The sequence below is a fragment of the Lentzea sp. NPDC051213 genome (assembly GCF_044455585.1).
GTDB lineage: Bacteria > Actinomycetota > Actinomycetes > Mycobacteriales > Pseudonocardiaceae > Lentzea.
In genome coordinates this window covers 393,895-450,682 of sequence record NZ_JBITEX010000001.1, presented here as the reverse complement: position 1 = coordinate 450,682, position 56,788 = coordinate 393,895, and the positions used below count along the sequence as shown (strand labels likewise).

The window sequence follows — 56,788 nt, the reverse complement described above, 5'->3', positions numbered from 1 at the left end:
CCCAGGCCGGCCCCGCGACGAACGGCGGGATGCTGCTGCCTTTCGCCACCGCCGAGGTGGCGGCCGTGATGGCCGACTGGCTGGCCAGGACCAAGCAGCCCCGGCGCTGGGCCGTCGAGTGGCTGGCGCGGCACCGCGAGCGGGCGGCCGGCCTCCTCATCCCCGCGGCCGCGGGCAAGGCGGGCGCCGCTCGCCGCAACGCCGAAGGTGCCTTGCGCCACCTGCAGGGCATCGGCGTGGACGTGGGCGCTCTCGCCAGGTCCTGTGGCGCGGAAGCCGCGATCGACGTCGTGCTGTCGGTCGACCCGATCGACGTGCTGCCCGCGAAGCTGCCGGTGATCGGCGAGTGGGCCGACACCCGCCTGCTGCCCCAGGTCCTGCTGCGCGACCGCAAGCACGCCCTGTCCCCCGAAGCCGCCGCTTATCTGCTGATGACGGCCGCCCTGTCCAAGCCGGGTGAGGTCTACGCCGGGCTGCCGGTGGCCCGCGAGGCGCTGGATCCCGGTTCGCTGGCGGACTTCGCGTGGGCCGTTTTCCAGGCCTGGCAGCAGGCCGGCGGGCCGTCGAAGGAAGGCTGGGCGCTAACCGCGCTGAGCTGGTTCGGCGACGACTCCACGGTTCGCGCCCTCTCTCCGCTGATCCGCAACTGGCCGGGCGAGAGCCAGCACGCCAGAGCCGTCACGGGCCTCGACGTCCTCGCCGACATCGGCACCGAGGTCGCCCTGTCGCACCTGAACAGCATCGCCGAGAAGGTGTCGTTCCAGGGCCTCAAGGCCCGCGCCCAGGAGAAGATCGCCCAGATCGCCGCCGAGCTGGGCCTGTCGCCTGATCAGTTGTCGGACCGCCTCGTCCCCCGCCTCGGCCTGGACGACGCCGCGACCCTGGTGATCGACTACGGTCCGCGCCAGTTCACCGTGGGCTTCGACGAGCAGCTCAAGCCCTACGTCCTCGACCCGGACGGCAAGCGCCGCAAGGACCTGCCGAAGCCCGGCGCCAAGGACGACCAGGACCTCGCACCGCTGGAGCACAAGCGGTTCATGGCGTTGAAGAAGGACGTCCGGACCATCGCGTCCGACCAGATCCAGCGCCTCGAACGGGCCATGGTCGGCCGGCGTGTGTGGACCGCCGAGGAGTTCCAGACGGTTCTCGCCGCTCACCCGTTGCACTGGCATCTGGTCCGCCGCCTGGTGTGGGTCACCGACGAGGGCGTCTCCTTCCGCCTGGCCGAAGACCGCACCCTTGCCACGTCCAGCGACGACGCGCTCATCCTCGCCGAGAACGCCACCGTCCGCGTGGCCCACCCGGCGGACCTCCAGGACACGATCGGAGCCTGGGGTGAGGTCTTCGCCGACTACGAGATCCTCCAGCCGTTCGGCCAGCTGACCCGCCCGCTGCACCTGCTGGCGCCCGGCGAGGACCTGCTCGCCCGGATCTCGAAGTACTGCGACACCCCCTATCCGTTCGGCAAGATCCTCGGCCTCACCAAGAAGGGCTGGGTCCGCGGCGAACCGCAGGACGCCGGCGTCGAGTGCTGGATCACCCGCCCGTTCCCGGACGGCGCCGCGCTCATCGCCCGGCTCGACCCCGGCATCGCCATCGGACTGGTCGACGAGTACCCCGAGATCACCTTCACCAGCGTGTGGTTCTCGCCCACCGGTCGCGGCGCCTGGTCCGCCCCGAAGGACGCCCCGCCCACCTACGACGTCGACCCGATCACGACCTCCGAGCTCCTCGCCGAACTGGAGTCCCTGCACCCATGACCAGCACCCAGACGATGCAGCGCCCGCCGGCGGAGGTCCGCTACGCCGACGAGCTCGCCCGGCTCCGCGACTCGGACACCGCGCCCAAGCCACCCGGCTGGGCGTTGAGCCTCGAAGCCGCGCGCCGGTTCGTGGTGGGCGACGAGAAACGCGGCATCGCCAAGAAGTTCGTCGGCGATCCGTCCCTTGTGGACAGAGCGCTGGTCACGCTGGCCACCAGTCGCGGGCTGATGCTCGTCGGCGAGCCTGGCACGGCCAAGTCGCTGCTGTCCGAACTGATCGCCGCGGCGGTCAGCGGCGAGTCGACGCTCACCGTCCAGGGCGGGGCGGCGACCACCGAGGACCAGATCAAGTACTCGTGGAACTACGCGTTGCTGGTGGCCGAAGGGCCGTCGCCGCGGTCGCTCGTCCCGGCGCCGATGCTGCGGGGCATGACCGAGGGCAAGGTCGTGCGGTTCGAGGAGATCACGCGCTGCCCGTTGGAGGTGCAGGACTGCCTGCTGTCGCTGCTGTCCGATCGGGTCATGGCGATCGGCGAGCTGAACGGCGCGGACGGCATGGTGTTCGCGCAGGACGGGTTCAACATCATCGCCACGGCGAACACGCGGGACCGCGGCGTCAACGAGATGAGCGCGGCGTTGAAGCGGCGGTTCAACTTCGAGACGGTGTTCCCGATCGCGGACTTCGAGACCGAGCTCGCGCTGGTCGAGCAGGAGGCCGCGAAGCTGCTGGAACGCTCGGGCGTCGAGCTCGCACCGAAGCGGGACGTGCTGGAGGTGCTCGTGCGGACGTTCCGCGACCTGCGGGACGGCAACGACCGGCTCACCACGGTCATGAGCACCGCGGAGGCGGTGTCGGTGGCGCACGCCGTGGGGCTACGCGGGTGGTTCCTGCGGGGTGAGGTGGGCACCGCGGCCGACGTCGTCGAGTGCCTGGCGGGGACGGCGGCCAAGGACAACGCGGAGGACCTCGCGCGCGTGCGGCGGTACCTGGAGCAGCACGCGGCGCGCCGGAAGGGCAAGCAGTGGCAGGCGCTGCACCAGGCCCGGCACCTGCTGCCCGGCTGATGGGGGCCGTGTTCGTCGGCGTCCGGCACCACAGTCCCGCCTGTGCCCGGCTGGTCGCCGCCACCATCGCGGAGCACAGACCGGCATACGTGCTGATCGAAGGCCCGGCCGACTTCAACGAGCGCATCGACGAGTTGCTGCTGGGCCACGAGCTGCCGGTCGCGTTGTTCAGCTACTCCGACCGGCACGCCTCGTGGACGCCGTTCTGCGACTACTCGCCGGAGTGGGTGGCGATCACCGAGGCGCGCCGGCACCACGCGGAGGTCAGGTTCATCGACCTGCCCGCGTGGCACGAGGCGTTCCACGACGTCAGCAACCGGTACGCGGACGCGGAGCTGCGCTACACCGAGGTGGTCGAGCGGTTGTGCCGCGAGTTCGCGGTCGACAACGTCGACGTGCTGTGGGACCACCTCTTCGAGAGCGAGCCGGAGCCGACGGCGCTGGCCGAGTACTTCGACCTGCTGCGCGGCACGGCCACCGCGGACGACGGGGACGCGGCCCGCGAGGAGTACATGGCGAGCTGGGTGCGGGCGGCCGTTGCGGATGCCGGCGACCGGCCGGTCGTGGTCGTCACCGGCGGGTTCCACACGCCCGCTCTCGAGGCCAAACTCGCCGACGGCCCGGCAGAAAGCACGAGCTGGCCGGAGGTACCGGAGCGGGACGGAGGCGCTAGCTACCTCGTGCCGTACTCGCACGCGCGGCTGGACGCGTTCACCGGATACCAGTCGGGCATGCCGTCGCCCGGCTACTACCAGCAGGTGTGGGAGAACGGGTCGCAGCGGGCGGCGGACTGGTTGATCGAGTCGGTCGCGACGCGGCTGCGCGGGAAGAACCAGCCCGTGTCGACGGCGGACCTGATCGCGGCACACACCCAGGCCGGAGCGCTGGCGCGGTTGCGCGGGCACGAAAGCCTGGCGCGCACGGACGTGCTGGACGGGCTGACCAGCGCCTTGATCTCCGAGGACCTGACGCAGCCGCCGCCGTGGACGCGGCGCGGCACGTTGCAACCCGGCGCGCACCCGGCGCTCGTGGAGATGATCGGGGCGCTGCGGGGTGACAGGGTCGGCCGGCTGCACCCGGCCACGCCGGCGCCACCGCTGGTCAACGCCGTGCAGGAACTGCTGCGGGCACATGGTCTCGACCACGAGGGCAAGATCGCGCTCGACCTCACGGACCCGGAGTCGTTGGAGCGCAGCAGGATTCTGCATCGGCTGCGGGTGCTGGGGATTCCCGGTTTCGAGCGCACGAGCGGGCCGTCCGGGGGCGCACAACCGCGGCTGGACGAGGAGTGGGTGCTGCGGCCCGCCGATGAGCGGCTGGCGGCGTTGATCGAGGCCGCCGAGAACGGTGCCACGCTGGAGGAGGCGGCCGGGGTGGCGCTCGAACGCCGGGCCCGGCAGGCACAGCTCCAAGAGCAGTCCGGGCTGCTGTTCGACGCGGTGCTGTGCGGGATCACGACGTTGTCCGGCAGGCTCAAGCAGACCCTCGACGAGGGCGTCAGGGAGACGGGCGATCTCGGGGCACTGGGGCAGGTGCTGAGCGGGGTGCTCGGGCTGTGGCGGCACGACCGGTTGTTCGGCACGGCGAAGGATCCGCTGCTGGGCGCGGTGATCGACGCGGGCACGGCCAGGGTGCTGTGGCTCGTCGAGGGGCTGCACGGCGGCCCCGCGCCGGCGGATCCGGACCGGCTCCGCGCGATGGCCGCGACCAGGGACGCGGTGCTGCACGCGAAGTCCGCGCTGTCGCTGGACATCGCGGACGTCACCGGGGTCGCGACCAGGGTGAGCGACGACGGGCAGGCGCCACCGGATCTGCGCGGCGCGGCGCTCGGGCTGGCCTGGGCGCTGGGCACGACGCCGGACGTGCGGAAGGTGCGCGGCATCGACGCACTCGGCGACTGGCTGGCCGGGTTGTTCGCGGTCGCGCGCGAAGAGGTGCTGGCGAGCCCCGAGCTGGTCGGGGTGCTGGACGAGCTGGTCAGCGCGATGACCGAGGAGGAATTCCTGGTGGCGCTGCCCGCGTTGCGGCTCGCCTTCAGCTACTTCCCGCCCAGGGAACGGGAGACCATCGCGGGCACCGTCCTCGCCCACCGCGGCGTCGGGGGTGACGCCAGGGGCCTCACCCGGCTCGGCACGACCGACCCGATGATCGTGGCGGAGGCTCTGGCGGTGGAACGGCGCGTCGACGCCCTGCTGGTGAAAGGCGGGCTGACATGACGGACCTGGAACGCTGGCGGCTGATCCTCGGCGAACCCGCGTCGCGGTGTGCCGGCACGCCGCAGGGTGACGCGGCACGGCGAGACGCCGCCCTGGAGTGGCTCTACGGGCGCGATCCCGAGCTGGCCGAACGCGGCGTGCGCAAGGGCGGCACCGAAGACTCGGTGCTGCAGACCGTCGACTGGCTCGACGAGGTGCACGAGCTCTTCCCCAGGGAGACGGTCGAACGGCTGGAGCGGGACGCGGTCGAGCGGTACGAGATCACCGACATCGTCACGGACATCGAAGTGCTGCAACGGATCGAGCCGAACCCGGCGTTGCTGCGCGCGGTGCTGCGGACGAAGCACCTGATGAACCCGGCGGTGCTCGCGCTGGCGCGCAGAATCGTCGATGCGGTGGTCCGGCAGCTGATGGAGAAGCTCAAGACCGAGGTCCGGCAAGCCTTCAGCGGCACGAGGTCGCGCCGCCCGAGCATCCACCGCAACTCGCGCAACTTCGACTTCCGGGCCACCATCAGGGCGAACCTCCAGCGCTACCAGCCCGAGGAGCGCAAGCTCGCGATCGAGCACCCGAAGTTCGTCTCGCGCACCAAGCGGCACGTCGAGCAGTGGCAGATGATCCTGCTCGTGGACCAGTCGGGGTCGATGGTCAGCTCGGTGATCCACTCGGCGGTCACCGCGGCCTGCCTGTGGGGGCTGCCGGGGCTCAAGACGCACCTGATCGCCTTCGACACCAACGTGGTGGACCTGACCTTCGACGTGACCGACCCGGTCGACCTGCTGATGAAGGTGCAGCTCGGCGGCGGCACGGACATCGCCAAGGCCACCGCGTACGGGGCCGGCCTGGTCGACACGCCCCGGCGCGCGATCGTCGCGATCATCAGCGACTTCTACGAGGGCGGCAGCGAGCCGCACCTGGTCCGCACGGTGAAAGGCCTGTGCGAGCAGGGAACGCACGTCCTGTGCCTGGCCGCGCTGGACGAGGAGGCGAACCCGGACTACGACCGCGCGCTGGGGCAGCGCCTCGCGAACGCCGGCGCCCACGTGGGCGCGATGACCCCTGGCCAACTGGCGGAATTCGTTGCGGAGAAACTCAAGTGACCAGACCCGATCTGCTGGCACTGACCCCGGACGCGCTCGCGGCGCTGGCCAACCGCGGCCTGGTCAAGCGGGCCGTCAAGGAGCTCGACGCGGGTGTCGTCCCGGCGCTCGACACCGATCCGGCCGGTGCCGTTCAGGGCAAGTTCCCGGACGGCACCACGACCACGCTGCCGCCGAACACCACCCTCGACGCGGCGCGGTGCAGCTGCGGCGCGGCGGGCGTGTGCCGGCACCGCATCGCGGTCGTCCTCGCCTACCAGCGAACTGAGGAGTCGAGCGCACCGGCCGAGCTGTGGTCGCCGGGAACGGTGACCGAAGACGACCTGGCCGCGCTGATGGGCGAACGCACGCTGCGCCGCGCCCGCAGGGCGCTGCAGGCCGGCTACCGCGCCAAGCTCCGCCGCCCAACCGCGGAAGACCAGACAGCGCAGGCGGAACTGCCCACGTGCACCGTGACGTTCCTCGTGCCCGGTGATCTGTCCTACGTCCACACGGACGCGGTCAACCGCGACGAAGCGACGGCGCTGGCGGTGTGGGCGTTCCGCGAGGCGGACAAACACACCGGGGACACCGTCGACGTGGGCGGATCTCCCACCACCGCAACGGATCTGACCGCCGTCACCGACCTGCTCGACCAGCTGCTGCTCGACGGCGCGACGAACGCGAGCGAGGTGCTGGACGTCGCGTGGCAGCGCCTGCACCGCGACCTGTCCGCCCAGCGCCTGCACTGGCCGGCCGCGGTGATCACCGATCTGCTGGCGCAGCTGACCGCATACCGCGGCAGAAGCGCCGACTACGAGGCAGAGCAGTTCGCCGCGCTGCTGACCGAGCTGCACGCGCGGACGACCGCGACCGGGCCGCGGGCCGAGGTGCTGGGCCCGGACGAACCGGCGGAGACGCCGCTGAGGAGGGTCCGGCTCACCGCGCTGGGCGCCCGGCTGCGCACCGAGGACACGGTCGACGTCTACTTCGCCGCGGGCGACGTCGTGCTCGTCCAGCGCGACACCGCCCTGCGCACCGGCCGGCGCCTCGCCGCCGCGAACGTCGTGTCGGAGGCGGCGACCCGCAGCGCGAGCCGGGCGGTGACGCTGAAGACCAGCAGGGTCGCCAAGACGTCGCTGACCCCGGTGGGCACGGCCTGGGACCAGCTGCCGCAGGCGTTGGTGATCGACGACTTCGCCGCGGCCGCCGCGCTGCTGGCCGAGTTACCTCCGCGTCAGGTGCGGGCGAGGGTCGAGGCCGAACTGGTCCGCGCGGTCCGCGTCACCGAGGTGTCCGACGTGGCCTACGACCCCGCCGCCCAACGCCTGACGGCCACCCTGCACGACGCCACCACGACGTGCCTGCTCGAAGCGACGCACCGGGCGGTGGCGCCGCACTCCCTGGACGCGCTCGCCGCGGCGTTGCGGGCCGGTCCGACGACGATCACCGGCGCCGTCCGCAGGCACCGCGGCACGCTGATCGTCACCCCGCTCGCGGTCCGCACCGAGACCGGTGTCGTGGTGCTCGATCTGGCCGAGGACACGGCCCCGCAACCGTTGCCGCCGGGCAGCACGCCCGCGGATCCGTTGAGCGCGGCGATCGAGAGCGCGCTCAAGGTGCTAGCCGAGGCCGCGCATCGAGGCCTGGACCACCTGCCGAACGGCCTGCTCGCCCGCGTGCGCGAGGTCGGCGCGGACCTGCAGCGCACGGGCCTGCGCACGGCGGGCGGCCGCGTCACGGCGTTCGCCGACGCCCCTGCCTCGGGCACCTGGCTCGCCGCGCACCTCAGGCTGCTGGTGACCGCCGATGCTCGCTGACGCGGTGGGGTCGATGCGTTGCGACAGCACGTAGTCCTCGGCGGCTTCGGCCGCCCTTCCGAGCCGCTCCAGCACGTGACCGCGGAGGTAGGAGGCCCGCGCCGCACCCCAGCCGCCCAGCGCCACGCCGTGGCCGTAGGCCTCGACCGCGTCCTCCAGCCGGCCGCACGCGGCCAGGGCGTCGCCGCGCAACGCCCAGGTCCGGTCGTCGCCGGGGCTGAGCTGCACGAGTTCGTCGGTGTAGCCGACGGCCCGTTCCGCCAGCCCGACCGAGAGGTGGGTCCGCACCAGCAGGCAGTACAGGGCGTAGGCCTCGTCGGCCCACGCCAGCCGGTCGATCTCGGCGGAGCCGGGCTCGACGGACGTGAGGCATTCGAGGGCGCGTCCGAGCGACCGGTGGGTCTCCACGATGTCGCGCTGCACAAAGGGAACGGCGGCAAGGGCCCGGTGCAGCCTGGCCCGTTGCAGCGTCCCGGCGAAACCCTGGTGCGCCAGTTCCGAGGAGGCCTTCATCGCGAGTGCCGCACCGGCGAGCAGGGCCGCCGAATCGGCGCCGCGGGCCGCGTTGCGGAAGACCACGAACAACGCCAGCTCCCGCCGGATCGCGGGAGGAAGCCCGGATCTGGCTCCCTGCAACGCCATCACCTCCACCGCGGAGGGCGGCAGGTGGCACCGCAGCACCGCGAGCTGTTCGACGGCCAGCTCCGGCGAGAGCACGTGCTTGCGCACGTCGACCAGGGACAGCCCGATCACCACCGCCGCGCGTTGCGGATAACCCAGGCGCAGCAACAGATCGCACGCCACGCGGCGTTCCGAGGTACCCGACGTGCCGGCCAAGCGTTCGTGCACCTGCCACCACAGCTCGGAGGCGAGGTCGGCCGGGAACGCCGTCATGTCCGTGCCGAGGCCGTCGAGCCGGCCCCGGCTGGCCGCCGTCAGCAGCCGCAGCTGGGCGGACGGCGGGGCTTCGAACCGGGGAACGCCGGCGGAGGTGCCCGCGACGAACGCCGATGCCATCGCGTGGGTGATCCGCGCGTGCAACGCGGAAGCAGGGCCGGGCGCGGAAAGACCGGCGTAGACGCCGCAGGCGACGGGAACCTGGGCGGTGAGCAGGGCCCGCAGGCGAGTGGCCAGCGCGCGAGGACTCGGGTCGGTGCGGTACCGCGGCAACGCGGTCATGCTGGCCTCCCAGGTTCAGTTCAGCAGTTCCCAGCCACGTCTTGTCAGGCGGTGGCGGACCGACCGGCCGTTGCGATGGGTGGAGACGAATCCGGCGGTGCGCAACGCGGTCGCGTGCTGCGACGCGGTGGGCAGGCTGATGCCGACGTGCTTGGCGAGCTCGGTGGTGGTGCGTTCGGACGTCAGCGCCCGCAGCACCAGCGTCCGGGTGCGCCCGAGGGCCAGCTCGAGGCTCGCGCCACTGGGCTGGGGTGCCGCCACGGGGTAGAACAGCAGTGGTTGCGGCTCGGCGAACATCGACACCGCCGGGCGGGTCAGCCCGTTGAGCACCGGCACGAGGAGCATCCCGGTGCCGCGCAACGAGATCTCGGTGTCCCACGCCAGTTCGACGTGCAGCGCGGGTGAGTTCCACGAGATCGACGGGTGCAGATTGCCGAGCAGGTCTCCCAGCCCGCGCGACACCGCCTGGCTGGACCGCAGCCGCACCTCGGCCTCGAACCCCTGGCGCGTCTCCGGCCAGTTCGGCTCGAGCAGGTCGCGAAAGCCCGACTGGAACGCCGATCGCAGGTCCTGGCGCGAGGTCGGGGTGCCGGCCGCGAACGACCGCAGCCACGGCGAGGTGGTGCCGAGCATGCTGGCGATCTGGTCGCGGACCCGAGCGACCGGGGCGTCGAGGACCTGGCGCACGGCCTCGCCGAAGTCGGGGCGCGCGGAGTTGAAGAAGTCCGGGATGAACCGGCCCGGCCGGACCAGTTCGGCGAGAGGGCGGATCTGCGGCAGCAGCAGGCGGTCCCAATTACCGCTGTGCACCGTGAACACCAGCTCGTACATCGGCAGCGGGGCCGAGGCGAACCGGGTGCGCGCCAGATCTTCCAACTCGAAGAGAATAGTGAGCCCGCGGCCCTTGGGCGCGGATTCGGACAACACAATCGGCATGTGCTTCCCCCCGGAGTGCAACCACTTCCGACGGTACGCAGATCTCGTTGTCCAGTGTCAGTGCTGTTCCGATTGACAACGATCGGTGGACAAACTCAGACCAGGGGCCCGGTCTGCTCGGTGAGCTTCAGCAGCAGGTCACGGGTGTTGTCGCGCTCCTGCGCGGTCTCCTGACCACGCCACAGCAAATCCGCCAGCGTCACCCCATCGAGTGCGCGCGAAATCAGGTCGGCGCGTTGCGGGTGCAGTCCGTCGGAATCGGTTTGCTGACGCCAGCGGGCCGCCGCCGCGTCGATGCGTTGCTGCACCTCGGGAACACCGAGCAACGCGGTTACGACAGATGGGTGAGACCACAGGTCGTTCTCGTCCGGCGCGAACGTGGCCCGGATGTGCGCGCGGGCCCAGCGCCCCGGCGTGCCCTCCGGTTCGAGCAGGCTCTCGACCATGACGTCGTAGCGCCCGAACCACTCGTCGATCAGGCCGGTGAGCAACGCCTGCTTGGTGCGGAAGTGGTGCAGCAGACCGCCCTTGGAGACGCCCGCGACCCGCGCCACCGCGTCGAGGCTGACGCCAGGCCCGTGCTCGATCAACGCGCGCGCCGCCGCATCGAGCAGCTCACGGCGAGTTCGGGGCGCGTTGCGCTGTTCTCCGGGCATGGCGATCAACCTATCGGTTGCTTAGCCGACCGTCCAGACGGTATGTTAATTTGCAGACCAGATGGTCGGCTAAGGGGGAAGTCATGCGGAAGTGGGCTGCGCTGAGCGTGCTCGCGCTCGCGTTGTTGCTGATCGCCGTAGACGGCACGGTGCTGGCGCTGGCACTGCCCGCGTTGCAGCACGACCTGGCGCCGTCAGCGACTCAGGTGCTGTGGATCGGCGACATCTACTCGTTCGTGCTCGGTGGCCTGCTCATCACGATGGGCACGCTCGGCGACCGGATCGGCCGCAAGAAACTGCTGCTCACGGGCGCGTTCGGCTTCGGCGTAGCGTCGTTGCTGGCGGCGTTCGCCCCGACAGCGGGCTGGCTGATCGTGGCCCGCGCGCTGCTCGGCGTGGCGGGCGCGACGATCATGCCGTCGACGCTGTCGATCATCCGCAACCTGTTCACCGATCCCGCCGAACGCACGCGGGCGGTGGCGGTGTGGGCGGCGATGGCCACGGCCGGCGCCGCGGTGGGACCGCTCGTCGGCGGGGTGCTGCTGGAGCACTTCTGGTGGGGCTCGGTGTTCATCATCAACCTGCCGGTGATGGCGCTGCTGCTCGTGCTCGGCGCGTGGTGGCTGCCGGAGACCCGCGACCCCTCCCCCGGCCCGTTCGATCTGGTGTCGGCCCTGCTGTCAGCGGTCGGCGTGGTCCCGCTGGTGTACGCGATCAAGGAGGTCGCCCTCGTCGGTCCCACGTGGACCAGCCTGGCCGCCGGCCTCGTTGGCGTGGCCGGGTTGTGGCTCTTCGTGCGGCGGCAGCAGGCATCCACGCACCCGATGATCGACGTGGCGTTGTTCCGCAAGCCGGCGTTCAGCGGCGCGGTGGGCGCGAGCATGATCGCGATCTTCGCGTTGACCGGCCTGGTGTTCTTCCTGTCGCAGTACTTCCAGAACGTGCTGGGCTACTCACCGCTGGAGGCCGGGCTGCGGGAGCTGCCGCTCGGGATCGCCGGGATGCTCGTGATCGCGTTGATCGGGCCGGTGGTGCGACGGCTGGGCATGGGCCGGTCGATCGCGCTCGGGCTGCTGGTGAGCGCGGCCGGGCTGGCGATCGTCGGTGCGTCCGCCGAGTACGGCGCGATCGCGGTGGCGCTGGTGGTCGTGGGTGCGGGCGTGGGGCTGGCACTCACCCTGACGACGGACGCGGTGGTGTCCGCGGTGCCGGCGAACAAGGCGGGCGCGGCCTCGGCGGTGTCGGAGACCGCCTACGAACTGGGCGCGGCGCTGGGCATCGCGGTGCTCGGGACCGTGCTGTCGGCGTGGGCGGCCTCGGGCACGTTCACCGAGGCGATGCAGGGCACCGCGCTGGTCGCGGCCGGGCTGCTCGCCGTCGCCTCGCTCGTGGCCTACCGGCTCATTCCGAGCGCGACGCCTCGGCCAGCCGTTCGTGCAGACGCTCCCTGACCTGGTCCGGGGTGTAGGCGGCGCGGCGCCGCTGGTTGCGGGCGACCAGCGCGCCGCTCGCCGCGACACCCGCGAACGCGGCCAGTCCGATCACCTTCCAGAGCTTCATGTGCCTAGGCTATCCGGCTATGGCGATAACACTGGACGAAGCCGTCGAGCTGACCCGCACCGGTGACGTGTGGGTGTTCCGCGGGCGCAGTGCCGCGGACCGGGCGATCCAGGCCATGACGAACAGCCCCGTCAACCACGTCGGCATGGCGATCGTGCTGGACGACCTGCCGCCGCTGATGTGGCACGCCGAGCTCGGCAAGTCCTTGAAGGACATGTGGACCGGCGGCCACCAGCGCGGCGCCCAGCTGCACGACCTGCGCGACGCCGTGGTGACGTGGCACGACAAGTACAACCAGCGGGTGTGGCTGCGGCAGCTCGACCACGCGGTGACGCGCGAGATGGAGGACGCGGCACTGCGCTCGGTCGCGCGGCTGGACGGCACGCCGTTCCCGTCGACCGCGAAGCTCGCCTCGCGGTGGCTGCGCGGGCGGCTTCCGGCGCGGCCCAAGGACTCCTCGCTGGAGAGCGCGTTCTGCGCGGAGATCGTCGCGGTCACCTACGAGGAGATGGGCTTGCTGCCGAAGCGCCGGCCCAACTGGTACGACCCCGGCCGGTTCTGGAGCGGGGACGACCTCGAGCTGCTGGACGGCGCCAAGCTCGGTGCGGAGATCGCGGTCACCGTGTGAGGGCCGCACCCACGAGCACGAGCCGCAGCGTGCCTTCGGTGGCGTCGGTGAGCAGTTCCGCGGTCTTCGCGATCGCGGTGTCCAGCGCGACGGGTGCGGCGATGATGCTGGTGTAGGCGTCGATGCCGACGTCGAGGTTCGCGCGGGCGTCGGCGCCGATCGTGCCGGCCAGCGCGATCACGGGCTTGCCGTGCCGCTTGGCCCTGCGCGCCACCTCGGCCGGAACCTTGCCGTGCGGGGTCTGGCCGTCGATCGCGCCCTCCGCGGTGATGACGAGATCGGCGTGCGGCAGGCGGGCCTCGAGGTCGGAGTGCTCCAGCATGACCTCGAACCGCGGGACGAGGACCGCGTTCGTCGTCGCGTACAGGCCCGCGCCGAGCCCACCGGACGCACCGCCGCCGGGGATGGTCCCGGTGTCCTGGCCGAGCAGCTCCGCCCAGTTGTCCAGCGCTGAGGCGAGTTCTTCGACCTGTCGTGGGGTCGCTCCCTTCTGCGGGCCGAACACCCGCGCCACGCCGCGCTCTCCGCACAGGACGTTGTGCGGGTTGCACGCGATGGTGATCTCCACCTTGTCGAGCCGCGGGTCCATTTCGGACAGATCCAGCGAGCGGGCGGTGGCGAGCGCCGCTCCCCCGCGTTCGATCTCCTCGCGGTTCGCGTCCAGGATGCGCGCGCCTAGTGCTTGCAGCGCACCGGCGCCGCCGTCGGACGTGCCTGAGTCGCCGCAGCCGACGAGGATGCGGTCGACGCCGTGGTCGAGCGCGGCGCGGATGAGTTCGCCGACGCCATACGTGGTGGTGCGCGCCGGGTCGCGGTGGTCCTTCGGAACGAGTCTCAAGCCAGCCGCCGCGGCCATCTCGACGACGGCGGTGCGGGGACCGGGGCCGCCCAGCAGGGCGAAGTGGGAGGGCACGGGTTCGCCGGTCGGGCCGGTGACGAGCACCGGGACCAGGGTGCCCTCCGTGGCCTCGGCGAGTGCCTTGGCCGAGCCTTCGCCGCCGTCGACCAGCGGCACCTTGTCGACCACGGCACCCGGCACCACGCGGTAGATGCCTTGGGCGATGGCGTCCGCCACGGCGCACGCGTCGAGGGACTCCTTGAAACCGCTGGGGGCGACCAGGAAACGCATGATGCTCCTCATTTCAGTGGGAGGCCGAGGTGCGGCCAGAGCAGGGCGGCGCAGCCGAGCACGAGCAGGCCGGTGACCGGTGCCAGGACGGCGGACAGCCGGAGCAGGTCCTTGGGGCGGTAGGCGTCGGCGAACAGCGCGACCGGTTTCGCGGACGACGTGAACGTGTGGCAGAAGCCGGCGGCCGCGGTGGAGGCGAAGGCGAGTGCGGCCGGGTTCATCCCGGCGGCGAGCGCGAGGGGGATGACGATCGGGATCAGGACCGACGAGCGGGCGGAGCGGGACTGGATCACGAGGTGGGCGCACAGGCTCACGGCGATGACGGTCGGCAGCAGGTGGGCAGGGCTGATGAGGCCGGCGAGCAGAGTGGCGGCACCGGAGTCGACCAGGGCGGTGCCGAGCATGGTGGTCGCGGCCATGAAGAGGAGGAGGGACCACGGGATCTCTTTGAACGCCTGGTTCAGGGTGGTCGTGCCCAGGCGTGGGGCGGTGATGGCGATGGCGCCGGTCAGGGCGACTACCTCGGGTGGGAGGTGGTGCCAGGGTTCGGTCAGCCACGCCGTGGAGACGGTTAGGACGATAGCCAGGGCGGTGCGCTCGGGCCTGGTCAGGGCGGCGAGGGCCTTCGGTGCTCGGACGATCGTGCGACCAGCCACCCTTTCCAGCGGCAGCGTGCGGTCATCCAGAGCCGCCAGAGGCGCCGACCGATCCCCTCGCGTCGTGAACAACCACAGCACCACCTCCGCAGTCACGTGCGCACTAACCACCGCCAGCGGCAACCCGAGCAGCAACCACTGCCCAAACCCGATCCCCTGCCCAGTAGCGCCGACCAGCAGCGAGTTGGTGATCAGGTGCGCACCAGCCCCCACCAACGTGGCAACCGCAGTCAGCAGGATCACCGACGGAAACAACACCCCGAGCGCACGAGCGACTCGGGGCTGCAAATGCCCCCGCAGAGCAACAAAAATCGGCAAAGCCAGCGCAGCCCGACCCGAAGTCGAAGGCACGAAGAACGCCGTGATCAGCAAGGCAAAAGCAGAAGCGTGCATGAGCCCACGCACACTGCGAGCCCGCGACACCAACCCCGAAGCCAGCCGCGCTGGCAGCCCAGAAGCCGTCACCCCGCAGGCCAGCACAAAAGCCGCGATGAGCAGCCACGTCGTAGAACCGCCGAGCAACGCCAGAGAAGAAGCCGGAAGCACCCCGAACAGCAGCAACGCCACGACCGCGGCCAAGGCCACGAACGTGTCGTCGAGCGGCGTGCACACCCACAACACCACCGCTATGCCGAAGACCACCAGCGTCAGGATCACACCGACAATCCTGTGGCCCCAGGCTGATCCTCAAGTGAGGCTCCGATGAAGGAGCCTTCATCTAGGCCAGGCGGTAGCCCATACCCCGCACGGTCTCGATGCGGGACACACCGACTTTGCGCCGCAGCGAGCGAACGTAGACATCGACCACATTGGACCCGGGGTCGAAGTCGTAGCCCCAGACGTGCGACAGGACCTGTTCGCGCACCAGCACCTGGCCCGGATGCCGCAGGAAGAGCTCCAGCAGCGCGAACTCGCGGGCGGTCAGGTCCACCGGGCCGGAGGGCAGCAGTGCCTGGCGGGTGCGCAGGTCCAGCGACAGCGAGCCGGACGTCAGCACGGTGGCCTCGGGCACGCCGGGCGGGCGCAGGCGGAGGCGGACTCGGGCCAGGAGTTCCTCGAAGCGGAACGGTTTGGTCATGTAGTCGTCGGCGCCGCCGGACAGGCCGGTCACGGTGTCGTGCACGGAGTCGCGGGCGGTCAGGATGATCACGGGGGTCGCGACGCCCTGGGAGCGCAGGGTGCTCAGCACCGCGAAGCCGTCCACGTCGGGCAGGCCCAGGTCCAGCACTATCAGGTCGAACGACGCTGCCCACGACAGCGCGTCCGCGCCCGACGACACGACCGACGTGGTGAAGCCGTTGGCGCGCAGGCCTTTTTCGACGAAGGAGGCGATGCGTTCCTCGTCCTCGACGATCAGGATCCGGCCGGTCATCGCGGCACCTCCAGCGTGAACGTGGCTCCCTCGCCTGGTACCGAACGGACGTGCACCGTGCCTCCGTGGGCGAGAGCGATGGCTTTGACGATGGGCAGGCCCAGGCCCGTCGAGCGGGAGAAGAGCAGTGACTCGTCGCGCACTCCCGGCCCCGAGTCCGCTATCCAGAAGGAAACCGTACTGTCCACTGAGGATCCGAAGCGGATCGTGGCACCGGCCGTGGTGTGCTTGACCGCGTTCGACGCCAGCTGGACCAACGCCTGCGTCACGCGTTGCGGGTCCAGCACGGCCTCGCCCTCCGCGATGGACTCCAGCACCCAGCGGCGGTCGCCCAGCGCGCGCAGCTTCGCGTCGATGTCGCTGGTGAGCTCGGGCAGCGACACCGCTACGGGACGCAGGAAGTCCGGGCGCTCGGCCTTGACCATCAGCAGCAGGTCCTCCACCAGGCGGGCCATGCGGTCGAGTTCGTCGGTGCACAGGCGCACCACGGAGGCGCGTTCGGCCGGGTCGTCGCCCAGCAGTTCCAGGTGGCCGCGGACGATCGTGATCGGGGTGCGCAGCTCGTGGGAGGCGTCGTCGAGGAACTGGCGCTGCAGGCGGAAGGAGCGGTCCAGGCGGTCGAGCATCGAGTTGAACTGGCGGGCCAGCGCGGCGACGTCGTCGTTGCCGGAGACCGGGATGCGGCGGGTCAGGTCGTCCTCGGTGATCTCGGCGGCGGCCTGGCGGACCATGCGCACCGGCGCGAGGATCACGCCCGCCACGAACCAGGCGATCAGGGCGGCGATGAGCAGGCCTGCCAGCGACACCAGGACCAGCACTCGCACGGTGGCGTGGACCGGAGCCAGCACGCCGTCTTCGAAGTAGCCCGTCACGAACCACATGTCGGAGCCGCCCACCGCGTGCACCTTCGCCCAGTGGAACGGGCCGGCGGGCGTCGCGGTGACGCCCCACGACGTGGGCGACGCGGTGATCGCGGCGAGAACCGCGCGATCGTCCTCCAGCGCGTAGGTCACCTGGGACCGCTGCACCAGCACGGGTCCGGTGGCCGGCACGGCGAGGTGGACCTCGTACTCGTCCGGGTACTGCAGGCGCATGTGGGCCTCGGCGACCGACCGCGCGTCGCCGGCGTGGTTCTCGGCGTAGGTGCTGAACTCGCCGGTCTCCTGCTCCAGCGCGCGGTTGACGCGGTCGGCCACGTCGACGAGCAGGAACCGCCACACCACGACCACGACGGTCGCGAGGACGAGCGTCATCAGGCCGAGGAGCCAGCACATGATCTTCACGCGTGCGGGCACGTCAGTCGTCCTCGTCATCGTCTTCGACCGGCGGTGGCGGCGGCAGCACGGAGCTCGGCACCGAAGTGGCCGGAACCGGTACCGAAGAGGTCGGGGCGGGTGCGACCGAGCGTCCTATCTGGACCTCGGGGGTCTGCACGGCCGGCGGAACCGGCCGCACCACGGTGAGCACGAGCAGCACGGCCGCGATCGCGCACGCCACGCTGAGCACGGCCACGAGGACCGTGCCGGTGCGGGCGGACGGCAGCATGCGGTTGAGCCTGCCGGTCGAATCCGCGTGCCGCATGAGACCAAGATGAAGATCTCTTCATCTGTCCGCAAATCGACTGATAAGTATCAACCCCTTGACCGGGAACGTACGGACTCACACGATGGGAGCGGTCTCACACCCGGGAGCTGACAACGATGTCACGACTGCTTGTGCTCGTGCTCGCCCTGCTGTTGCCTGCCGTGCCCGCGACTGCCTCCCCCTCCGCCTGGACCGTCCCCGGCCCAGGTCAGGTCACCGCCAAAGTCGCGTTGACCAGCGGAAAACTCACTCTCGCCGTCCTGCGGCAGGGCCGAACGGTCCTTCAGCCCGCACCCGTCGGCATCACCACGACCACCGCCGATCTGACGCAGGGCCTGACGTTCACCGGCCGCCGTGACCGCGTTGTCATCGAGCACTACGCCATGGAGCACGGCAAGCGACTGCAGCGCGCGACCGGGATGATCGAGACCAGGCTCGGCTTCCGCGGCGCGAGCGGCAGCTTCCAGCTGGTCGTGCGCGCCGCGCCGGACGGCGTCGCCTACCGCTACGTGCTGCCGGAGCCCGCCACGGTCACCTCGGAGGCGTCGAGCTACGTCGTCCCCGCGGACGCGGCGGCCTGGCTCCTGCCGTACAACGCCTGGTACGAGGCCAACCGCGTGCGCACGACCGCGGGTGAGGCCACCGGCGACTTCGGCCACCCGTCGCTGTTCCGGACGGGATCGGACTACGCCCTGCTCACCGAGTCCGATGTGGACGGCCGGTACGCGGGCAGCAAGCTGCGCAAGAACGGCAACAGGTTCGAAACGGTCCTGGCGGACCCGCAGGTGGAGTCGACCGGAACCACGCCGTGGCGCACGGCCATCGTCGGCGACCTGGCTACCGTCAGCGCGTCCACGCTGGTCGACGACCTGGCCACGCCGTCGCTGGTGGCGGACCGGACGTGGATCAAGCCGGGCAAGGTCGCCTGGTCGTGGCTGAGCGAGCACTCGAGCCCGGGCAACTTCGAGAGGCAGAAGCAGTACGTCGACTTCGCCGCCCGCAACGGCTGGGAGTACACCCTCGTCGACGAGGGCTGGAGCGCCGCGTGGGTGCCGGAGCTGATCCGCTACGCCCGCGCGAAGGGCGTCGAGATCCTGCTCTGGCTGCGCTGGAGCGACCTCGACACGCCGCAGGAACGCGACAGCGTGCTGCCCAAGATCAAACAATGGGGCGCGAAGGGCGTGAAGCTCGACTTCATGGAGTCCGACTCACAGGCCCGTTACCGCTGGTACGACGCGGTTCTGCGGAAGACGGCCGACCTGCAGCTGATGGTCAACTTCCACGGCTCCACCATCCCGCACGGCCTCGCCCGCACCTGGCCGCACGTGCTCAGCATGGAGGCCGTGCGCGGCGCGGAGAACATGCCGCCCGCCGGCAACAACCCCGTGCAGTTCTTCACCCGCAACGTCACGGGCTCGATGGACTACACGCCGGTGTCGCTCGAGGTCGGCACGAAGGAAGCCTCGATCGCGCACGAGACCGCGCTGCCGGTCGTGTACGAGTCGGGCTGGACGCACTTCGCGGACAAACCCGAGGCCTACGAACGGCATCCGCAGGCGTTGCGCTACCTCGACCAGGTGCCGACGGTCTGGGAGGAGACCCGGCTGCTGGACGGCGATCCCGACACGCACGCCGTGGTCGCCCGCCGCAACGGCGGCAGGTGGTTCGTCGGCGGTATCGCCACCCAGGAACGCACTCTCAAGGCACCGCTCGGGTTCCTCGGCGGGGGCAGCTGGCTGGTCGAGACCGTCCGCGACCCGGAGAACGGCCGCGGCGACGTGGTCCGGGATCAGCGGGTCGTGCGGGGCACCGACACGCTCGACGTCCCGGTGCGGCGCAACGGCGGCTTCGCGGCGGTCATCTGCCGCAACCGGCCGGGCCTGCAGACGTGCGACCAGACGATCCGCCAGGTGCCGCCGACGACGCTCGCCGTCACGCCGGCGGCAGTGGTCGACACGCCACCGGGGTCGGCCTTCGAGGTCACCGGCACGTTCACCAACACCTCCGGGCAGGAGATCCGCAAGGTCGTGCTGCAGCCAGTCGCGCCCCAGGGCTGGTCGGTGTCCGGCGACACCGTGCGGCGCCAGCGGCTGGCACCGGGCGAGTCGATCAGCGGCCGCTGGCAGGTCGGGGTGGGCCCGCAGAGCCCGATCGGCACGGTGGACGTGCCGATCGTCGCGACGTTCGGCGACGTGCACGTCGAGCAGGCGGTCAAGGCCTTCGTGCCACCACCGGTGCCCGCGAGCGGCGCGCAGGTGAGCGAACTGCCGTTCATGAGCGAGACCAACGGCTGGGGGCCGGTCGAGCGCGATCGGTCCAACGGCGAGAGCTCGGGCGGTGATGGCCGGCCACTCTCCATCGGCGGCACCACCTACGCCAAGGGCATCGGGGTGCACGCACCGTCCGCGATCGACGTGTACCTCGGCCGCGGCTGCGAGAGGTTCACCGCGAAGATCGGCCTCGACGACGAGACGGGGCAGCCGGGCTCGGTCGCGTTCCAGGTGTTCGGCGACGACAAACCCTTGTACGACAGCGGAGTCCTGCGCGGCAAAGGCGCGGCGGTCCCGATCGACGTCGACGTGACGAACGTCCGGATGCTGAGCCTGCGCGTCACCGACGGCGGCGACGGCCGCAACTTCGACCACGCCGACTGGGCGGAAACGGTGCTGGCATGCTGATCAATCGCCGACAGTTCTTGTACGCCACCGGATTGCTCGCCGTCACGCCTGGCGTCTCGCTCGCGCAAGGGACCAGCGTGAAGAACACCTACTACGAGGTGCTGCTCAGGCACACGAAGTGGGCCGAGACGCAGTACGACGCGGTGGCGGGCCGGTACCGGCAGACCGACTTCGGGTTCGGGGTCGTGCTCGGCAACGCCCTGCTGCTCACGAGAGGCACCTACGACGCGACGCTGGCGGGCGTGGAGAAAGACGTGCTGCGCCAGCACACGCTCGCCACGATCCGGTACTTCGCCGCGAGCAACGTGCTCGCGGGCGGCACCGAGTGGGGCAAGACCCTGTTCTGGGACACCACGTTCCAGTCGTACTTCGTGCTGGCCGCCCGCCTGCTCTGGCCGCAGCTGGACCCGCAGACCCGGTCGAACGTCGAGGCGATCGCACGCGGCCAAGCCGAGTACACGACATCGCTCGGCACCGCCAACGACCCGCGCTCGGGCGGCTGGACGCCCAACGGCCTGACCGGCGGGTACAAGGGCGACACCAAGCTGGAGGAGATGGGCGTCTACGCCCAGGCACTCGCGCCGGGCCTGGCCTGGCACGGCGACGGACCAGGCTGGCGGGAGGCGTTCGGCCGGTGGAGCCGCAACGAGGCCGGGCTGCCCGCCGCCGACCTCGCCAATCCGTCCACAGTGGACGGAGTGCCGATCTCGGCCAACACCGCGACGAACCTCTACGACACGTTCATCGTGGAGAACCACGGCTCGTTCGGCCCGCACTACCAGGAGGAGCTGTGGCGCACCTCCGGCCGCAACGCCGTGCACTTCCTGCTCGCCGGGCGGCCACTGCCCGAAGTGCTGACCAAGCAGCCCAACGGGGAGCTGTTGTGGCGCACCATCCTCGCCACGATGAGCGACGCCGGCGAGCCGTTGATGCCGATGGTCAACGACCGGGAGCACCTGTACGGCCGTGACATCATCCCGCTCGCGTTCCGCGCCACGGTGCTGCAGGACCCGATGGCCGCCCGCGCGGAGGCGGCGCTCGCGTCCCGGCTGCTCGCCTACCAGGCGTATCCACCGGTGCACCGCCTCGCGAAGTTCTCCGGTGAGGCCAAGTACGAGCCGGAGGCACGGGCGGAACTCGCGATCAGCTACCTGCTGCACGAGCTGCGCCCGGCACCGAACCCCGTGACGGAACGGGAGTTCTTCACCCGAGCCGCGATCACCATCGACCACGGCGGCGAACCGGGGCTGCTCACCCACCAGTCCGCGGCCGCGTGGGCGGGCACGGTGACGAAGCCGGGGTTCACCAAGTTCGCGTGGCAGCCCGCGCACGACGACTGGCTGTTCAAGATCAGCGGCGCTACCCCGATGTTGCTGCCGTCCGCAGCCGTGACGAAGCGCAACACCGTGGCGTACCGCAGGGTTCGCGACGGTTTCGACGGCACGGCGAGCCTGCTCGCGTTCGCGGTCGGCTTCGCGGGCACGGCCACGCTGCCCACCGGCACGATCGTGTGCGCACTCCCCCGGCCCGGCCGGGTCGACGTGCACAACCTCGCCATGCCGGGGATGCCCGGCCTCACCGGTTCCCGCACGTACACAGGTGCCGCGGGGAAGGCCACGGTCCCGGCGCGTGAGGCGTTCCGGGTCGACGAGCTGACCTTCCCGGCCACGACCGCGCGCCACGTCCGCGTGGTCGGCGTGCGGCCACATCCCAGTTTCGGCTACTCGTTGTTCGACTTCGACGTGGAAGGCGACCTCGCCCGAGGCAAGCCGACCACGGCGTCGTCGTTCGACCCCGGCATGGAACCCGGCAAGGCGACGGACGGCGATCCGGCCACGCGCTGGGCCGTCGCACGCGCGGAACGCGGCCGGGTCGACAGCTGGCTCGCCGTCGATCTCGGTGCCGCCACGACGGTGCGCCGGGTGCGACTGCGCTGGGAGACCGCGGCGGCAGGCGCCTATCGGATCGAGACGTCGGCGGACGGCGCGGCGTGGAGGACGGCGGCCGAGTACCCGAAGGCGGACCTCAGCACGCCGGGATGGCTCGACGTGGACGGACGGGCCGGGTTCGTCGCGCGGACAGCCGAGCCGATCATCGTGCAGGGCGACACGATCACCCTGCCGGCCGGAGTCGTCGAGGGCTACGTGCGGGCGGATCTGCGGGCGATCGCGGCGGAACCGGCGCCGGAGTGCCCGCCGTCGGTGCGCGCCAGCACCGCGGACGGCTACCTCAGCCTCTTCAACCTGTCGAACGCCGCCGTGACCGGAACCGTCCGCCTGCGCGGCACCCGGCTGTACCGGGGCACGCAGGTCACCACGGCGAACGGCACCGAGTACGCGCTGAGCCTGCCCGCCGCCACGGCACGGGTCGAGGCACCGTGGTTCACCGCCCGCGGCATCCCAGCGGGCATCACGGCCGTCGTGCACGACGCGCAGCGGGTCACGTTCCGCGGCGGCCCCGCCATGTTCACGCTGACCCACGCCGACGGCGGCATGCTGCCGATCCTGCTCGGCCGGGCCGAGCAGACGGTGACCATGCCCCTGGCCAAGGCCTTCCCGTTCAACGACCTCGCGCTGGGCCGCGTCACGTTCCCGAACTCCGTCCTGCCGGCCGGCATGACCGATCCGGGCGCCGCCGTCGACGGCGATCAGCACACCGCGTGGCGACCGGGCTCGAACGGTCGCATGGTCGTCGATCTCGGTGCCGCACACCGCATCGGCCAGGCAAGTCTGAAGTGGACAGTTGGACCGGTGCCGCCGCACACCGTCACGTACAGCCTGGACGGCCGGACGTACGGAACGGCGGCGACCGCGCGGTACGTGGCCGTGTCCACCGGTTGGCGGCCGGGACACGCCTCGCTCACGAGCATCTCGGTGTCCGAAGGAGAACCTGTTGGCTGACAAGAAGGCCGTGTGGCTGGTCGCGCTCGCGATCACCACGCTCGCCACCCCTGCCGCGAACGCCGCGACCACGGTGTACGAGGCCGAGCACGCCGCCCGGACACAGGGCGTCGTCGAGTCCCAGCACGACGGCTACACCGGAACGGGTTTCGTCAACTACGACAACGTCATCGGCAGCTCGGTCGAGTTCACCACCTACACCTCGCGCGCCGGCCAGCACGATCTGGTGTTCCGCTATGCCAACGGCACGACGGCCGACCGGCCGCTGGAGATCAGCGTCGACGGCACGTCCACCACCGTGTCGTTCCCCAGCACCGAAACGTGGACGGCGTGGACCGCCAAGACGCTCACTCTCGAGCTGTCGCAAGGCACCCACACGATCCGCGCCACCGCCACGACCGCCGCCGGCGGCCCGAACCTCGACTCGCTGACGATCGCGAACGACGTCGTCGCACCGCGCCCGCGCGACTGGTCGACCGCCGTGGTGGACTCCACGATGGCCGTCCGCACCGCGACCTCGCTCGGCCTGAGCTACACCGACACGTTGTTCCTGCACAGCGTCTATCTCGTCTACCAACGCACGCACAACCCGCGTTATCTCGCCTATCTCAAGGAGTGGGGTGACGCGCGGGTCAGGGCCGACGGCAGCACCGGCAACCCCTACCACGACCTCGACAGCATGCTGGCGGGCAACCTGTTCCTCGATCTCGCCCAGGCCACCGGCGAGGAGCGCTACCGACTGGCCGCCCAGCTCATCCGGGACCGGATCACCACCTATCCGCGCACGACCGACGGCGGCCTGATCCACAACGTCGCGTTCACCGGCCAGTTGTGGGCGGACGGGGTGTTCATGGTGCAGCCGTTCCTCGCGCGGGCCGGTGACATCGCGACCGCGGTGCAGCAGCTCACCACCTACTACCAGCACCTCAAGAACCCGGAAGGCCTGCTGCGCCACGCTTACGACGAGCAGCGGCGGCAGAGCTGGGCGGATCCGGTCAGCGGGCAGTCGCCCGAGGTGTGGTGCCGCGCGGTCGGCTGGTTCGGCATGGCCACCGTGGACGTGCTGCGCTTCGTGCCGCGGACGCACCCGGACCGCGCGGCGCTGGTGGAGATCGTGCGGCACCTCGCCGACGGCTACCGGCGGTTCCAGGACCCGGCGACCGGCCTGTGGTTCCAGCTGCCGGCCAAACCGGCGGTCGCGGGCAACTGGCTGGAGACGTCGTGTTCGAGCATGTACGCCTACACGATCTCGCGGGCGGTGAAGCAGGGCGTGCTGGGCCCGTCGTACCTCCCGGTCGCCCGCAGCGGGTACCGGGGTGTGCTGGCCAAGGCCTCGATCGGGTCGGACGGCCGGACCGCGGTCGCGGACATCAGCGTCGGCACGAGCGTGGGTGACGAGGGCTACTACCTGCGCCGGGCCCGTGCGGTGAACGACTTCCACGGCCTCGGTGCGTTCCTGATCATGAACGAGGAGCTGCGCTAACAGCTAGCTCACCGGCACGATCCGGGCGTCGAGGAGCACACCGTCCTCGACGTCGAGCAGCCCGAGGGTGCCGTGCGGCTGACGGCGCCGGTCGGTAGGCGAGCCGGGGTTGAACACCCGCAACCCGTTCTCCTGCTCGTCCCACGGGATGTGCGAGTGCCCGAACACGACGAGCCGCGCCGCCGGGAACCGGCGGCGCATCCTCGCCCAGCGGCCGGTCTTCTGGCCGCTGTCGTGGATCATCGCGACCGGCAGCCCCTCGATGTCGAACTCGACGGTCTCGGGTGCGCCCCAGGCCACCACATCAGGCCCGTCGTTGTTGCCGCACACGGCGACGACGGGCGCGTACTGCGCCAGTTCGTCCAGCACGGGGGCAACGCACACGTCGCCTCCGTGCAGGATCAGGTCGGCGGACCGCAGGTGTTCGGCCACGGCGGGCGGGCACCGCTTCCAGAACCGCGGCGCGTGCGTGTCTGACAGGACAACGACTCTCACGCCTGCCGACCGTACCGTCACACACCGGCGGCGCAGCGGAAGCCGATGTGGTGGTGCCCGGCGAACGGGTCGCGCGAGTACCCGTCCCGATCGATGACGCTCAAGGAAGACTCGTCGTGCGCCCCGCCTCGGGTGATCCGCGCCTGCAGCGACGACCGGTCCTCACGCCCGTCGTCCGCCACGTACGGGTAGGGCCGGTCGAGCGAACTGGTCCAGGTGTAGAGGTTTCCGATCAGGTCGTACACACCCTCCGGTGAGGCACCGGCGGGATGCGCGGTCACCGGGCTGGTCTCGCCGTAGGACTCCCCGTACTGCGCCCGCGTCCTGTCCAGCGGCGCACTCCCCCACGGCCACGGCCGCCCCTCGGTGCCGCGCACCGCGGCCTCCCACTCGGCCTCGGTCAGCAGCCTGGCCCCGCGTGCGTCGCAGTACTGCACGGCACCCCACCACCAGACCTCGGTCACCGGGTGGTCGGCGAATCCCTGCTCGACCGCGAACCGGCCGTCCCGCCGCAGGATCCGCGAGTCGTCGTCGCTGTCGTCGGTCGTGAAGATCTCGCGACCGGTCGCGTCCCGCACCGCGTCGCGTTCGATCGGGTGGATCGGGCCGTCCCACCGCCGCGGGTCGCCGCCGCGCGCGTTGACCAGGCCGTCCACCGACCGGTTCGCCCAGTCGACGAACTGCTGGGTCGTCACCGGATAGGCGTCCAGGCGGAAGGCCTTCACCCCGGAGTTGGCCGGGATCAGCACCATCCCGTCCACCACGGGGGTCGGGATCGGCGTGGACGGCAGCGTCGTCGGCAACGGGTCCGTAGGCACCGGACCAGTGGGAACAGCAGCGGAGCAGCCGGCGGCGAAGAGGGCCGCGAGCACGACCAGTCGTGAGTTCATAGGTCGAACCATATCTGTATCGATAGAAATATCGGAAGAGTCTAGCGATAGGTATCTCGATACATGTACGGTCCGGAGCCATGAAGTCACGAGAGGTTGAGGCCGACCTGCTGGACGCGGCGCTGACCACCGCCCACGCCGGGCTGGTCACGGCTTTCGGGCACGTGTCGGCGCTCGTCGGCGACGACAGGCTGCTGATCACGCCGCCGCGCCCGCTGGGGTCCCTCACGCTCACCGACCGCGCCGTCACGCTCGACCGCACGGCCCGCGACCTGCCGGAGGGCACACCGAAAGAGGCGTGGATCCACCTCGCCATCTACCGCGCGAGGCCGGACGTGCGGGCCATCTGCCGGGCGCAGCCCGAGACGGCCACCGCGCTGGCCTCGGCCGGAGTGCCGATCCGGCCGCTGCACGGCCAGGGCGCCTTCCTCGGGCCCGAGGTGCCGGTGTTCCACGACCCGCGCCTGGTGCGGGATCAGGACCGCGCACAGCAGCTTGCCGAGGCGCTCGGCACCGCGCCCGCGCTCCTCATGCGGGGCAACGGCGCGGTCACCGTCGGCGCCGACGTCGGTCAGGCCGTGGCACGGATGTGGCTTCTCGAGGCTTCCGCCCGGATCAACGCGCAGGCCGCCGCCGCCGGGCGGCCGCGCGCGCTGTCCACGAACGAACAGGCGGCGTGGCTCGCCGCCGAAACCGAACTCCTGAACCGGCTCTGGGCACACCTGCGAGCCGACCGGAAGGGACAGTCATGATCACGTTGCACGACATCGCGTACGTGCGTTCCGGCACCGCGGACGCCGAGGCGGCGACAGCGTTCGCCGTCGACGTCGTCGGCATGGAACTGGTCGCGCGGGAGGACGGGGTCACCTACCTCCGCGCGGACCACCGCCACCACTGTCTGGCCTTTGAGGACGGTGAGGCGGGCGTGCTCGCCTCCGCGTTCAGCCTGAAGGGCCCCGACGAGCTCGAAGCGGCCGGGAAGGAGCTCGAAGCGGCAGGCGTCACCGTGGCCCGCGGCACCCCGAAGCAGGCGAGGTCGCGCCGCGTCGAGGACTTCATCGCGTTCGACGACCCGTTCGGCAACCGCATCGAACTGGTGCACGGCCAGGTGCAGCTCGCCCGTCCTGTCCACTTCGGACGCCCGGCAGGCATCACCGAGTTCGGCCACATCTGCTTCGACGCTCCCGACGTGCGGGAGGCCTACCAGTTCTGGTCGACGCTGTTCAACGTCAAGGTCTCCGACTGGATCGGCGACTGGGCGTGCCTGATGCGGTTCGACCCGGTGCACCACAAACTGGCGGTGTTCCGCGGTAGCGAACCGGGGCTGTGCCACATCAACTTCCAGGTCGACTCGCTCGACGACGTGATGCGCAACTGGCGGTTCCTGCAGGCGAAGGGCGTGGAGATCGAGATGGGGCCGGGCAGGCACCCGCAGTCGACCGCGATCTTCGTCTACTTCAAGGGACCCGAGGGCCTCACCTACGAGTACTCCTACGGCGTCCGGAACCTCGATGACGACTGGGTGCCCAGGGTCTTCGACCCCACCGAGCCCGACGCCATCGACATGTGGCACGGACCGATCCAGCGCACCCAGACCCAGGCCCAGATCCGCCGCCCCCTCACCGCGTAAGGAAATCGTCATGTCCCGGATTCTCATCATCGTTCTATGCGGTCTCGCCCTCGCATTCGACGGCTACGACCTGGTGGTCTACGGCACGACGATCAAGGCATTGCGCGACGAGTGGGGCATCTCCGCCGCCGAGGCCGGCACGATCGGCAGCGCGGCGCTGGTCGGCATGCTCATCGGCGCGCTCCTGGTCGGCACGCTCACCGACAGGTGGGGCCGCCGCAGGACGTTCCTGCTCAGCGTCGCCTGGTTCTCGGTGCTGATGGCCGCGGCGGCCGCCGCCACGTCCCCCGACATGTTCCTCGTGCTGCGGTTCCTCGCGGGCATCGGCCTGGGCGGCCTGATGCCGACCGCGGCGACGCTGACGATCGAGTACGCGGCCGAGAAGCACCGCGCTTTCACTTACGCCGCAATGCAGTCCGGCTACGCGGTCGGCGGCATCCTGGCCGCCACGCTGGCGATCCCGCTGCTGCCCACGGCGGGCTGGCGGGTGATGTACCTGATCGGTGCCGCGCCGCTGATCCTCGTTCTCCCCCTGGCGTTGCGCTACCTGCCCGAGTCGCTCGAGTACCTGGTCTCGCGCGGCCGGCACGACGAGGCCAAAGCACTCGCCGCCCGGCTCGGAGTCCCGGTTCCGGCACCGTCCGAGCACAGCGGCAGTGGCGTGCGCACCCTCGTCCAGCGGCCGTACCTGCGCCGCACCCTGCTGTTCTGGGTCGCGTCGTTCTGCGGCCTGCTGCTGGTGTACGGCCTGAACACCTGGCTTCCGGAGATCATGCGCGCCTCGGGCTACCCGCTGGGTTCGGCGCTGAGCTTCCTGCTGGTGTTCAACCTCGGCTCGGTCTTCGGCGCGCTGCTCGGCGGCCGGCTCTCCGACCGGCACGGCGCGAAGCCGATCATCCTCGGCTCGTTCGCGCTGGCCGCGGTGTGCGCCGCGGCCCTGAGCACCAACCCCGGCCAGCTGCTCATCTACGTCCTGGTGGGCCTGTCCGGCTACGGCACGATCGGCACGATGCACCTGATCAACGCCCACGTGACCAGGTCCTATCCGGCCGGTGTGCGGGCGACGGGCATCGGCTGGGCGCTCGGTGTCGGCCGGCTCGGCGCCATCCTCGGCCCGACGGTCGGCGGCGTGATCATCGACTCGAGCCTGGGCGCCATCTGGAACTTCTACCTCTTCGCCGTGGTCGCGGTGCTCGGCGCGGTCGCTGTCGCCGCGTTCCCCCGCACCCGTGCACTCGCTGGAGCGACGTCGTGAAAACCCTTGTCTGGACGGTAGAACGCGCAGCCGAAGAGTTGCTGCGACGCGAGGACGACCGCGTCGACGGCGACCCGTTGAGCGACACCTGGCCCGAGCTCGACCTGGAGACCGCCTACGCCGTCCAGGACGAGACGCTGCGACTGCGGCTGGCCCGCGGTGAAACGTTGATCGGCGTCAAGCTCGGCCTCACCTCGCGAGCCAAGCAGCAACGCATGAACGTCGACTCCCCACTGGTGGCGTGGCTGACCGACGCGATGGTGCTGCCGATGGGTGTGCCGGTGCCGACGCACAAGCTGATCCACCCGCGCGTCGAGCCCGAGATCGCTTTCGTGATGGGCAAAAGGCTCGCCGGGCCCGGCGTGACGGCGGCGACCGCGATCTGCGCGGTGGAGAAGGTGTTCGCCGGGCTGGAGATCATCGACAGCCGGTACCGCGACTTCCGCTTCACGCTGCCCGATGTGGTGGCGGACAACGCCTCTTCCGGCGCGTTCGTCACCGGTTCGGTCGGCCGCTCCCCCGACGAGCTCGACCTCGCCCTGGAGGGCTGCGTCCTGTCGTCCGGAGGTTCCGTCGTCTACACCGCGACCGGTGCCGCCGTGCAGGGACATCCCGCCCAGGCACTGGCGCTGGCCGCGAACACGCTGGCGCGCAGGGGAAAGCGGATCGAGGCGGGCTGGATCGTGCTGACCGGCGGCGTCACCGACGCCGTGCCGCTCACCTCGGAAGCGCCCGTGTCCGTCGAGTTCGCCGGCCTCGGCCGCCTGACGGTGGGGAGCTGAGCCATGCCGATCGTGCGCATCGAGGTGGCTCAGGGCCGCGACGCCGAGACGTTGCGCCAGGGCCTGCGGGCCGTCCACGAGGCGGTCCGCGACAGCTTCGGCGTCCGGGACGAGCAGGTCCGGGTGCTGCTGACCGAAGTGCCGCCACAGCACTGGAGCGCGGGCGGAAAGACTTTGCCGGAACGGGAGTGGGAGCGATGAAGAGCATCAAACACGTGATCGGCGGAGCCGAGATCGACTCGGCCGACGGCGCCACCTTCGACGACATCGATCCGTACACGCAGGAGGCCTACGCGACCGTCGCGCTCGGCGGCGCGAAGGAGGCGGACGACGCCGTCAGGGCCGCGCGCAAGGCGTTCGACGAGGGCCCGTGGCCGCGGATGTCCTTCGACGAGCGCGGAAAGCTCATCCACAAGCTCGCGGACCTGATGGACCAGCACAACGAGGACCTGGCGCTGGCCGACACCCGTGACATGGGCAAGCCGGTCACCGCCGCGAAGACCAAGGACGTGCCGCGCTCCGCGCTCAACTTCCGGTTCTTCGCCGACCACGCCCGGCTCGCCGAGTCGCAGCACCTGCCCTCGGCGACCGGCCACCACACCTACGTCCAGCACGCGCCGGCCGGTGTGGTCAGCGCGATCGCACCGTGGAACTACCCGCTGATGCTGGAGACGTGGAAGGTCGCGCCCGCGCTGGCGTGGGGCAACACGGTGGTGCTCAAGCCCGCAGAGGACACCCCGCACTCGGCCTACCTGCTCGCCAGACTCGCTTTGGAGGCAGGCATTCCGGACGGCGTGCTGAACGTGGTGCACGGCTTCGGGCCCGGCTCTGCCGGTGAGGCGCTCACGGTCAACCCGGCCGTCGACCGCATCACGTTCACCGGCGAATCCGGCACTGGACGGGCGATCGCCCGCGCTGCGGCGGCGAACCTGACGCCGCTGAGCTTCGAACTGGGAGGCAAGGGTTGCAACCTGGTCTTCGACGACGCCGACCTGGACAGCGCCGTGTCGTGGTCGATCGAGGCGGCGTTCGGCAACGCCGGTCAGGTGTGCCTCGCGGGGTCGCGGTTGTACGTGCAGCAGGGTGTGTACGACGAGTTCGTGGCGCGGTTCGCTGATGCCGCAGCGGCTTTGCGGCTCGGTGACCCGAAGGACCCGGCCACGAAGGTCGGCCCGCTGGCGAGCCAGGAGCACTACCGCAAGGTCACGAGCTACCTGGACCCGGAGGCCACCGGCAACGCCAAGGTGCTCGGCGGCGGGGGTGCGCCCGGCTGGTTCGTGCGGCCCACCATCGTGATCGACCCGCCGGCGCACGCTCCCGTGCTGCGCGAGGAGATCTTCGGCCCCGTGGTGACGGTCACGCCGTTCACCACCGAGGCCGAGGCGGTCAAGCTCGCCAACGACACCCCGTACGGCCTGTCGGCGATGCTCTTCACCGAGAACCTCCACCGCGCTCACCGCGTCGCGGGCAGCCTGAACAGCGGCAACGTCTGGGTGAACTGCTTCTTCGTGCGCGATCTGCGGGCACCGTTCGGCGGGTTCGGCGACTCGGGCATCGGCCGCGAGGGCGGCGCGTTCAGCCGGGAGTTCTTCACCGAGGCGAGGACCATCACCATGCGAATCGCCCTAGAAGTTGCCCCAGAAGTTGTCACGGCATGAGCGCGAAAACGTTAACATCGATACATGTCTCTTCCTCACGTCTTGCTGGGAGTCCTCGAAGCGCGGCCGATGAGCGGGTACGAGCTCACGCAGCTCTTCGGCGCCTCGACGCGGTGGGTCTGGTCCGCTCCGCAGAGCCAGATCTACCCGGCGCTCAAGAAGATGGAGGACGGCGGCCTCATCACGGGCGAGGAGCAGACGCGGGGCACGCGGATGACCCGCACGGTCTACGCGATCACCGACGCGGGCATGGCCGAGCTGCGGGAGTGGATCGGCACCCCGTTGCCGGTGCCGCCGTCCCGCGACGCCCTCGAGGTGCAGGCGCTGTACTTCGACCTGGTGCCGGCCGAGTCGGCCAAGCGGGTCCTGAAGGAGTTCATCAGCGAGCTGGAAGTAGCGCTGGAACACGCGGAGGCGCACCAGGCGCGGTTGCTCGCCAAGGACACCGAGCTGCTCAAGGAGCGGATGAGCAAGCGGCCGGTCGCCGAGCACGACCGGATGGCCCGGCTGAAGGCACATGTGTTCGCCGGGCACGCGGCGGTGGCCAGGACGCGCATCGCCTGGGCGCAGGAGGGGTTGCGGCTGCTCGACGACGCGTAGCGGCCCTCCTCCAGCGCGGTCGGTTCACTTTCGCTGGAGGTACCTGTGTTCTCAACGACTGATTCACTTTCGGTGGTGAAGGCCGCCACGGCGTTGGCGGAGGCGTCACGCACGACCGTCGCCTGTCCGCCGGTGCGTTATCTGCTTCCCATCGGCGACGTCAACGCGGCGTACGAGGTGCAGCGCTACAACGTCGCCGAGGGGCTGGCGCAGGGCCGCCGGCTGGCCGGTCGCAAGATCGGTCTGACGAATCCCGCCGTGCAGCAACAACTCGGCGTGGACCGGCCGGACTTCGGCGCGTTGTTCGCCGACACCGAGGTGCCCGACGGCGGATCGGCCGACACCTCGCGGCTGATCCGGCCGCGGGTCGAGGCCGAGGTGGCGCTCGTGCTGGCCGAGGACCTGCCGCTGGGCGGGTACGGGCCGGAGGACGTGCGCCGCGCGGTCCGGTTCGTGCTGCCGTCGCTGGAGATCGTCGACAGCCGGGTCGCGGACTGGGACATCGGCATCGTGGACACGGTGGCGGACAACGCCTCCGCCGGGCTGTTCGTGCTCGGCTCGCCGGTACCGCTGGGCGGCCTGGACCTGCCGTCGGTGCAGATGTCCATGAGCCGCAACGGTGAGGTCGTCTCGACCGGCACCGGCGCGAACTGCCTGGGCGACCCGCTGATCGCCGCCGCGTGGCTCGCCAACACGCTCTCGTCGTTCGGCGATCCGTTGCGGGCGGGCGACATCGTGCTGACGGGCGCGCTCGGGCCGGTCGTGGACGTCCTGCCCGGCGACGCGTTCGACGCCACGATCTCCGGGATCGGCCGGGTCGGCGTGCACTTCACCTCGGGAGGGCAGCCGTGACGACCAAGGCAGCGGTGATCGGGTCCGGCAACATCGGCACCGATCTGATGATCAAGATCCTGCGGCTCTCGCAGGAGTTGGAGATCGTCGCGATGGCCGGCATCGATCCGGACTCGGACGGCCTCGCGCGGGCACGGCGGCTGAAGGTCGCCACCACGGCCGAGGGCGTCGACGGCCTGGTCGCGCTGGACGAGTTCGCGGACGTCTCGATCGTTTTCGACGCCACGTCCGCGGGCGCACACCAGCGGCACGATCAGGTGCTGGGCGCGTTGGGCCACACGTTGATCGACCTCACGCCGGCGGCCATCGGCCCGTTCGTCGTGCCGGCGGTGAACCCGGAGGCGGCGTCGGGCGTGCGCAACGTCAACATGGTGACGTGCGGCGGCCAGGCCACCGTCCCGATCGTCGCCGCGGTCTCCTCGGTCACCCCGGTGCACTACGCCGAGATCGTGGCGTCGATCGCGTCCCGCTCGGCCGGTCCCGGCACGCGCGCCAACATCGACGAGTTCACCGAGACCACCGCCGGTGCCCTGGAACAGGTCGGCGGGGCCGCTCGCGGCAAGGCGATCATCGTGCTCAACCCGGCGGACCCGCCGATGATCATGCGGGACACGGTGTACTGCCTGGTGTCCGACTGCGACACCACCGCAGTGGCCGAATCCGTGCAGCGCATGGTCGCCGACGTCCGCCGCTACGTGCCCGGCTACCGGCTCAAGCAGCAGGTGCAGTTCACCCGCGTGCGGCCGGACGACCCGATGCACCGGCTGGGCTCGGTGCTGGTCTCGGTCTTCCTGGAAGTGGAAGGCGCCGCCCACTACCTGCCCGCCTACGCGGGCAACCTCGACATCATGACCTCGGCCGCACTGCGGACCGCGGAACGCATCGCCACAGGAGTGCCGGCATGACTGTCACCAGGACAACGGGGATCCGGCTCACCGACGTGACGTTGAGGGACGGCATGCACGCCGTCCGGCACCGCTACACCGTCGCCCAGGTGCGGGCGATCGCGCGGCTGCTCGACGAGGCGGGCGTGCACGCCATCGAGGTCGCGCACGGCGACGGCCTGTCCGGCTCCAGCGTCAACTACGGCGTCGGCGCCCACACCGACTGGGAGTGGATCTCGGCCGTGACGGAGGTGGTCGAACGCGCAGTGCCGACCACGTTGTTGTTGCCCGGCATCGGAACCGTGCGCGATCTCAAGCAGGCTCACGCGTTGGGCATCCGTTCGGTGCGGGTCGCCACGCACTGCACCGAGGCGGACGTCGCGGCGCAACACATCGCAGCCGCGCGCTCGCTCGGCATGGACACGTCGGGATTCCTGATGATGTCCCACCTCGCCGAGCCCGCCGAACTCGCGAAGCAGGCCGCGCTGATGGAGTCCTATGGCGCGCAATGCGTCTACGTCACCGACTCCGGTGGCCGGCTCACGATGGACGGCGTGCGCGAGCGGGTTCGGGCGTACCGGGACGTGCTTTCCGCGGACACCGAAATCGGCGTGCACGCGCACCACAACCTGGGGCTCGGCGTCGCCAACTCCGTCGTGGCGGTGGAGAACGGCGCCACTCGAGTCGACGCTTCCCTTGCCGGGCAAGGAGCCGGGGCGGGCAACTGCCCGCTGGAGGCGTTCGTCGCGGTAGCCGACATCACCGGCTGGGAGCACGGCTGCGACCTGTTCGCGTTGATGGACGCGGCCGACGACGTGGTGCGCCCGTTGCAGGACCGGCCGGTGCGCATCGACCGCGAGACGCTGACCCTCGGCTACGCGGGCACGTACTCGAGCTTCCTGCGGCACGCGGAGAAGGCCGCGCTGGACCACGGCCTGGACACGCGCTCGATCCTGGTCGAGGTCGGCCGGCGGCGGTTGATCGGCGGGCAGGAGGACCTGATCGCCGACATCGCGCTGGATCTGGTGAAGTGAGGGCGTGCGTGGTTGTGGTCGCTCTGGCGGCCACAACCACGCACTGGCACCAGGTCAGGCGCGCCCGCAGTAGTTCTCGATCGGCAGGTTCGCGCGCTGGTCGCCCTTGAAGTAGAGCGCGCTGGACAGGTAGCGACCCCCGTCCTGGCGGCTCACCATGAGCCAGTACTCGTTGACGAGGCCGTAGTCGAAGATGCGCTCACCGTGCGTCCAGCAGAACGCGTCGACGGTCTCCCCAGCCTTGATCACGCCGAACACCTTGCACGACGTGGCCGGGCACTCACGGATGTTCACGTCGGCCCACGCCGTCACGGGCGTTCTCTGCGGGAGCGCCTGTTCTGCCTGTGCCACACCGGATCCAGCCAACAGCGCCGCCGCGGCGAGCACCGTCCCCAGTACGAGCTTCATGCGTTTCCTCCCAGTGATTTGTCGATCATCGGCAGGAAACGCGGTCCACCAAGATCGGGTTGCACGCGGTCAACGGTCAACGCGCGGTTCGTCCCGGGCGGAAGTGGGTACCTGACCCGCATGGCACGGGCGATCTGGAGCGGTTCGGTCAGTTTCGGGCTGGTCAGCATCCCGGTGGAGTTGTACAGCGCCACCGAGGACCACACGGTGCACTTCAACCAGTTCCAGCGCGGGACGTCCGACCGCATCCGGTACAAGCGCGTCAACGAGCGAACCGGCCGCGAGGTGCCCTACGACAAGATCGTGAAGGGCCACGAGGTCGGCAGCGGCGAGTACGTGGTGGTCGAGCCGGAGGAACTGGACGAGATCGCGCCGGGACGGTCGCGCACACTCGACATCGAGGCGTTCGTGGACATCGGCGAGATCGACCCGGTGCACTTCCAGAAGGCCTACTGGCTCGGCCCGGCCAAGCCCGAGTTCTCCCGGCCGTACCTGCTGCTCGCCCAGGCGATGAAGAAGACGAACCGGGCGGGGATCGCGCTGTTCGTCATGCGCGGCAAGCAGTACCTGACCGCGTTGAAGGAGGACCACGGGATCCTGGCCGTCCACACGCTGTTCTTCGCCGACGAGATCAGGAAGCCGAAGGACGTGCTGGACGTGACGCCGCAAGGCCGGGCGCCACGCGGCAAGGAGCTCGACATGGCGGTGTCGCTGGTCGAGTCGATGGCGGACGACTGGCGGCCGAAGGACTACCGCGACACCTACACCGAGCGCGTCACCAAGCTCATCAAGGCCAAGGAGAAGGGCCGCGAGGTCGTCGCCGAGGCCGAGCCTCCCGAGGCCACGGGGGTCGTGGACCTCGTGGAGGCGTTGCAGCGCAGTGTCGAGGCGAGCAAGAAGAAGCGCGGCAGGAAGGTCAGCTGACGACGAGAGCCGGCGCGTTGTCGGTCCCACCGGCGTACAGAGCAGCCCGCACGTCGCACGTCGCACGTCGCACGTCGCGCGGCACGCGGCACGCGGCACGAAGGTCAGCTGACCACGAGAGCGGTCGCGTTGTCGGTCCCACCGGCATACAGAGCAGCCCGCACAAGCCGCTCAGCCGACCCCTGACCCGCCAGGATCGCCTCGATCCCGTCATGCCCCAACGGCCCGTAAACCCCATCCGAGGCGAGCACAAGCCGCGTGGCCCGAGTCGCAGCACGCCCGATGTTCTCCCGCGTGGCATGCCGCACAGTGTTGGTGACGACGTGATCCAGCCGTGGCTCCGGCACAACGCCGCGCGAGCGGAAGTACTCCGCCACGGTGTGATCGGTCGTCAACTGCACGAGATCCGAGCCATCAGAGGCGTATGCGCGGGCGTCGCCTGCCCACGCCACGTCGAAGCCGCCGTCCGGACGGGCCGTGGCGACCACGATCACCGCGTCGCCGCTGTGGACCTGCAGCGCGTCGTGGGCGGCGAGGATCGCGGCGACCGGGTCGGTGAGCAGGGCGGCGGCGCGTGCGGCTGCCCATGCGGCTTCGGTGGCCGCGGCGGAGTCGCCTACGCCGTCGGCCACGACGAAGGTGCGGCGGCCGTTGGTGGCGTACGCGTCGGCGTTGTGCGTGCGCGGTCCCCGCTCCGAGGCGTAGGTCACGGTGAGCGCGGTACCCAGTGGCATGGTGCGATCGATCAGCATGGCGGACCTCCCTGACTCCACTAAGCCCCGCGTGGCTAGGAGTCTGCTGTCAGCACCCTGAGAAAAACTCTAGAATTCCGCCGCCCGGCGAAACCGGTCCGCCGCCCGGATCAGTGCCGCGGACAGTTCCGGCGGGGAGACGACCTGGAACTCGACGGTGATGCTCGCGAGCATGAACACCACGTCGTCCATCGTCTCGCCACCGACCCGGACGTGGCACGAGGTTTCGTCCAGGGCGAAAACTTCGCCGTAGCTGCGCCAGCCGGCCGCCTCCGAGGCGGGCACGCTCAGCCGCACGAGACCCTGCACCGGCCACCGTCCGGCCACCTTCTGGGCGACGAAGGCGCCCGCGTCGCCGCCGGGGATCTCCCGAGGCGTGAACCGCGCGCCGAACGGGGTCCGCACGGTCATCCGATCGAGCCGGAAGATCCGCCAGTCGTCCCGTTCCCCGTCCCACGCGACCAGGTACCAGCGCCGGCCCCACGTCACGAGCCGGTGCGGTTCCACCTCGCGCAGCGACTCCTCCCCCGCGTGCCCGACGTAGGAGAACCGCAGGCGCTGCCGGTCGCGGCACGCCGTGCCGACGGCGGTCAGCAGCGAGGCGTCCACGACGGGCGCGGAACCGGTGTGCGGCACGGTCTCGATCTCCAGCGCCGCCACCCGGTGCCGCAACGCAGACGGCAGCACCTGCTCGACCTTCAACAACGCCCGCACGGCCGTCTCGCCGATGTTCTCGATGCCGCTCGCGGTCCGCAGCCCGACCGCCACGGCCACCGCCTCGTCGTCGTCGAGCAGCAACGGGGGCAGCCGCGCACCCGACCCGAGCCGGTAGCCGCCGCCGGACGTGCCCATCGACGCGTGCACCGGGTAGTCGAGGTCGCGGAGCTTGTCGACGTCGCGGCGGACCGTCCGGGTGCTGACCCCGAGCCGGTCGGCGAGCTCCTCGCCGGACCACTCCCGGCGTGACTGCAGCAGACCCAGCAACTTCAGCAAGCGAGCAGATGCCACTGTAGGACCATATCTGTCCTACAGTCGAAATAGCGTCTTCAGCATGAAGCCGTTCGAGATCAACATCCCGCAGTCCGACATCGACGACCTGCACCGCCGCCTCGACCAGACCCGGTGGCCGGACTCACCGGCAGGCGCGAGCTGGGCGCAGGGCACGCCGAAAGAACACCTCCAGGAGCTGGCCGAGCACTGGCGACGCCTCGACTGGCGCGAGGTGGAGCGGCGGCTCAACAAGTTCCCGCAGTTCCTCACCGAGATCGACGGCGCGCGGCTGCACTTCATCCACGTCCGCAGCGCCAACGAGAACGCCGAACCGCTGCTGCTCACGCACGGCTGGCCGTCGACCTGCTTCGCGTTCGCGGAGATGATCGAGCCGCTGAGCCGCGACTTCCACCTGGTGATCCCGTCGGTGCCCGGTTTCGGGTTCTCCGGCCCCACCAGGGAACTCGGCTGGAACATCCCGCGCGTGGCCGGCGTGTTCGCCGAACTGATGAAACAGCTCGGCTACGACCGGTACATCGCGCACGGCTACGACTTCGGCGCCATGCTCACCCGCCACCTCGGGATGCGCGACGAGGTGCGCGCGATCCACGTCAACCAGATCTTCTCCGCGGGCGTCACGGCCGACACCGCCGACATGGAGGTCGAGGCCGAGCGGAAGTCCGTCGAGAAGGCGTTCAAGTACGAGTTCGAGCAGTTCGGGTACGTGTCGATGCAGAGCACCCGGCCGCAGTCGGTCGCCTACGCGCTCACCGACTCACCGGTCGCGCAGCTGGAGTGGATCGAGTGGGCGTTCCACACCTGGAGCGACCCGGACGTCGGCGTGCCGAGGGACGCGTTGCTGACCAACGTGTCGATCTTCTGGTTCACCCGGACCGCGGGGTCGTCGGCGCGGTACTACCACGAGGGCGACGAGACCTGGGGCGAGTTGGAGCCGGAGTCGCCGACCCCGACGTCGGTGGCGGTGTTCCCGCACGACGCGGGCGTCGCGATCCGGCGGATGGCCGAACGCAACCACAACATCGTGCGGTGGACGGAGATGCAACAGGGCGGGCACTTCGCGGCGTTGGAGGTGCCGGAGCTGATGGTGCGCGAACTGCGAGAGTCGTTTCTTTTGTGAGTAACGTGATCACGTGAGGTTCACGGTGTTCAGCGAGGGTGCGGCACGGGACCGGAGACTACGGTGATCTACGTGCGGTACAAGGTGTTCGGCGCGGTCTCCGCGTCGGTGAACGGCCGCGTGCTCGAATTCGGCCCGACACGGCTCGGCGCCCTGCTCGGGGTCCTGCTCGTCGACGCGGGCCGGGTGGTCGGCGCCGAGGACCTGGTCGACCGCGTCCTGGGCGACGACCCGCCGCCGCGCGCCCGCGCGATGATGCAGACCTGGCTGACCCGGTTGCGGCAGACCGTGCCTGGCCTGGTCGAACGCGACGGCGGCGGGTACGTCGTCCGCGTCGATCCGCTGGAGATCGACCTGCACCTGTTCCGGCACCTCGTGCGCACGGGCCGCATCGCCGAGGCGTTGCCACTCGCGGCCCAGGACCTGCTGCTGATGCTGGAAACCCCGTGGGCGCGGCAAGTGCGCCAGGACTTCGCCGCCGAACTGCTGGCGGCGCGCCTGGACCACACCGACGCGCGGCTGGGCTCCGGCGAGCACGAGGCGCTCGTGCCGGAGCTGCAGCAGCTCGCCGCGCAACACCCGCTGGACGAACGGATCGCCGGGCAGCTGATCGACGCGTTGCACGGCAGCGGCCGCATTCCCGACGCCGCAAGGCATTTCGAGCTGATGAGCGCCCGGCTCGCGGACGAGCTGGGCGCCGAGCCGTCGCGGCGGCTGATCACGGTGTACCGGCGTCTGCAGGCCGCCTCGGCACCGAGGCAGCTGCCCGCGCCGCCCAAGCCGTTCACCGGGCGGGCGCTGGAGCTGGCCGAGCTGGACCAGGCACCGGACGGCGTCGTGGTGATCACCGGTACCGGCGGGGTCGGGAAGACCTCGCTCGCCGTGCACTGGGCGCACCGCGCGGCCGAACGGTTCCCGGACGGGCAGCTCTACGTGAACCTGCACGGGTTCGGGCCGAGCGGCGCGGCGGTGAGTCCCGGTGACGCGCTGCTGCGGTTCCTGTCGGCGCTGGACGTGCCACGCGGCAAGGTGCCGCACGACCTGGCCGGGCAGTCGGCGTTGCTGCGCGACACGCTCGCGGGCAAGCGGGTGCTGATGGTGCTGGACAACGCGACCGACGCCGACCAGGTCGAGCCGTTGCTGCCGCGTTCCCCGAACACGCACGTGGTGATCACCAGCCGGACCGCGCTGGAGCCTGCCCGGAAAGCGTTTTCCCTCCCGCTGGGCCTGTTGCCGCCCGACGACGCCCGCGAGCTGCTGGCCAGCCGCATCGGGCACGACCGGGCAGACGCCGAGCCGGACGCCCTCGACACGGTGGTGCGCCGGTGCGCCCGTCTGCCGCTGGCACTCGCGGTCGCCGGGGCGCGGGCGGCCACGCAACCGGAGTTCCCGCTGGCCGCGCTCGCCGACGAGCTGGCCGACCTCGACGCGTTCGCCGACGACGATGACGTCACCGCGGACCTGCGGTCCGTCTTCTCCCACTCCTGCAAGGCACTGAGCCCCGCGGCGCTGCGCCTGTTCCGGTTGCTCGGGCTGATGCCGGGCTCGGACGTCAGCCTCGCCGGTGCCGCCTCGCTGGCCGGGATCGGGCCGGCCGAGACCAGGGAGTTGCTCACCGAACTCGCCAGGGCGAACCTGCTCGACGAGCCCGTGCCCGGCCGGTTCACGTGCCACGACCTGCTGCGCGACTACGCCGCCGAACTCGCCCGCGACGACGAGCGGGACGAGGCGCTGCACCGGCTGCTCGACCACCTCGCGCTGACCGCCGTCGAGGCGGGCGTGGTGTTCACGCCGAGCCGCCACCGCCCGGACGTGCCGGCACCCGCGGCGGGCGTGACGATCCCGGAGATCGGCACGCACGAGGAGGCGCTGGGGTGGCTGCTGACCGAGCACCCGACGCTGATGTCGGCGATGCGGTACGGCAACCCCACCCAGACGTGGCTGATGGGCTGGTCGCTCGCGGACGTCCTGGACCGGCAGGCACGGCACCGGGATCTGCTGACGTCACAACAACTCGCGGTCGCCGCGCTCGAACGGCTCGACGACCGCGACGGCCTGGGCCGCACGCTGATCAACCTCGGCCGCGGCTTCGCCAGGCTGGATCGGCTCGACGAGGCCACCACCGCGCTGCGGCGCGCCTTCGACGTGTACCAGGGCAACCCCGCGGGCCAGGCCGGGGTGCTGGTGAACATCGCGATGCTGTGCCCGGACGACCGGATCCCGGAGGCGATCGAGTACACCCAGCACGCGCTGGCGTTGTTCGAGGAGTGCGGCGATCGCTACGGCCAGGCCAACGCGCTGACCGGATTGGCCTGGGGTCACGCCAAGATCGGCGAGCACCGCACGGCCATCGAGTACGCCGAGCGCGTGATGCCGTTGTGGCGGGCGATGGACCACGTGATCGGCGAGGCCGAGACGTGGGACAGCCTGGGTGCGGCGTACCTCGGCCTGGGCGTGTACGCGCGGGCCGCCGAGGCGTTCACCCGGTCCGCCGCGCAGTTCCGGCTGGGCGGCGACCTGACGCTCCAGGCGTCCGCCTACGACAAGCTCGGCGACACCCACGCTGCCGCGGGTGACGCCGAGCAGGCCAGGCAGGCCTGGCGGAAATCGGCCGAGGTGTACGCGGAGGCCGGTCTGCCGGCCGATCACGTCCGCGGGAAGCTACAACCCGAACGCCAGTAGCACGTGACCGTGCGGGTTCACGTAGTCCGAGTGGTACCCGGACTGCACGTAGACCATGCCGTCCGACACCACCGCCCCCGTACCGGGCCCGGCCATCTGGCCGCCACGCCCCGTCACGCCGTTGACCCCGCGAACGTCCTGGATCGTGTCGTGGGCCCAGATGATCTGACCGGTTTTCGAGTCGTACGCACGGAACTTGCCGTCGGACGCACCCAGCCACACCACACCCGGCGAGCTGGACACCGGCACGCCGTGCGCCGGCGCGCATCCTGGCTGGCCGGCCACGCCACCCGTGGAGCACCCGTCCGCGGGTGCCGGGGTCTCCCACAACACCGCGCCGGTGGCGGGATCCACCGCGAACAACTTGCCGGGACCGGCGTAGTAGGTCGCGATGTAGAGCCGCTTGCCGTCGTAGCTCGACCCCCACTGGATGCCAGAGATGCCACCGCTGGGCAGCGGCACGCCGAGCTGCCGGCGCCACACGACCTGCCCCGTCGCGGCGTCGAACACGTGGTAGACACCGGACTTCTGGCCGACGCCGACGAGCTGGCGGCCGTTGACGCTGAACAGGTTCGGCGTCGCACCGATGTCGTAGTCGAGGTTCGTGCCGTCCTTCAGACCGGGGCAGTACCCCTCGGGATCCGGTTCGTTGCACGCCCAGCGCCACGTGTCGGCGTCGGTGACCTGGTTGGTCCACTTCACGGTGCCGGTCCGGGCGTCCAGCGCGAGCAGCGAGTCGAACTCACCGCCCTTGCCGGTGTAGTTCTGGCCGGTGCCCACGTAGAGAGTCCCGGTCCTGCGGTCGATCACCGGCGAGCTCCACACGCCGACGCCGGACGGCTCGAACCGCTTGGCGCCGTTGGGCCACGTGCCGACCTCGACCGGTTCCGGCACCGTGTAGTGACGCCAGACCAGCGCGCCGTCGTCGATGTCGTAGGCGTCGATGTGGCCGCGGAACGTGCAACACGGGTAGTCGCGCGGCAACACGTTCTCACCGCTGGAAGTGCCGATGTACACGCGTCCGTTGTAGACGATCGGCGAGCTGGTCGTCATCGATTGGATGGTGGTGTCCATCTGGACCTGCCACCGCATGCGCCCGGTGCGCTGGTCGAGCGCGAAGAGCCGCCCCGCGCTGTCACCGAACAACACCTTGCCGTCCGACACGGTCGGGCCGTCGGAGTTGTACGCGTACCTGCTGCCCGCCGGGAGCGTGAACTCCCACCGGGCCCGGCCGGTGCGCGCGTCACGGGCGTAGAACTTGCCGTCCGGGCCACCGAAGTAGATGGTGTCGCCGACCACGGCCGGCTGACTGCGGACGGCGTTGAAATTGCCCTTCTCGTAGGCGAACGCCCACTTCAGCTTGAGCTTGCCGGCGTTGCCCTGGTTGATGCGCCACTCCGCGGCGTTGTGCCGGGAGCCGTTCAGATCCTTCTGCCAGCCGGCCCAGTCCCCTGAGGCGTGCGCCATGGCGGGTGATGAGGTCAGCAAGACGAGCGCCGCAGACAGCAGCGCAGTGGTTTTGAGCATGGAATTTCCCCCTTCCACCACTCACCCTGGCAGCAGCGGAAGGGGGATGCGACCCCTTAAAGTCGTGTTGAGGCTTAGCCGATCGGTTGATGCGTCACGACCGCGACGCCCGGTCGGCCACGGCACCCTCGACACCGTCGAGCAACACCCGCAGGCCGTTCTGGAAGTTCTCCACCGCGTCGTTCTCCAGGTACGGCAGCTCCGGATCGACGGGCTCGCGGTCGCGCTCCAGCAGGTGCAGCATCGGGAACTTCTTCTCGAGGTCGGGCTCGATCTCCACCAGCACCGCCGACCGGGCGTACCACCACTCCTCGTCCGCCTCACCGGTCGCGCCACCGGCGGCCCGTGCCTCGGCGATGGTCTGGGCCGCGCCGCGCACGAAGTAGTTGAGGGCACCGACGATGCCGCGCAGCTCACGGCCGGGCAGCCCGGTCGTGACGAGGATCGAGGCCAGCGACTCGAACACCACGAACTCGTGCGGGCCGAGGACCGGACGGGCCTGCGAGACCTGCAGCACCCACGCGTGGCGGGCGTAGAACTCCCACATGTCGTGCGCCCACCGGGTAGCCGCGGCCCGCCAGCCGCCGGTCAGGTCGTAGGAGGCCGGGAGCTCGGCCATCGAGCGGTCGTACATGAGGTCGACGAGCTCGTTCTTGCCCGGCACGTACGTGTAGAGCGCCATGGCGGTGCGACCGAGCCGCTCCCCCACCGCACGCATCGACAGGGCGGCCATGCCGAGCTCGTCGGCGACCGCGATACCGGCGTCGACGATCGCGTCCACGCTCAGTCCGGGCTTCGGACCAGGACGTTTGTCGTCCTCACCGCTCCTGCGCCAGAGCAGCTCGATCGACCGGCGCGGGTCGCCCTGACCGGCGTAGACCACCACGGTTGCAACTCCTTACACCCTAAAGTACCCTTGTTGGTCGATACTTTACGGCATAAAGAATCAATGGGGGAAGAAGACAGTGACTGTCGCAGACAGCCATGACGTGATCCAGGTCCGCGGAGCCAGGGAGAACAACCTCGCGGACGTGTCGCTCGACGTCCCCAAGCGCCGCCTGACCGTCTTCACCGGCGTGTCCGGTTCCGGCAAGTCCTCGCTGGTCTTCGGCACGATCGCGGCCGAGTCGCAGCGCATGATCAACGAGACCTACACCGCGTTCCTGCAGTCGTTCATGCCGTCCATCGGCCGTCCGGACGTCGACGCGCTGCACAACCTGAGCGCGGCGATCATCGTCGACCAGGAGCGGATGGGGGCGAACTCCCGTTCCACCGTCGGCACTGCCACCGACGCGCACACCATGCTCCGCATCGTGTTCAGCCGCCTGGGCGAGCCGTACGTCGGCACGTCCGGCGCGTTCAGCTTCAACCTGCCCGAGGGCATGTGCCCGGCCTGCGAGGGCCTGGGCAAGGTCACCACCATCGACGTCGACGCGATCGTCGACAGGACCAAGTCCCTCAACGACGGCGCGATCGACGCACCGAACTACGGCGTCGGCACCTGGTACTGGCAGGTGCTCGCGAACTCCGGCCTCTACCCCGCCGACAAGCCGATCTCCGAGTTCACGGAGCAGCAGCTCCACGACTTCCTCCACAAGCCGACGACGAAGCTGAACATCGGCGGCACCAACGTCACCTACGACGGCCTGATCACGAAGCTGCAGCGGACGATCCTCGGCAAGGACCGCGAGTCGATGCAGCCGCACGTCCGGGCGTTCGTCGACCGGGCGGTCACGTTCGCGACCTGCACGAGCTGCCGGGGTGCCCGCCTCAACGAGGCCGCGCTGAGCTCCCGGATCCGCGGCGTCAACATCGCGGACTGCTGCGAGATGCAGATCAGCGACCTCGCGAAGTTCGTGCACTCGATCGACGACCCGTCGGTCGCGCCGCTGCTCGCGACGTTGCGCAACACGCTCGACTCGCTGGTGGAGATCGGTCTCGGCTACCTGTCGCTGGACCGCGAGTCGGGCACGCTGTCCGGTGGCGAGTCGCAGCGGGTGACGATGGTGCGCCACCTCGGATCGTCGCTGACCGACATCACCTACGTCTTCGACGAACCGACCGTCGGCCTGCACCCGCACGACATCCAGCGGATGAACAACCTGCTGCTGATGTTGCGGGACAAGGGGAACACCGTACTCGTCGTCGAGCACAAGCCGGAGACCATCGAGATCGCCGACCACGTCGTCGACCTCGGGCCGGGCGCCGGCGTCAACGGCGGCCACCTCTGCTACTCCGGTGACGTGGCGGGGCTGCGCACGTCAGGAACCCTGACCGGCCGGCACCTCGACCACCGGGCGAAGCTGCGCTCGGAGTTCCGCTCGCCCAAGGGTTTCCTGTCGATCAGCGGCGCTCGCACCAACAACCTCAAGGACGTCTCGGTCGACATCCCGCTCGGGGTGCTGACGGTGGTGACGGGGGTCGCCGGCTCCGGCAAGTCGTCGCTGATCCACGGCTCGCTGCGCAAGCAGCCGGACGTGGTGACGGTCGACCAGGCGGCGATCCGCGGGTCACGCCGGTCGAACCCGGCCACCTACACCGGCCTGCTCGACTCGGTGCGGACCGCGTTCGCCAAGGCCAACGGCGTGAAGGCGGCGTTGTTCAGCGCGAACTCCGAAGGCGCCTGCCCGCACTGCAAGGGCATCGGCCTCGTCTACACCGACCTGGCGATGATGGCCGGTGTCGCGACCGTGTGCGAGAAGTGCGAGGGCAAGCGGTTCACGCCCGAGGTGCTGCGCTACACGTTGCGAGGCAAGAACATCAGCGAGGTGCTCGGCATGTCCGTGGCCGAGGCCCGCGACTTCTTCCCGTCCGGGCAGGCCGGCGCGGTGCTGCGCAGGCTGCACGACGTCGGCCTGTCGTACCTGTCGCTGGGCCAGCCGCTGACCACGCTGTCCGGCGGTGAGCGGCAGCGGTTGAAGCTCGCCATCCGCATGGCGGAGAAGGCAGGGACCTACGTGCTGGACGAGCCGACGTCCGGCCTGCACCTCGCCGACGTCGACCAGCTGCTGGGGCTGCTCGACCAGCTGATCGACGCCGGCAACACGGTGGTCGTGATCGAGCACCACCTGGCCGTCATGGCGCACGCCGACTGGATCGTCGACATGGGTCCCGGCGCCGGCCACGACGGCGGGCAGGTCGTCTTCTCCGGCACGCCCGGCGATCTGGTCGCGAACTCCGACACCCTCACCGCACAGCACCTGAAGGAATACCTCTCGTGAGCCTGCTGACGCTCACCGGGGTCACACCGCTGACCCCGCGCATGGTGCGGATGACGTTCACCGGCGACGGTCTCGCCGACGTCGGCAGCTGGCCGGACCAGCAGCTGAAGCTGTTGTTTCCCAAGCCAGGCGGGTCCGCGCTGGTCTCGGAGGCCGAGGACGTCGGCACCTGGTACCAGGCCTACCTCGCGATCCCCGAGTCCGAGCGGCCCTGGATGCGCAGCTTCACCGTGCGGCGGTTGGCAGACGGCGTGCTGACCGTGGACTTCGTGCTGCACGGCGACAGCGGACCGGCGTCGAAGTGGGCAGCGACCGCGCGGCCCGGCGACGTCATCGGGCGGTTCGGGCCGTCCCCCGACTACGCCCGCCCGCTCGGCACCGCGGATCTGCTGATCTTCGCGGGCGACGAGACGGCGTTGCCCGCGATCGCCTCACTGCTGGAGCTGCTGCCTTCCGGGCAACGGCGGCTGGCGTTCGTCGAAGTCGCGGATCCTGTGGAGGAGCAGGACGTCCCCGGCGTGCGGTGGGTGCACCGCAGCGCCGGGGACGACCTGGTCTCGGTCGTCTCGCAGGTCGAGGTGCCCGAGTCGGTGTGGGTGTGGCTCGGCGGCGAGGCCTCCGCGGTGCGTTCGTTGCGCAGGCACTTCGTCGGCCTCGGGGTGTCCAAGAAGGACATCGAGTTCGCCGGCTACTGGCGGCGCGCCCTCACCCAGGACGACGCACCCACCCCGGACGACCTCGCCGAGGCTCAGGAACGGATCGCCTCGCTCACCGAGTGACCACCAGGACGGCGCTGTTGGCCGGCACGTCGACCGTGGTCGTCGTGCCGGTCACCTTCGCCCTCTTGGGGTGCGGGGTGAACCGCCCGTTCTTCGCCACCTCCGACCCCGCGATGGTGATCTCCTTGGAGTCGAGCGCGGACGCCGTCAGCACGTAGACGCCGGCCGAACGTGCACGAGCCGGCAGAGTGATCGTCGCGGTCACCGCGGTCGTGTTCTTGTTGTTGACGAACGCGTTGTTGCCGATCCCCCACGCCGTCACCTGCTCGGCTCCCGTCACGGTCGCCGCGTGGTAAGCACCAGGACCAGCCAGCTTCCAGAGCAGCTCACCGTAGAAAACCGCCTGCACGCCAACGGGATTGAGCCCGTCGTAGCGGATCGGCGAGTAGTGCAGCGGGAACTGGGTCGACGTGCCGCCGTGGAAGTTGATGCCCGCGCCCTGCCTCGACGCGACGCCCGCCATGTAGTCGAGCGACCACAGCGCCGCCGCCTGCACGTTGCTGACGCCGTCCTTGCCGCCGTGGAAGTAGTTGTTCGCCTCGGTGACGCGCCACTGCGGGATTCCGTGGTTCTGCCGTGCCTTCTCCATCGCGGCCGAGATGTTCGGCAGCCTGCCGGAGGCGTTGGACGCCAGCATGCCGGGGATGTTCGCCTCGGTGTTCTTCGCGATGTACACGTGCGTGGACACGATGCTCGCGCCCCTGTCCTTCTGCGTGCGGGCGAAGTCCTCTGCCCACGAACTGCTGTTCGCCTGGCCGGGGCCGTCGAACTTCGCGCCCGGCACCTTCGCCCTGATCGCGTCGGCGAACTTCGTGAACAGCGCCTCGTACTCGGGCCACGTCTTCACGTAGACGTTCGGCTCGTTGCCGACCTCGAACGCCACCAGGTCCTTGCCGAGCACCTGCGCGGCCACCGCGGCCTCGTCGGCGGCGTTCTCGGGGGTGTTGGTCTTGAGGTTGATGCCGTAGATGACCTTCCACCCGGTCGCCCGCGCGAACAGCGCCAGCTCGCGGATGTCCGCAAGCGTCACCTCGGTCGCCTGACCGCCCGCGCCGGCCGGATTCCAGGTGGTCATGTCCACGAGATTGCCGCCGATGCGCAGCAGGCTCGGGCCGAGCAGCCGGAAGAGCCGGACCAGGTCGGTGTTGCGGGCGTTGAACATCCGCGCACCCACCCGGTCCTTCTCGTAGCTGAAGCCGGCGAAGTCCCTGCCGACCTGACTCTTGCTCGCCGGGTCCACCCGCACGCTCACCGCGGGGGCCGCCTGCGCGGGTGAAGCACTGACCACGATCAACAGGGCCGCCATGACCGCTGCTCGACGCATCGAGAATCCCTTCGCCGGGGCGGCGGCCACCCTGACTTTAGATCGGATGTTTCCGGAATTCGAGCACACTGCGGCCACCGACCACCGGAGTGACCGATTCGACCACCAATCCGTGTGGTGCGGCGAGGTTCTTGAAGTCCTCGAGCCCGCGGTCCCGGCCACCGAAGTGCACGAGCATGACCAGGTCGAACCAGGTCTCGTCGCCGATACCTCCGATGGATTCCACGACGAGGATGCGGCCGTCCGGAGGCGCCGCCTCGACGCAGCGGGCGAGGATCCGGTGGGCCTGCTCGTCGTCCCAGTCGTGCAGGATGTCGAACAGCAGGTAGGCGTCGCCGCCGGTGGGCAGCGGGTCGAAGAAGCTGCCCGCGGTCACCTCGGCGCGATCGGCGAGGCCCTGCGCGTCGAACAACGCGCGCGCCCCGGCCGCGGTGGCCTCGAGGTCGACGACGTGACCGCGCATCGCGGGATGAGCGGCCAGAACCGCGGCCAGCAGGCTGCCGTGGCCGCCACCGACGTCGACGACGGTGCCGAACCGGGACCAGTCGAAGCCCGCGACGATCTGCGGGATCCAGTCGCGGATCCGGTCGTTCATCTGGCGGTCGAACGCATCGCGCAGGTGCGGCTGCTCGGCCAGGTCGGTCCAGAAGTCCTGGCCGTAGCGCAACGGGTACGCGGGCTCGCCGGTCCGGACGCTGTGGATCAGGTCGACGAACGCCAGATCGGCGCGGCCGGCGGCGGTGTCGTGGTGCAGCAGGTTGTTCAGGCCGTTGCCCGCGTCGGCACCGAGGAGCGCGCCGAACGAGGTGGTGCGGTAGCCGGCGTCTGTTCTCTCGACCACGCCGAGGGTCGTCAGGTGGGCCAGGAGCAGGTCGAGCGCCAGTGGATCGACCTTGAGATCAGGAGCGAGCGAGTGGGCGGTGGCCGGCTGGTCGCGGAGGCGGTCCGGCAGGCCCAGGGTCACCGCGACCCGCAGCGCCATCGGCGTGATCAGCCCGGACATCTGTCGAAGCGTCTGTATGTCGTTGTCGTGTCCCACGAAGATTCACCGTTCCACCCGGCGCAACCCGTTTTCGGTCAGCACTGCGAGTCGTCGAGCAGGACGCCGCGCCGCAGGACCCGTGCACACAACGATTGTTGGTATTGGCGCTTACCGTGTCTGCATGAGGACCAACTGGGCGGGCAACGTCACGTTCACCGCGGCCCAGGTCGTCACGCCGACGTCGGCCGACGACCTGCGAGCGCTCGTCCGGGGTTCGTCCGCGGTGCACGTCGTCGGCTCGGGGCACTCCTTCAGCCCGATCGCCGACACCTCGGGCACCCTGGTGTCCCTCGCCGCCATGCCTGCCCTCTTCGAGGTCGACGGCCTCACCGTCAAGGCCGGCGCCGGCCTGTCGCTCGCCACGCTGTCGGTGCTCCTGGAGGACGCGGGTCTCGCCCTGCACACGCTGCCCTCGTTGCCGCACATCACCATCGCCGGTGCGGTCACCACGGCCACGCACGGCTCCGGCGGGCGTTCGCTGGCGGGTGCCGTGCGCGCCGTCGAGGTGATGCGCGCGGACGGCTCGGTCGTCGAACTGACCTCGCCCGGCGCCGTCGTGTCGATGGGCGGCCTGGGCGTCGTCACCGCCGTGACGCTGGACGTGGTGCCGTCGTTCCAGATCGAGCAGACCGTCTACGAGGACGTGGCGTGGACGACCCTGCTCGCCTCGCTCGAGCGGCTCTTCGACGCCGCGTACAGCGTGAGCGCGTTCGTCGACTGGCAGGGCGGCGCCACGCTGTGGGTCAAGCACCGCGTTGGCGACGACGCCTCCGCCTTCCCGGGGCGTGCGGCCGACGGCCCGCGCCACCCGGTCGCGGGCCAGCCCGCGTCCCGCTGCACGGAGCAGGGCGGTGTTCCCGGCCCGTGGCACGAACGCCTTCCCCACTTCCGCGCCGAGTTCACCCCGTCCGTCGGCGAGGAGCTGCAGACCGAGTACTTCGTGCCCCGCACCCGCGCGGTCACCGCCCTGCGCGCGCTGGCCGAGATGTCCACGGTGATCTCGCCGCTGGTGCAGGCGTGCGAGATCCGCACGGTGGCGGCCGAGCCGCAGTGGCTCAGCCCCGTCTACGACCGCGACAGCCTCGCGATCCACTTCACCTGGGTGCCGAACGCCCGCAGGGTGCTGGACCTGCTGCCGCGGCTGGAGGAGGCGATCGCGCCGCGGCCGCACTGGGGCAAGCTCTTCGCCGTGCCGCCGGCGTTGCTGGCCGCCCGGTACCCGCAGTGGGAGGGGTTCCGGGCGTTGCTGCGGGAACACGACCCGAAGGGCGTGTTCCGCAACGACTTCCTGACGAGCTACTTCGGGTCGACCGCGTCGGGCTGACCCTTCTGGCGCAACGCCTCCAGCTCGTCGTCCGAGAACCCGTAGGTCGTCACGACGGTCATCTTCGACGCGGTGACCAGCAGGCCCGGCCCCCACTCCTCGACCACGACCCCGCGCTGGTTCGCCGACTCGAAGAACGGCTTCCCCGTCACGCCGAGATCGACCTCGGCCGGCCAGAACAACGTCCGGCGCTGCTCTCCTGGGTGGAACTCGTGCGCGAACTTCAGCTGGTTCAGGAACGTGATCCAGCCTTCGGTGATGTCCTCGTAGTAGTCGTCCCACTCGGGTGAGGTGCCCTTGGGCGCGCGGGTCAGCACGACGCGGGTGCCTTCGGGAACGGCCGTGAGCGCGAACGTGTCGTGGCCGTGGATGATCAGCGTGGTGCCGTCCTCCTCGGCGTTCTGGAAGTAGATGTGGTCGATCTCGGCGTCCAGCTCCGGGATGTCCCAGCCGTGCCAGTGCCGCAGCTTCTCCTTGTCCCGGAACGACTGCCACACCTCGTCGACCGGCGCGGCCACGGTGACCTCGATCCGGACGCCCTCGTCGCTGTTACCGCTGATCATCGGACACTCCTGGGTGGCCCATCGCGACCACCCGGTACGGGCGGCCTGACTCGGTGTCGTACTTCAGGGCGATCTGCCGCACCGCTTCGGCCAGGTCGCTGGTGAACTCGTGGACGTCGCCGGGCGCGCCGAAGCGGACCGAGGTCTCCACGGTGAAGGTGAGCAAGCGTTTTCCGGCGTCGGCGGCGGCCGCGGACATGCGGTCGACGTCGCGTGAGACGTCCGCGGCGACGGACACCAGATGCGTTGCGGCGAACTGGTCCTGGACGTCGGCGGCGATCTCGCGGCCCGGCCGGGCGCGCAGCACGCGTTCGACGCAGCCGCGGCGCTGACGTTCCTCCACCAGCTCGACGAGCCCGGCCTGTTCCAGGGCGCGCACGTGGTAGTTGACCCGTTGCCGCGGCAGGTCGAGCGCGGCCGCGAGCTGGGTCGCCGACGCGGGCGATTTCAGCAGCTCAAGCAGCGAGCGGCGCAACGGGGACAACTCCACGCCTAGCACAATCTCATTTGACAAATTCATTTGTCAATACCGGAACACAACCGGAAACAGGTAGGTTCGTTGACGGTTGCAACAAACCGCCCCACCCTGTGACCGTGAGAACCCCCCTGCTGGTGGCAGCGTTGGCAGCAGCGGCGATCGTTCCTGTGTGGACGGTCGCGGCCCAGGCCGACGTGGTGCCCGGAACCGCTTATCAAGTGACGAACGTCGGCAGCGGAAAGTGCGTGGAGTCGCTGGGAACGGCCAACGGCGCACAGCTCCGCCAACAAGGTTGCTCAGGGCAGACGTGGACCTTCACGCCCACGAGCGACGGCTACTACACCGTCGGCCAGGGCCAGGTCTGGGACGTCTCGAACGTCTCGACCGCGGACAACGCGCCGGTGCACATGTGGCAGTCCTTCAACGCGAACAACCAGCAATGGCGCGCGGAACAGGTGGCCACGGACACCTACCGGTTCGTCAGCCGCCACAGCGGCAAGTGCCTCGACGTGCCTGCCGCCACCACCAATGACGTCCAGTTGGTCCAGTACACCTGCAACGGGACCAACGCGCAGACCTTCCGCCTCAGCACCGGCACCCCGCCGAACCCCGGCCAGCCCGACTTCGGCCCGAACGTGCTGATCTTCGACCCGTCGATGTCGTCCGCGACGATCCAGGCGCGGCTCAACGACGTCTTCCGTCAGCAGGAAACGGGTCAGTACGACGCCCGCCGCTTCGCGATCATGTTCAAGCCGGGCAACTACAACGTCGACGTCAACATCGGCTTCTTCACCCAGGTCGTCGGGCTCGGCCTGCTGCCGGACGGCGTGACCATCAACGGCCAGGTGCACGTCGAGGCCGACTGGTTCCAGGGCAACGCGACGCACAACTTCTGGCGCGGCGCGGAGAACCTCGCGATCCGGCCTCCCGGCGGCACGAACACGTGGGCCGTCTCGCAGGCTTCGGCGATGCGCCGCACGCACGTCTACGGCAACATGCAGCTCGACGACAACGGCTGGTCCAGCGGCGGTTTCCTCACCGACTCCGTGGTGACGGGCCAGGTCCGGTCGGGTTCGCAGCAGCAGTGGCTGTCGCGCAACACCGAGTGGGGCTCGTGGACGGGCTCGAACTGGAACATGGTGTTCGTCGGTGCCCGCAACGCCCCGCAGTCGTCGTTCCCGAACCCGCCGTACACGACGGTCGCGCAGACCCCTGTCGTGCGTGAGAAGCCGTTCCTGAACATCGACGGTTCCGGCAACTACAACGTGTTCGTGCCTTCGTTGCGCACCAACAGCAGCGGCACCACGTGGGCGTCCGGCAACCAGCAGGGCACCAACATCCCGCTGTCGAACTTCTACATCGCCAAGCCGGGCACGTCCGCCGCGACGATCAACTCGCAGCTGGCGGCCGGCAAGCACCTGCTGCTCACGCCCGGCATCCACCAGGTGAGCGAGCCGATCCGCGTCACGCGCCCCGACACCGTGGTGATGGGTCTCGGTCTCGCGACCGTCATGCCCACCAACGGGAACATGGCGCTGGACGTGGCCGATGTGGACGGTGTGAAGATCGCGGGCCTGCTGATCGACGCGGCGCCCACGAACTCGCCGCTGCTGATGCAGATCGGTGCGCCGGGCAGCTCCGCACGCCACCAGGCGAACCCCACGTCGGTGCACGACCTGTACGTGCGGATCGGTGGCTCGGCCGTCGGACGGGCGACGACCTCGCTGGTGGTGAACAGTCACGACGTCATCGGCGACCACCTGTGGCTGTGGCGCGGTGACCACTCCGTCGGCGTCGGCTGGGACCTGAACACGGCGGACACCGGACTGATAGTCAACGGCAACGACGTGACGATGTACGGCCTCTTCGTCGAGCACTACCAGAAGTACCAGACCATCTGGAACGGCAACGGTGGCCGGACGTACTTCTACCAGAACGAGATGCCGTACGAGGTGCCGAACCAGGCGGCGTGGATGAACGGGTCCACGCGCGGCTACGCGGCCTACAAGGTGGCGGACCACGTCAACACGCACGAGGCGTGGGGCCTGGGCAGCTACTGCTTCTTCAACGCGAACCGCGCGGTCGTGGCGGAGCGGGCGTTCGAGGTGCCGAACAAGGCGGGCGTGCGCTTCCACAGCATGGTGACGGTGTCGCTGGGCGGTGCCGGCACGATCAACCGGGTCATCAACAACTCGGGTGGCACGGCGAACTCGACCACCAACGTCGCCAACCTGGCGAATTACCCGTGATGTTCCGCTGAACGGTTTTGAACTGCACATCCCCGTGCTCCGGTCCGCATAGACTGGAGCATGGGGATGTTCACTGAGCAGCTGAAGCTCATCGAGACCTTGAACCCGGTGTACAACGCGTTGACCACCGTGTTCGACGTTCCAGCCGAGCCGACCGGCGGTCCGCTCGCCGGCCTGGCGTTCTCGGCCAAGGCCAACATCGACGTCGCCGGTGCCGCCACCACACACGGCCTGAAGTCGTTGACCGGCAACGTGAAGTCGTCCGACGCGCCGATCGTGGCGCGGCTTCGGGCGGCCGGGGCGACACCTGTCGCCCATGCGAACATGCCGACGCTGAACGCCCGTGGCATGCACACGGTCAGCGAACTGGCCGGGCACACCATCAACCCGTGGGACGCCACCAAATCACCTGGCGGCAGCTCCGGCGGTGACGCGGTCGCGGTGGCCACGGGCATGGTGCACTTCGGGATCGGCAACGACGGTGGCGGCTCGCTGCGGCTGCCGGCGTTCCTGAACGGCATCTGCGCGTTGAAGCCCAGCTACGGGCGTTATCCGCAGGGCTCGATCTACGGCCAGCCCGACCCGTCGTTCCCGACCCAGGTCATGACGGTCGAGGGTCCGCTCGCCCGCACCGTCGCCGATCTGCGGCGGGTGCACGAAGTGCTCTGCGGGGCGGATCCGGCCGACCCGCGGGTGGTGTCGCTGCCCGCGGCCGGCTCCCCCGTTCCCCGCGTCGCCGGGTTCGTGCCCGGTGACCCGGTGGTCGAGGAGGCGACGAAACGCCTGGTGGACGCCGGGTACGAGGTCGAGCCGGTCGAGGTGCCGCGGGCGGAGGAGGCCTCGACGCTGGCGATGCGGATGATCGCCACGCCGATCGCGCTCGGCTACGAGCAGTTCGCCGCGTTCGCCGGTGAGGAGGTCGCTCACTACGGGCGGATCCTGCTGGAGGTGCGGCCCGGCCTCGATCTCGCCGAGTTCCTCGAGCTCACCGCCACGCGGCTCGCCGTCCAGCGCGAGTGGGCGCGGCTGCTCGACCGCTACTCGGTGCTGATCGGGCCGGTGTCGACGACGCCGTCGTTCGAGCCGGACCAGGACCGCCGGAGCACCGCCGACCTGGAGGCGTACTTCGAGGCGATGAAGCTCTGCCAGGCGAGCAGCTTCGTCGGCGTGCCGTCGGTGGCGGTGCCGACCGGGCTGCGGGACGGGCTGCCGACCGGCGTCCAGGTGATCTCCCGGATGTACCGGGAGGATCTGGCCCTGGACGCGGCGGCGGTGCTCGAAACCCCGCTCAGGCCAGCCGTTCAGGCCGATTGATCTTCATCTCGTCCATGTCGGTGACGAAGGCGCGCAGACCGCGGAAGTCGACGCCCAGTGCGTCCACGGCCGCGGTCGCGCGCCGCAGTCCCGCCTGGTCCGCGTCCTTCTCGGCGGTGAGGATCACGCGGTAGGTGAAGAAGTCGAGCTTCTCGTCGAACGTCAGCCCGCCCTCCTCGCTGAACCCTCCGCTGCGCAGGAAGTCGAAGCCCTTCAGGTGTTCCCGCAGGTGCGCGCGCTGGTCGTCGGTGAGGTCGGTGAAACGGCCGCGGACGAGGACCCGGTAGGTGTGTTCAGCCACGAGCGAGCATGCTCCCCGATCGCGTGCCGCCCTGGCGAACGATTTAGCGGGTGCGAAAGAATCTCGGCCATGAACGCAAAAGAGCTGGTCACGCGCATCCGGACGGAGCTGCACCCCGGAGAGCACGACAACCTCGTGGTGAAGCTGATCGAAACCGGCCAAGCGCCGCGCGCCGTGATCGCGACGTTCGCAGCGGAAGAGAACCACATCGTGTCGTCGGACTGGCGAACATTCCTCGCGCTCGCGTCGAAGGCGGCCGAGCCGAACGCGCGGGCGTTCTTCACGCTGCTGGCGGGCGGTGAGGAGCTCGTGCTGCCGATGCTCGAGCCGCTGGCGCTGGCGGCGGGCATGTCGGCCAAGGAGTTCCACGGCTACGAGCCGTTCCCCGGTTGCCAGGCCTACCCCGCGTACCAGGCGTGGATGGCGATGAACGGCGAGCCGGCCGACGTGATCCTCGCGATCCTGGCGAACTTCACGGCCTGGGGCGGCTACTGCGCCCGCATGGCCAAGGGCCTGCGGGAGCACTACGGCTTCGAGGACGACGCCTGCGCGTTCGTGGACTTCTTCGCCACCCCCGCGCCGCAGCTGGAGGAGCGCGCGGTCGCCGCCATCCAGGCCGCCCTCGACGCGGGCTGGCAGCCGAAGCACGCGTGGCGCTACGGCCGCCTGCTGCAGGCGTACGAGCTGGAGTTCTGGTCGACGCTGGCCTAGTGGCCGAAACGCGAAAGGAGCGGCACCTCGGGTGAGGTGCCGCTTCCTTTTTCGGGCGATTCAGGGCTGTTCCGGGCGATCAGATCAGGTGCAGGCCTCCGTTCGTGAAGCCGTCGGCGATGACCTTGTGGTCGCCGAACGGGTTCTCGGCGAAGCCGAGGGTGTTCTGCCAGGCCCAGACCTGGCCGTCGGGCCGGACGGTGGCGATCTCGGCGCGGCCGTCACCGTTGAGGTCGCCGAAGTGGACGTTCTCCTGCGTGAAGCCCACACCGATCTTC

Annotated in this window: 50 protein-coding genes and 1 pseudogene (1 of these 51 cut by a window edge); 29 read left to right on the top strand and 22 right to left on the bottom strand. The window is 70.2% G+C overall.

The features are described 5' to 3' along the window. The 5 genes in view from ACIA8G_RS02090 to ACIA8G_RS02070 are tightly spaced (each overlapping or abutting the next) and all read left to right on the top strand, a layout consistent with a single transcriptional unit that may run on beyond the window. Window positions 1-1,760: the final stretch of a WGR and DUF4132 domain-containing protein gene (locus ACIA8G_RS02090; protein WP_396416394.1), read on the top strand. It extends 1,783 nt beyond the left edge of the window; the window shows 1,760 of its 3,543 coding nt (coding positions 1,784-3,543); its start codon lies off the left edge, out of view; its stop codon occupies window positions 1,758-1,760. Next, window positions 1,757-2,827 (top strand): AAA family ATPase, encoded by a 1,071-nt coding sequence (locus ACIA8G_RS02085; protein WP_396416393.1) that lies wholly within the window; start codon window positions 1,757-1,759, stop codon window positions 2,825-2,827. The genes ACIA8G_RS02090 and ACIA8G_RS02085 overlap by 4 nt, the downstream gene beginning before the upstream one ends. Continuing rightward, entirely contained in the window at window positions 2,785-5,043 is a 2,259-nt protein-coding gene (locus tag ACIA8G_RS02080; RefSeq protein ID WP_396416392.1) for a DUF5682 family protein, read from the top strand. Before ACIA8G_RS02085 ends, ACIA8G_RS02080 begins: the two co-directional genes overlap by 43 nt. Then, complete coding sequence (locus tag ACIA8G_RS02075; RefSeq protein ID WP_396416391.1) at window positions 5,040-6,143, top strand: VWA domain-containing protein; 1,104 nt, start codon at window positions 5,040-5,042, stop codon at window positions 6,141-6,143. Before ACIA8G_RS02080 ends, ACIA8G_RS02075 begins: the two co-directional genes overlap by 4 nt. Next, on the top strand, window positions 6,140-7,942 hold the full coding sequence (locus ACIA8G_RS02070; protein ID WP_396416390.1) for a hypothetical protein: 1,803 nt from the start codon (window positions 6,140-6,142) through the stop codon (window positions 7,940-7,942). The genes ACIA8G_RS02075 and ACIA8G_RS02070 overlap by 4 nt, the downstream gene beginning before the upstream one ends. Before the next feature lie 138 nt (window positions 7,943-8,080). Here the strand turns inward: ACIA8G_RS02070 and ACIA8G_RS02065 are convergent. From ACIA8G_RS02065 to ACIA8G_RS02055, 3 genes and pseudogenes are all read right to left on the bottom strand, one after another. Continuing rightward, window positions 8,081-8,455, bottom strand: a pseudogene (locus ACIA8G_RS02065) (BTAD domain-containing putative transcriptional regulator); the annotation flags it as partial. 681 nt (window positions 8,456-9,136) lie between these two features. Then, complete coding sequence (locus ACIA8G_RS02060; protein ID WP_396416389.1) at window positions 9,137-10,057, bottom strand: ArsR/SmtB family transcription factor; 921 nt, start codon at window positions 10,055-10,057, stop codon at window positions 9,137-9,139. A 95-nt stretch (window positions 10,058-10,152) separates the two neighbouring features. Next, window positions 10,153-10,713, bottom strand: coding sequence for a TetR/AcrR family transcriptional regulator (locus ACIA8G_RS02055; protein ID WP_396416388.1), 561 nt, complete (start codon window positions 10,711-10,713; stop codon window positions 10,153-10,155). Between the two features lie 83 nt (window positions 10,714-10,796). Between ACIA8G_RS02055 and ACIA8G_RS02050 the strand changes: the two genes are divergently transcribed. Then, on the top strand, window positions 10,797-12,164 hold the full coding sequence (locus tag ACIA8G_RS02050; RefSeq protein WP_396416387.1) for an MFS transporter: 1,368 nt from the start codon (window positions 10,797-10,799) through the stop codon (window positions 12,162-12,164). On the opposite strand, the gene ACIA8G_RS02045 is transcribed toward ACIA8G_RS02050, so the two are convergent. Further along, the gene (locus tag ACIA8G_RS02045) at window positions 12,115-12,273 is read right to left on the bottom strand and encodes a hypothetical protein (RefSeq protein WP_396416386.1); all 159 of its coding nucleotides are present in this window, start codon (window positions 12,271-12,273) and stop codon (window positions 12,115-12,117) included. The genes ACIA8G_RS02050 and ACIA8G_RS02045 overlap by 50 nt on opposite strands. Before the next feature lie 19 nt (window positions 12,274-12,292). Here ACIA8G_RS02045 and ACIA8G_RS02040 point away from each other — a divergent pair, with 19 nt between their 5' ends. Beyond that, the gene (locus ACIA8G_RS02040; protein WP_396416385.1) at window positions 12,293-12,901 is read left to right on the top strand and encodes a hypothetical protein; all 609 of its coding nucleotides are present in this window, start codon (window positions 12,293-12,295) and stop codon (window positions 12,899-12,901) included. Here ACIA8G_RS02040 and ACIA8G_RS02035 read toward each other — a convergent pair. From ACIA8G_RS02035 to ACIA8G_RS02015, 5 genes are all read right to left on the bottom strand, one after another. Continuing rightward, window positions 12,891-14,030: a glycerate kinase gene (locus ACIA8G_RS02035; RefSeq protein WP_396416384.1), complete on the bottom strand. Its 1,140-nt coding sequence runs from the start codon at window positions 14,028-14,030 to the stop codon at window positions 12,891-12,893. The two genes, ACIA8G_RS02040 and ACIA8G_RS02035, sit on opposite strands and share 11 nt — an antisense overlap. Before the next feature lie 8 nt (window positions 14,031-14,038). Then, window positions 14,039-15,343 (bottom strand): SLC13 family permease, encoded by a 1,305-nt coding sequence (locus tag ACIA8G_RS02030; RefSeq protein WP_396416383.1) that lies wholly within the window; start codon window positions 15,341-15,343, stop codon window positions 14,039-14,041. A 61-nt stretch (window positions 15,344-15,404) separates the two neighbouring features. Continuing rightward, the gene (locus ACIA8G_RS02025) at window positions 15,405-16,058 is read right to left on the bottom strand and encodes a response regulator transcription factor (RefSeq protein ID WP_396416382.1); all 654 of its coding nucleotides are present in this window, start codon (window positions 16,056-16,058) and stop codon (window positions 15,405-15,407) included. Then, complete coding sequence (locus tag ACIA8G_RS02020) at window positions 16,055-17,371, bottom strand: ATP-binding protein (protein WP_396416381.1); 1,317 nt, start codon at window positions 17,369-17,371, stop codon at window positions 16,055-16,057. Before ACIA8G_RS02020 ends, ACIA8G_RS02025 begins: the two co-directional genes overlap by 4 nt. Beyond that, a complete protein-coding gene (locus ACIA8G_RS02015; RefSeq protein ID WP_396416380.1) occupies window positions 17,355-17,639 on the bottom strand; it encodes a hypothetical protein in 285 nt (94 codons plus the stop codon). Before ACIA8G_RS02015 ends, ACIA8G_RS02020 begins: the two co-directional genes overlap by 17 nt. Before the next feature lie 119 nt (window positions 17,640-17,758). Between ACIA8G_RS02015 and ACIA8G_RS02010 the strand changes: the two genes are divergently transcribed. Genes ACIA8G_RS02010 through ACIA8G_RS02000 form a run of 3 tightly spaced genes read left to right on the top strand, consistent with a single transcriptional unit; the run spans window position 17,759 to window position 24,703 of the window. After that, window positions 17,759-20,320 carry a glycoside hydrolase family 97 catalytic domain-containing protein gene (locus tag ACIA8G_RS02010; protein WP_396416379.1) on the top strand — a complete coding sequence of 854 codons (2,562 nt, stop codon included), beginning with the start codon at window positions 17,759-17,761 and terminating at the stop codon, window positions 20,318-20,320. Next, window positions 20,314-23,220 (top strand): discoidin domain-containing protein, encoded by a 2,907-nt coding sequence (locus tag ACIA8G_RS02005; RefSeq protein ID WP_396416378.1) that lies wholly within the window; start codon window positions 20,314-20,316, stop codon window positions 23,218-23,220. The genes ACIA8G_RS02010 and ACIA8G_RS02005 overlap by 7 nt, the downstream gene beginning before the upstream one ends. Further along, window positions 23,213-24,703: a glycoside hydrolase family 88 protein gene (locus ACIA8G_RS02000; RefSeq protein WP_396416377.1), complete on the top strand. Its 1,491-nt coding sequence runs from the start codon at window positions 23,213-23,215 to the stop codon at window positions 24,701-24,703. The genes ACIA8G_RS02005 and ACIA8G_RS02000 overlap by 8 nt, the downstream gene beginning before the upstream one ends. Before the next feature lie 3 nt (window positions 24,704-24,706). Here ACIA8G_RS02000 and ACIA8G_RS01995 read toward each other — a convergent pair whose 3' ends face one another. Continuing rightward, window positions 24,707-25,198: a metallophosphoesterase family protein gene (locus ACIA8G_RS01995; RefSeq protein ID WP_396416376.1), complete on the bottom strand. Its 492-nt coding sequence runs from the start codon at window positions 25,196-25,198 to the stop codon at window positions 24,707-24,709. A gap of 17 nt (window positions 25,199-25,215) precedes the next feature. Continuing rightward, window positions 25,216-26,088 (bottom strand): formylglycine-generating enzyme family protein, encoded by an 873-nt coding sequence (locus ACIA8G_RS01990; protein WP_396416375.1) that lies wholly within the window; start codon window positions 26,086-26,088, stop codon window positions 25,216-25,218. An 80-nt stretch (window positions 26,089-26,168) separates the two neighbouring features. Between ACIA8G_RS01990 and ACIA8G_RS01985 the strand changes: the two genes are divergently transcribed. From ACIA8G_RS01985 to dmpG, 10 genes are all read left to right on the top strand, one after another. Beyond that, the gene (locus ACIA8G_RS01985; protein ID WP_396416374.1) at window positions 26,169-26,840 is read left to right on the top strand and encodes a class II aldolase/adducin family protein; all 672 of its coding nucleotides are present in this window, start codon (window positions 26,169-26,171) and stop codon (window positions 26,838-26,840) included. Further along, window positions 26,837-27,718, top strand: a complete 882-nt coding sequence (locus ACIA8G_RS01980; protein ID WP_396416373.1) for a VOC family protein — start codon at window positions 26,837-26,839, stop codon at window positions 27,716-27,718. The genes ACIA8G_RS01985 and ACIA8G_RS01980 overlap by 4 nt, the downstream gene beginning before the upstream one ends. Before the next feature lie 10 nt (window positions 27,719-27,728). Then, window positions 27,729-28,973, top strand: a complete 1,245-nt coding sequence (locus ACIA8G_RS01975; protein WP_396416372.1) for an MFS transporter — start codon at window positions 27,729-27,731, stop codon at window positions 28,971-28,973. Beyond that, window positions 28,970-29,755 (top strand): 2-keto-4-pentenoate hydratase, encoded by a 786-nt coding sequence (locus tag ACIA8G_RS01970; RefSeq protein ID WP_396416371.1) that lies wholly within the window; start codon window positions 28,970-28,972, stop codon window positions 29,753-29,755. The genes ACIA8G_RS01975 and ACIA8G_RS01970 overlap by 4 nt, the downstream gene beginning before the upstream one ends. A gap of 3 nt (window positions 29,756-29,758) precedes the next feature. After that, complete coding sequence (locus ACIA8G_RS01965; protein ID WP_396416370.1) at window positions 29,759-29,956, top strand: 4-oxalocrotonate tautomerase family protein; 198 nt, start codon at window positions 29,759-29,761, stop codon at window positions 29,954-29,956. Then, window positions 29,953-31,413 (top strand): aldehyde dehydrogenase, encoded by a 1,461-nt coding sequence (locus tag ACIA8G_RS01960; RefSeq protein WP_396416369.1) that lies wholly within the window; start codon window positions 29,953-29,955, stop codon window positions 31,411-31,413. The genes ACIA8G_RS01965 and ACIA8G_RS01960 overlap by 4 nt, the downstream gene beginning before the upstream one ends. 24 nt (window positions 31,414-31,437) lie before the next feature. Further along, window positions 31,438-32,013, top strand: coding sequence for a PadR family transcriptional regulator (locus ACIA8G_RS01955; protein ID WP_396416368.1), 576 nt, complete (start codon window positions 31,438-31,440; stop codon window positions 32,011-32,013). 75 nt (window positions 32,014-32,088) lie between these two features. Next, window positions 32,089-32,865 (top strand): 2-keto-4-pentenoate hydratase, encoded by a 777-nt coding sequence (locus ACIA8G_RS01950; protein WP_396416367.1) that lies wholly within the window; start codon window positions 32,089-32,091, stop codon window positions 32,863-32,865. Then, window positions 32,862-33,770 (top strand): acetaldehyde dehydrogenase (acetylating), encoded by a 909-nt coding sequence (locus ACIA8G_RS01945; RefSeq protein ID WP_396416366.1) that lies wholly within the window; start codon window positions 32,862-32,864, stop codon window positions 33,768-33,770. Before ACIA8G_RS01950 ends, ACIA8G_RS01945 begins: the two co-directional genes overlap by 4 nt. Beyond that, complete coding sequence (gene dmpG, locus ACIA8G_RS01940; protein ID WP_396416365.1) at window positions 33,767-34,783, top strand: 4-hydroxy-2-oxovalerate aldolase; 1,017 nt, start codon at window positions 33,767-33,769, stop codon at window positions 34,781-34,783. Before ACIA8G_RS01945 ends, dmpG begins: the two co-directional genes overlap by 4 nt. A gap of 54 nt (window positions 34,784-34,837) precedes the next feature. Here dmpG and ACIA8G_RS01935 read toward each other — a convergent pair whose 3' ends face one another. Beyond that, window positions 34,838-35,191, bottom strand: a complete 354-nt coding sequence (locus ACIA8G_RS01935) for an SH3 domain-containing protein (protein WP_396416364.1) — start codon at window positions 35,189-35,191, stop codon at window positions 34,838-34,840. A 120-nt stretch (window positions 35,192-35,311) separates the two neighbouring features. Here ACIA8G_RS01935 and ACIA8G_RS01930 point away from each other — a divergent pair, with 120 nt between their 5' ends. After that, entirely contained in the window at window positions 35,312-36,115 is an 804-nt protein-coding gene (locus ACIA8G_RS01930; RefSeq protein WP_396416363.1) for a Ku protein, read from the top strand. A 104-nt stretch (window positions 36,116-36,219) separates the two neighbouring features. On the opposite strand, the gene ACIA8G_RS01925 is transcribed toward ACIA8G_RS01930, so the two are convergent. Together ACIA8G_RS01925 and ACIA8G_RS01920 are read right to left on the bottom strand one after the other, a co-directional pair. Beyond that, entirely contained in the window at window positions 36,220-36,867 is a 648-nt protein-coding gene (locus ACIA8G_RS01925) for a PP2C family protein-serine/threonine phosphatase (RefSeq protein WP_396416362.1), read from the bottom strand. A 69-nt stretch (window positions 36,868-36,936) separates the two neighbouring features. Continuing rightward, on the bottom strand, window positions 36,937-37,875 hold the full coding sequence (locus ACIA8G_RS01920) for a helix-turn-helix transcriptional regulator (RefSeq protein ID WP_396416361.1): 939 nt from the start codon (window positions 37,873-37,875) through the stop codon (window positions 36,937-36,939). 43 nt (window positions 37,876-37,918) lie between these two features. Between ACIA8G_RS01920 and ACIA8G_RS01915 the strand changes: the two genes are divergently transcribed. Next, window positions 37,919-38,995 (top strand): epoxide hydrolase family protein, encoded by a 1,077-nt coding sequence (locus ACIA8G_RS01915; RefSeq protein ID WP_396416360.1) that lies wholly within the window; start codon window positions 37,919-37,921, stop codon window positions 38,993-38,995. Window positions 38,996-39,067: 72 nt separating this feature from the next. Next, the gene (locus ACIA8G_RS01910; RefSeq protein WP_396416359.1) at window positions 39,068-41,677 is read left to right on the top strand and encodes a tetratricopeptide repeat protein; all 2,610 of its coding nucleotides are present in this window, start codon (window positions 39,068-39,070) and stop codon (window positions 41,675-41,677) included. Here the strand turns inward: ACIA8G_RS01910 and ACIA8G_RS01905 are convergent. Together ACIA8G_RS01905 and ACIA8G_RS01900 are read right to left on the bottom strand one after the other, a co-directional pair. After that, window positions 41,657-43,204, bottom strand: coding sequence for a PQQ-binding-like beta-propeller repeat protein (locus ACIA8G_RS01905; protein ID WP_396416358.1), 1,548 nt, complete (start codon window positions 43,202-43,204; stop codon window positions 41,657-41,659). The genes ACIA8G_RS01910 and ACIA8G_RS01905 overlap by 21 nt on opposite strands. A gap of 94 nt (window positions 43,205-43,298) precedes the next feature. Further along, entirely contained in the window at window positions 43,299-44,090 is a 792-nt protein-coding gene (locus tag ACIA8G_RS01900) for a TetR/AcrR family transcriptional regulator (RefSeq protein WP_396416357.1), read from the bottom strand. A 79-nt stretch (window positions 44,091-44,169) separates the two neighbouring features. On the opposite strand from ACIA8G_RS01900, the gene ACIA8G_RS01895 reads away from it, so the two are divergent. Both ACIA8G_RS01895 and ACIA8G_RS01890 read left to right on the top strand, forming a co-directional pair. Continuing rightward, window positions 44,170-46,425 (top strand): ATP-binding cassette domain-containing protein, encoded by a 2,256-nt coding sequence (locus ACIA8G_RS01895; protein WP_396416356.1) that lies wholly within the window; start codon window positions 44,170-44,172, stop codon window positions 46,423-46,425. Then, window positions 46,422-47,204, top strand: coding sequence for a siderophore-interacting protein (locus tag ACIA8G_RS01890; RefSeq protein ID WP_396416355.1), 783 nt, complete (start codon window positions 46,422-46,424; stop codon window positions 47,202-47,204). Before ACIA8G_RS01895 ends, ACIA8G_RS01890 begins: the two co-directional genes overlap by 4 nt. On the opposite strand, the gene ACIA8G_RS01885 is transcribed toward ACIA8G_RS01890, so the two are convergent. After that, entirely contained in the window at window positions 47,194-48,528 is a 1,335-nt protein-coding gene (locus ACIA8G_RS01885) for a hypothetical protein (RefSeq protein WP_396416354.1), read from the bottom strand. The genes ACIA8G_RS01890 and ACIA8G_RS01885 overlap by 11 nt on opposite strands. A 37-nt stretch (window positions 48,529-48,565) precedes the next feature. Next, window positions 48,566-49,531 (bottom strand): methyltransferase, encoded by a 966-nt coding sequence (locus tag ACIA8G_RS01880; RefSeq protein ID WP_396416353.1) that lies wholly within the window; start codon window positions 49,529-49,531, stop codon window positions 48,566-48,568. Between the two features lie 160 nt (window positions 49,532-49,691). Between ACIA8G_RS01880 and ACIA8G_RS01875 the strand changes: the two genes are divergently transcribed. After that, on the top strand, window positions 49,692-50,894 hold the full coding sequence (locus ACIA8G_RS01875; protein ID WP_396416352.1) for a D-arabinono-1,4-lactone oxidase: 1,203 nt from the start codon (window positions 49,692-49,694) through the stop codon (window positions 50,892-50,894). Here ACIA8G_RS01875 and ACIA8G_RS01870 read toward each other — a convergent pair. Next, the gene (locus ACIA8G_RS01870; protein WP_396416351.1) at window positions 50,867-51,457 is read right to left on the bottom strand and encodes an SRPBCC domain-containing protein; all 591 of its coding nucleotides are present in this window, start codon (window positions 51,455-51,457) and stop codon (window positions 50,867-50,869) included. The genes ACIA8G_RS01875 and ACIA8G_RS01870 overlap by 28 nt on opposite strands. Continuing rightward, window positions 51,444-51,947 carry an ArsR/SmtB family transcription factor gene (locus ACIA8G_RS01865; RefSeq protein WP_396416350.1) on the bottom strand — a complete coding sequence of 168 codons (504 nt, stop codon included), beginning with the start codon at window positions 51,945-51,947 and terminating at the stop codon, window positions 51,444-51,446. Before ACIA8G_RS01865 ends, ACIA8G_RS01870 begins: the two co-directional genes overlap by 14 nt. Window positions 51,948-52,051: 104 nt before the next feature. Here ACIA8G_RS01865 and ACIA8G_RS01860 point away from each other — a divergent pair, with 104 nt between their 5' ends. Beyond that, window positions 52,052-54,184: an RICIN domain-containing protein gene (locus ACIA8G_RS01860; protein WP_396416349.1), complete on the top strand. Its 2,133-nt coding sequence runs from the start codon at window positions 52,052-52,054 to the stop codon at window positions 54,182-54,184. 60 nt (window positions 54,185-54,244) lie between these two features. Further along, a complete protein-coding gene (locus ACIA8G_RS01855) occupies window positions 54,245-55,498 on the top strand; it encodes an amidase (protein ID WP_396416348.1) in 1,254 nt (417 codons plus the stop codon). Here the strand turns inward: ACIA8G_RS01855 and ACIA8G_RS01850 are convergent. Further along, window positions 55,473-55,799: a DUF6204 family protein gene (locus tag ACIA8G_RS01850; protein ID WP_396416347.1), complete on the bottom strand. Its 327-nt coding sequence runs from the start codon at window positions 55,797-55,799 to the stop codon at window positions 55,473-55,475. The genes ACIA8G_RS01855 and ACIA8G_RS01850 overlap by 26 nt on opposite strands. A 69-nt stretch (window positions 55,800-55,868) precedes the next feature. Between ACIA8G_RS01850 and ACIA8G_RS01845 the strand changes: the two genes are divergently transcribed. Beyond that, complete coding sequence (locus ACIA8G_RS01845) at window positions 55,869-56,510, top strand: transcriptional regulator (protein WP_396416346.1); 642 nt, start codon at window positions 55,869-55,871, stop codon at window positions 56,508-56,510. A 79-nt stretch (window positions 56,511-56,589) separates the two neighbouring features. On the opposite strand, the gene ACIA8G_RS01840 is transcribed toward ACIA8G_RS01845, so the two are convergent. Then, window positions 56,590-56,788: hypothetical protein (locus ACIA8G_RS01840; RefSeq protein WP_396416345.1), on the bottom strand; the 199-nt coding region annotated here is incomplete at its 5' end.

Excerpts from the sequence above, each read along its gene's own strand:
- ACIA8G_RS02085 (WP_396416393.1), top strand. The coding sequence starts at position 1,757 with ATGACCAGCACCCAGACGATGCAGCGCCCGCCGGCGGAGGTCCGCTAC.
- ACIA8G_RS02075 (WP_396416391.1), top strand. The coding sequence starts at position 5,040 with ATGACGGACCTGGAACGCTGGCGGCTGATCCTCGGCGAACCCGCGTCG.
- ACIA8G_RS02060 (WP_396416389.1), bottom strand. The coding sequence starts at position 10,057 with ATGCCGATTGTGTTGTCCGAATCCGCGCCCAAGGGCCGCGGGCTCACT.
- ACIA8G_RS02055 (WP_396416388.1), bottom strand. The coding sequence starts at position 10,713 with ATGCCCGGAGAACAGCGCAACGCGCCCCGAACTCGCCGTGAGCTGCTC.
- ACIA8G_RS02050 (WP_396416387.1), top strand. The coding sequence starts at position 10,797 with ATGCGGAAGTGGGCTGCGCTGAGCGTGCTCGCGCTCGCGTTGTTGCTG.
- ACIA8G_RS02045 (WP_396416386.1), bottom strand. The coding sequence starts at position 12,273 with ATGAAGCTCTGGAAGGTGATCGGACTGGCCGCGTTCGCGGGTGTCGCG.
- ACIA8G_RS02040 (WP_396416385.1), top strand. The coding sequence starts at position 12,293 with ATGGCGATAACACTGGACGAAGCCGTCGAGCTGACCCGCACCGGTGAC.
- ACIA8G_RS02035 (WP_396416384.1), bottom strand. The coding sequence starts at position 14,030 with ATGCGTTTCCTGGTCGCCCCCAGCGGTTTCAAGGAGTCCCTCGACGCG.
- ACIA8G_RS02025 (WP_396416382.1), bottom strand. The coding sequence starts at position 16,058 with ATGACCGGCCGGATCCTGATCGTCGAGGACGAGGAACGCATCGCCTCC.
- ACIA8G_RS02020 (WP_396416381.1), bottom strand. The coding sequence starts at position 17,371 with ATGACGAGGACGACTGACGTGCCCGCACGCGTGAAGATCATGTGCTGG.
- ACIA8G_RS02015 (WP_396416380.1), bottom strand. The coding sequence starts at position 17,639 with ATGCGGCACGCGGATTCGACCGGCAGGCTCAACCGCATGCTGCCGTCC.
- ACIA8G_RS02010 (WP_396416379.1), top strand. The coding sequence starts at position 17,759 with ATGTCACGACTGCTTGTGCTCGTGCTCGCCCTGCTGTTGCCTGCCGTG.
- ACIA8G_RS02005 (WP_396416378.1), top strand. The coding sequence starts at position 20,314 with ATGCTGATCAATCGCCGACAGTTCTTGTACGCCACCGGATTGCTCGCC.
- ACIA8G_RS01990 (WP_396416375.1), bottom strand. The coding sequence starts at position 26,088 with ATGAACTCACGACTGGTCGTGCTCGCGGCCCTCTTCGCCGCCGGCTGC.
- ACIA8G_RS01985 (WP_396416374.1), top strand. The coding sequence starts at position 26,169 with ATGAAGTCACGAGAGGTTGAGGCCGACCTGCTGGACGCGGCGCTGACC.
- ACIA8G_RS01980 (WP_396416373.1), top strand. The coding sequence starts at position 26,837 with ATGATCACGTTGCACGACATCGCGTACGTGCGTTCCGGCACCGCGGAC.
- ACIA8G_RS01975 (WP_396416372.1), top strand. The coding sequence starts at position 27,729 with ATGTCCCGGATTCTCATCATCGTTCTATGCGGTCTCGCCCTCGCATTC.
- ACIA8G_RS01965 (WP_396416370.1), top strand. The coding sequence starts at position 29,759 with ATGCCGATCGTGCGCATCGAGGTGGCTCAGGGCCGCGACGCCGAGACG.
- ACIA8G_RS01960 (WP_396416369.1), top strand. The coding sequence starts at position 29,953 with ATGAAGAGCATCAAACACGTGATCGGCGGAGCCGAGATCGACTCGGCC.
- ACIA8G_RS01955 (WP_396416368.1), top strand. The coding sequence starts at position 31,438 with ATGTCTCTTCCTCACGTCTTGCTGGGAGTCCTCGAAGCGCGGCCGATG.
- dmpG (WP_396416365.1), top strand. The coding sequence starts at position 33,767 with ATGACTGTCACCAGGACAACGGGGATCCGGCTCACCGACGTGACGTTG.
- ACIA8G_RS01935 (WP_396416364.1), bottom strand. The coding sequence starts at position 35,191 with ATGAAGCTCGTACTGGGGACGGTGCTCGCCGCGGCGGCGCTGTTGGCT.
- ACIA8G_RS01930 (WP_396416363.1), top strand. The coding sequence starts at position 35,312 with ATGGCACGGGCGATCTGGAGCGGTTCGGTCAGTTTCGGGCTGGTCAGC.
- ACIA8G_RS01925 (WP_396416362.1), bottom strand. The coding sequence starts at position 36,867 with ATGCTGATCGATCGCACCATGCCACTGGGTACCGCGCTCACCGTGACC.
- ACIA8G_RS01915 (WP_396416360.1), top strand. The coding sequence starts at position 37,919 with ATGAAGCCGTTCGAGATCAACATCCCGCAGTCCGACATCGACGACCTG.
- ACIA8G_RS01905 (WP_396416358.1), bottom strand. The coding sequence starts at position 43,204 with ATGCTCAAAACCACTGCGCTGCTGTCTGCGGCGCTCGTCTTGCTGACC.
- ACIA8G_RS01885 (WP_396416354.1), bottom strand. The coding sequence starts at position 48,528 with ATGCGTCGAGCAGCGGTCATGGCGGCCCTGTTGATCGTGGTCAGTGCT.
- ACIA8G_RS01880 (WP_396416353.1), bottom strand. The coding sequence starts at position 49,531 with ATGTCCGGGCTGATCACGCCGATGGCGCTGCGGGTCGCGGTGACCCTG.
- ACIA8G_RS01875 (WP_396416352.1), top strand. The coding sequence starts at position 49,692 with ATGAGGACCAACTGGGCGGGCAACGTCACGTTCACCGCGGCCCAGGTC.
- ACIA8G_RS01870 (WP_396416351.1), bottom strand. The coding sequence starts at position 51,457 with ATGATCAGCGGTAACAGCGACGAGGGCGTCCGGATCGAGGTCACCGTG.
- ACIA8G_RS01855 (WP_396416348.1), top strand. The coding sequence starts at position 54,245 with ATGGGGATGTTCACTGAGCAGCTGAAGCTCATCGAGACCTTGAACCCG.
- ACIA8G_RS01845 (WP_396416346.1), top strand. The coding sequence starts at position 55,869 with ATGAACGCAAAAGAGCTGGTCACGCGCATCCGGACGGAGCTGCACCCC.